Source organism: Lachnospira sp., assembly GCF_016290755.1.
In the GTDB taxonomy this organism is placed as follows: Bacteria; Bacillota; Clostridia; order Lachnospirales; family Lachnospiraceae; genus Lachnospira; species Lachnospira multipara.
Map to the genome: position 1 here is coordinate 57,672 of NZ_JAEEVD010000003.1, position 57,671 is coordinate 115,342.

At 35.6% G+C, this 57,671-nt stretch carries 43 protein-coding genes, 1 tRNA gene and 3 rRNA genes (2 of these 47 cut by a window edge); 20 read left to right on the forward strand and 27 right to left on the reverse strand.

Annotation, left to right across the window (positions count from 1 at the left end; all coding sequences use genetic code 11):
- Both QVA17_RS01980 and glgB read right to left on the reverse strand, forming a co-directional pair.
- Positions 1–561: the start of a DUF6240 domain-containing protein gene (locus QVA17_RS01980; protein ID WP_287386107.1), read on the reverse strand. It extends 2,502 nt beyond the left edge of the window; 561 of the gene's 3,063 nt are visible here — the first part of the coding sequence; the start codon lies at positions 559–561; the stop codon falls past the left edge of the window.
- Positions 562–641: 80 nt separating this feature from the next.
- Entirely contained in the window at positions 642–2,642 is a 2,001-nt protein-coding gene (gene glgB, locus QVA17_RS01985; protein WP_287386108.1) for a 1,4-alpha-glucan branching protein GlgB, read from the reverse strand.
- A 237-nt stretch (positions 2,643–2,879) separates the two neighbouring features.
- Here glgB and QVA17_RS01990 point away from each other — a divergent pair, with 237 nt between their 5' ends.
- Complete coding sequence (locus QVA17_RS01990; RefSeq protein ID WP_027431088.1) at positions 2,880–3,848, forward strand: phospho-N-acetylmuramoyl-pentapeptide-transferase; 969 nt, start codon at positions 2,880–2,882, stop codon at positions 3,846–3,848.
- Positions 3,849–3,906: 58 nt separating this feature from the next.
- On the opposite strand, the gene QVA17_RS01995 is transcribed toward QVA17_RS01990, so the two are convergent.
- Positions 3,907–4,887, reverse strand: coding sequence for a 3'-5' exonuclease (locus QVA17_RS01995; protein ID WP_287386112.1), 981 nt, complete (start codon positions 4,885–4,887; stop codon positions 3,907–3,909).
- A gap of 416 nt (positions 4,888–5,303) precedes the next feature.
- Here QVA17_RS01995 and QVA17_RS02000 point away from each other — a divergent pair, with 416 nt between their 5' ends.
- The gene (locus QVA17_RS02000; RefSeq protein ID WP_287386114.1) at positions 5,304–6,542 is read left to right on the forward strand and encodes a hypothetical protein; all 1,239 of its coding nucleotides are present in this window, start codon (positions 5,304–5,306) and stop codon (positions 6,540–6,542) included.
- A 174-nt stretch (positions 6,543–6,716) separates the two neighbouring features.
- Here the strand turns inward: QVA17_RS02000 and QVA17_RS02005 are convergent, their stop codons facing one another.
- The 6 genes from QVA17_RS02005 to QVA17_RS02030 form a co-directional block, all read right to left on the reverse strand.
- Positions 6,717–7,565 carry an ECF transporter S component gene (locus QVA17_RS02005; protein WP_287386116.1) on the reverse strand — a complete coding sequence of 283 codons (849 nt, stop codon included), beginning with the start codon at positions 7,563–7,565 and terminating at the stop codon, positions 6,717–6,719.
- Between the two features lies 1 nt (position 7,566).
- The gene (locus QVA17_RS02010) at positions 7,567–9,318 is read right to left on the reverse strand and encodes an ABC transporter ATP-binding protein (protein ID WP_287386118.1); all 1,752 of its coding nucleotides are present in this window, start codon (positions 9,316–9,318) and stop codon (positions 7,567–7,569) included.
- Positions 9,311–10,204, reverse strand: coding sequence for an energy-coupling factor transporter transmembrane component T (locus QVA17_RS02015; RefSeq protein WP_287386119.1), 894 nt, complete (start codon positions 10,202–10,204; stop codon positions 9,311–9,313). Before QVA17_RS02015 ends, QVA17_RS02010 begins: the two co-directional genes overlap by 8 nt.
- Positions 10,205–10,216: 12 nt before the next feature.
- Positions 10,217–11,083 carry a DUF4430 domain-containing protein gene (locus QVA17_RS02020; protein WP_287386120.1) on the reverse strand — a complete coding sequence of 289 codons (867 nt, stop codon included), beginning with the start codon at positions 11,081–11,083 and terminating at the stop codon, positions 10,217–10,219.
- 345 nt (positions 11,084–11,428) lie between these two features.
- Complete coding sequence (locus tag QVA17_RS02025) at positions 11,429–12,346, reverse strand: DUF3881 family protein (RefSeq protein WP_027431095.1); 918 nt, start codon at positions 12,344–12,346, stop codon at positions 11,429–11,431.
- 21 nt (positions 12,347–12,367) lie between these two features.
- Positions 12,368–13,465 carry an HD-GYP domain-containing protein gene (locus QVA17_RS02030; RefSeq protein WP_027431096.1) on the reverse strand — a complete coding sequence of 366 codons (1,098 nt, stop codon included), beginning with the start codon at positions 13,463–13,465 and terminating at the stop codon, positions 12,368–12,370.
- Positions 13,466–13,952: 487 nt separating this feature from the next.
- Between QVA17_RS02030 and adhE the strand changes: the two genes are divergently transcribed.
- Together adhE and QVA17_RS02040 are read left to right on the forward strand one after the other, a co-directional pair.
- On the forward strand, positions 13,953–16,589 hold the full coding sequence (gene adhE / locus QVA17_RS02035) for a bifunctional acetaldehyde-CoA/alcohol dehydrogenase (RefSeq protein WP_287386123.1): 2,637 nt from the start codon (positions 13,953–13,955) through the stop codon (positions 16,587–16,589).
- Between the two features lie 63 nt (positions 16,590–16,652).
- Entirely contained in the window at positions 16,653–17,420 is a 768-nt protein-coding gene (locus tag QVA17_RS02040) for a phosphotransferase family protein (RefSeq protein WP_287386125.1), read from the forward strand.
- 238 nt (positions 17,421–17,658) lie between these two features.
- Here QVA17_RS02040 and QVA17_RS02045 read toward each other — a convergent pair whose 3' ends face one another.
- The 7 genes from QVA17_RS02045 to QVA17_RS02075 all read right to left on the reverse strand — a co-directional run bounded on the left by QVA17_RS02045 (position 17,659) and on the right by QVA17_RS02075 (position 24,577).
- On the reverse strand, positions 17,659–18,105 hold the full coding sequence (locus QVA17_RS02045; RefSeq protein WP_287386126.1) for a hypothetical protein: 447 nt from the start codon (positions 18,103–18,105) through the stop codon (positions 17,659–17,661).
- 184 nt (positions 18,106–18,289) lie between these two features.
- On the reverse strand, positions 18,290–19,579 hold the full coding sequence (gene serS, locus QVA17_RS02050; protein WP_103952681.1) for a serine--tRNA ligase: 1,290 nt from the start codon (positions 19,577–19,579) through the stop codon (positions 18,290–18,292).
- A 124-nt stretch (positions 19,580–19,703) separates the two neighbouring features.
- On the reverse strand, positions 19,704–20,261 hold the full coding sequence (locus QVA17_RS02055; protein ID WP_027431101.1) for a DUF4446 family protein: 558 nt from the start codon (positions 20,259–20,261) through the stop codon (positions 19,704–19,706).
- 49 nt (positions 20,262–20,310) lie between these two features.
- Entirely contained in the window at positions 20,311–21,237 is a 927-nt protein-coding gene (locus tag QVA17_RS02060) for a ParB/RepB/Spo0J family partition protein (RefSeq protein WP_074521904.1), read from the reverse strand.
- Positions 21,238–21,255: 18 nt separating this feature from the next.
- The gene (locus QVA17_RS02065) at positions 21,256–22,017 is read right to left on the reverse strand and encodes a ParA family protein (protein ID WP_027431103.1); all 762 of its coding nucleotides are present in this window, start codon (positions 22,015–22,017) and stop codon (positions 21,256–21,258) included.
- A 908-nt stretch (positions 22,018–22,925) separates the two neighbouring features.
- Entirely contained in the window at positions 22,926–23,570 is a 645-nt protein-coding gene (locus QVA17_RS02070; protein WP_027431104.1) for a response regulator, read from the reverse strand.
- A 17-nt stretch (positions 23,571–23,587) separates the two neighbouring features.
- Entirely contained in the window at positions 23,588–24,577 is a 990-nt protein-coding gene (locus QVA17_RS02075; RefSeq protein ID WP_103952682.1) for a sensor histidine kinase, read from the reverse strand.
- A 288-nt stretch (positions 24,578–24,865) separates the two neighbouring features.
- Here QVA17_RS02075 and QVA17_RS02080 point away from each other — a divergent pair, with 288 nt between their 5' ends.
- On the forward strand, positions 24,866–25,813 hold the full coding sequence (locus tag QVA17_RS02080; RefSeq protein WP_074521901.1) for an alpha/beta fold hydrolase: 948 nt from the start codon (positions 24,866–24,868) through the stop codon (positions 25,811–25,813).
- Between the two features lie 83 nt (positions 25,814–25,896).
- Here QVA17_RS02080 and rsmG read toward each other — a convergent pair whose 3' ends face one another.
- The 8 genes from rsmG to rpmH all read right to left on the reverse strand — a co-directional run bounded on the left by rsmG (position 25,897) and on the right by rpmH (position 33,069).
- Positions 25,897–26,622 (reverse strand): 16S rRNA (guanine(527)-N(7))-methyltransferase RsmG, encoded by a 726-nt coding sequence (gene rsmG, locus QVA17_RS02085; RefSeq protein ID WP_287386132.1) that lies wholly within the window; start codon positions 26,620–26,622, stop codon positions 25,897–25,899.
- Positions 26,623–26,637: 15 nt separating this feature from the next.
- Positions 26,638–28,527, reverse strand: a complete 1,890-nt coding sequence (mnmG, locus tag QVA17_RS02090; protein WP_027431108.1) for a tRNA uridine-5-carboxymethylaminomethyl(34) synthesis enzyme MnmG — start codon at positions 28,525–28,527, stop codon at positions 26,638–26,640.
- Between the two features lie 23 nt (positions 28,528–28,550).
- Positions 28,551–29,927 (reverse strand): tRNA uridine-5-carboxymethylaminomethyl(34) synthesis GTPase MnmE, encoded by a 1,377-nt coding sequence (gene mnmE, locus QVA17_RS02095; protein WP_074521899.1) that lies wholly within the window; start codon positions 29,925–29,927, stop codon positions 28,551–28,553.
- Positions 29,928–30,065: 138 nt separating this feature from the next.
- Entirely contained in the window at positions 30,066–30,914 is an 849-nt protein-coding gene (gene jag / locus QVA17_RS02100; protein WP_287386134.1) for an RNA-binding cell elongation regulator Jag/EloR, read from the reverse strand.
- Positions 30,915–30,957: 43 nt separating this feature from the next.
- Positions 30,958–32,169 (reverse strand): YidC/Oxa1 family membrane protein insertase, encoded by a 1,212-nt coding sequence (locus QVA17_RS02105; protein ID WP_287386136.1) that lies wholly within the window; start codon positions 32,167–32,169, stop codon positions 30,958–30,960.
- Positions 32,166–32,441 carry a membrane protein insertion efficiency factor YidD gene (gene yidD / locus QVA17_RS02110; protein ID WP_051195389.1) on the reverse strand — a complete coding sequence of 92 codons (276 nt, stop codon included), beginning with the start codon at positions 32,439–32,441 and terminating at the stop codon, positions 32,166–32,168. Before yidD ends, QVA17_RS02105 begins: the two co-directional genes overlap by 4 nt.
- 27 nt (positions 32,442–32,468) lie before the next feature.
- Positions 32,469–32,810, reverse strand: a complete 342-nt coding sequence (rnpA, locus tag QVA17_RS02115) for a ribonuclease P protein component (RefSeq protein WP_027431111.1) — start codon at positions 32,808–32,810, stop codon at positions 32,469–32,471.
- A gap of 124 nt (positions 32,811–32,934) precedes the next feature.
- The gene (rpmH, locus tag QVA17_RS02120) at positions 32,935–33,069 is read right to left on the reverse strand and encodes a 50S ribosomal protein L34 (RefSeq protein WP_027431112.1); all 135 of its coding nucleotides are present in this window, start codon (positions 33,067–33,069) and stop codon (positions 32,935–32,937) included.
- A gap of 730 nt (positions 33,070–33,799) precedes the next feature.
- Between rpmH and dnaA the strand changes: the two genes are divergently transcribed.
- The 6 genes from dnaA to gyrA all read left to right on the forward strand — a co-directional run bounded on the left by dnaA (position 33,800) and on the right by gyrA (position 42,756).
- On the forward strand, positions 33,800–35,158 hold the full coding sequence (gene dnaA, locus QVA17_RS02125; protein ID WP_027431113.1) for a chromosomal replication initiator protein DnaA: 1,359 nt from the start codon (positions 33,800–33,802) through the stop codon (positions 35,156–35,158).
- A gap of 370 nt (positions 35,159–35,528) precedes the next feature.
- A complete protein-coding gene (gene dnaN, locus QVA17_RS02130) occupies positions 35,529–36,632 on the forward strand; it encodes a DNA polymerase III subunit beta (RefSeq protein ID WP_027431114.1) in 1,104 nt (367 codons plus the stop codon).
- 131 nt (positions 36,633–36,763) lie between these two features.
- Entirely contained in the window at positions 36,764–36,979 is a 216-nt protein-coding gene (locus QVA17_RS02135) for an RNA-binding S4 domain-containing protein (RefSeq protein ID WP_027431115.1), read from the forward strand.
- A 24-nt stretch (positions 36,980–37,003) separates the two neighbouring features.
- On the forward strand, positions 37,004–38,104 hold the full coding sequence (recF, locus tag QVA17_RS02140) for a DNA replication/repair protein RecF (RefSeq protein WP_027431116.1): 1,101 nt from the start codon (positions 37,004–37,006) through the stop codon (positions 38,102–38,104).
- Between the two features lie 48 nt (positions 38,105–38,152).
- Entirely contained in the window at positions 38,153–40,075 is a 1,923-nt protein-coding gene (gene gyrB, locus QVA17_RS02145; RefSeq protein ID WP_027431117.1) for a DNA topoisomerase (ATP-hydrolyzing) subunit B, read from the forward strand.
- A 53-nt stretch (positions 40,076–40,128) separates the two neighbouring features.
- The gene (gene gyrA, locus QVA17_RS02150) at positions 40,129–42,756 is read left to right on the forward strand and encodes a DNA gyrase subunit A (protein ID WP_287386140.1); all 2,628 of its coding nucleotides are present in this window, start codon (positions 40,129–40,131) and stop codon (positions 42,754–42,756) included.
- Positions 42,757–42,870: 114 nt separating this feature from the next.
- On the opposite strand, the gene QVA17_RS02155 is transcribed toward gyrA, so the two are convergent.
- Positions 42,871–44,583, reverse strand: coding sequence for a GGDEF domain-containing protein (locus QVA17_RS02155; RefSeq protein WP_287386142.1), 1,713 nt, complete (start codon positions 44,581–44,583; stop codon positions 42,871–42,873).
- A gap of 181 nt (positions 44,584–44,764) precedes the next feature.
- On the opposite strand from QVA17_RS02155, the gene QVA17_RS02160 reads away from it, so the two are divergent.
- From QVA17_RS02160 to QVA17_RS02180, 5 genes are all read left to right on the forward strand, one after another.
- Positions 44,765–45,607, forward strand: a complete 843-nt coding sequence (locus QVA17_RS02160; protein ID WP_287386143.1) for a fumarate hydratase — start codon at positions 44,765–44,767, stop codon at positions 45,605–45,607.
- 90 nt (positions 45,608–45,697) lie between these two features.
- Complete coding sequence (locus QVA17_RS02165) at positions 45,698–46,255, forward strand: Fe-S-containing hydro-lyase (protein WP_027431121.1); 558 nt, start codon at positions 45,698–45,700, stop codon at positions 46,253–46,255.
- Between the two features lie 507 nt (positions 46,256–46,762).
- Positions 46,763–48,898: a MucBP domain-containing protein gene (locus QVA17_RS02170; RefSeq protein ID WP_287386146.1), complete on the forward strand. Its 2,136-nt coding sequence runs from the start codon at positions 46,763–46,765 to the stop codon at positions 48,896–48,898.
- Positions 48,899–49,039: 141 nt separating this feature from the next.
- Positions 49,040–50,746, forward strand: coding sequence for a hypothetical protein (locus QVA17_RS02175; RefSeq protein ID WP_287386148.1), 1,707 nt, complete (start codon positions 49,040–49,042; stop codon positions 50,744–50,746).
- A 170-nt stretch (positions 50,747–50,916) separates the two neighbouring features.
- Positions 50,917–51,004 (forward strand) — tRNA-Ser (locus tag QVA17_RS02180).
- Positions 51,005–51,164: 160 nt separating this feature from the next.
- On the opposite strand, the gene bioB is transcribed toward QVA17_RS02180, so the two are convergent.
- Positions 51,165–52,139, reverse strand: coding sequence for a biotin synthase BioB (bioB, locus tag QVA17_RS02185; protein ID WP_287386150.1), 975 nt, complete (start codon positions 52,137–52,139; stop codon positions 51,165–51,167).
- A gap of 15 nt (positions 52,140–52,154) precedes the next feature.
- A complete protein-coding gene (locus tag QVA17_RS02190) occupies positions 52,155–52,682 on the reverse strand; it encodes a biotin transporter BioY (protein WP_287386154.1) in 528 nt (175 codons plus the stop codon).
- 430 nt (positions 52,683–53,112) lie between these two features.
- Here QVA17_RS02190 and QVA17_RS02195 point away from each other — a divergent pair, with 430 nt between their 5' ends.
- The 4 genes from QVA17_RS02195 to QVA17_RS02210 form a co-directional block, all read left to right on the forward strand.
- A complete protein-coding gene (locus QVA17_RS02195; RefSeq protein WP_287386151.1) occupies positions 53,113–53,676 on the forward strand; it encodes a nitroreductase family protein in 564 nt (187 codons plus the stop codon).
- Between the two features lie 450 nt (positions 53,677–54,126).
- Positions 54,127–55,657 (forward strand): 16S ribosomal RNA (locus QVA17_RS02200).
- Positions 55,658–55,722: 65 nt separating this feature from the next.
- Positions 55,723–55,840, forward strand: a 5S ribosomal RNA gene (gene rrf / locus QVA17_RS02205).
- A 328-nt stretch (positions 55,841–56,168) separates the two neighbouring features.
- Positions 56,169–57,671, forward strand: a 23S ribosomal RNA gene (locus QVA17_RS02210); its annotated part runs 398 nt beyond the window's last position; the annotation flags it as partial.

Consider the following 57,671-nt stretch of genomic DNA (forward strand, 5'->3'; position numbering starts at 1 on the left):
ACTTGATAGTTCTTCTAATTTGTCCAATTTATTCAAATTTTCCTGGATTGTGTTTAGATCCTCTTCCTCTAATTGCACACCAAGACCTTGTAATTTATCTTCGATTTTATTGGCTAAGACCTTCGAGCCTGTAGCATTTTCAATAGCCTCCTTACTAACTCCAGTGCCATATGCCCTATAGTTTTTACAGTGCATAGAAAGCTCAACTCTAATCTTATCAATTATGCTTAGCATCTCTTCTTTAGAGCTATCTGTAAGATTATAACCATCCTCTCCAAGCTCTACTGCTTCACTTCCTGATAGCTTCTTCATAAGGGCATTTAAGCCAATCTTAGCATCTGTAGCACTTTGCATAATCTGAGACTTTACATCATCAGCTTCCTTTAATAAGTCATCATAGGAGCTTGAAATCTTCTTCTCCCCCTTAGACACGACAACAGCGGCAAATGTGTCTTTCACACCTGCCGTGTTATCTAGGGTTTTATTTAATATATTTATAGAAGGACTGTTTTCCTTAATTTCACTTTTAATAAAATTACTTCCATCAATATTTAATGCCATAAAAAACTCCTTACCTGCCGCTATAATCATCTCTATGATTATTATCGGAAGTAAGGAGTTAAAATATAAGTTAATGTTTTTTACTTAATTTTTGTTGGTAATACCTTGCTAACATCACCATCAAATTCATAAACGTTAATGCCGTATTTATCAAGATCTACAAGGAGTGAGTTATCATATCCATCACAATTTCCCTCAACTGAAGAAATTGTTTTTTTCATGTTTTCCTCATCATTTCCAAGTACTAATTTATACTTGCCAGCAATTGGTGCGCCCACTCTAAAGGATGGACGCTCAATTGGTGTAAAGTTAAGTACGAAGAGTAAATTTTTCTTCTTATTAGGACTAACTCTAATGAAGGATAAAACGCTGTTGTCCTTGTCGTTAGCATTAATCCATCTAAAGCCCTTATCATCGTAGTCAGTCTCGTAAAGGGCTGGATATTTCTTATATAGCTTCATACATTTTGCTGTAAATTCCTGCATATCCTTGTGAGACTCATCATCAAGCAAGTACCAATCAAGGGACTTCTTCTCGCTCCACTCATTCCACTGGCCAAATTCCTGACCCATGAAAAGTAGCTTCTTTCCTGGATGTCCAGCCATATAAGCGTAGGCAAGCTTAAGATTTGCAAACTTGTCTTCCCTATCTCCTGGCATCTTTCCAAGCATTGAGCACTTAAGGTGAACTACCTCGTCGTGAGACAATACTAATATGAAGTTCTCGCTATATGCATACATTAATGAAAATGTAATTCTGCCGTGATTAAACTTTCTAAAGTAAGGATCAAGCTTCATATACTCTGTGAAATCATGCATCCAACCCATGTTCCACTTAAATGTAAAGCCTAAGCACTCACCATTATCTGGATCACCTGAAACCATTGGCCAAGCTGTAGACTCCTCAGCAATAGAAATTGCCTGTGGGAATCTCTTTCTAAGCATGCTATTAAAGTGCTTTAAGAAGCTCATAGCTTCAAGGTTTCCGTTATCACCATATTTATTAGGAATCCAATTTCCATCTGTTCTACCATAATCAAGGTATAACATAGAAGCAACGGCATCAACTCTAAGTCCATCCACGTGGAACTTATCAACCCAGTAAAGGCCATTTGCTATAAGGAAGTTAGAAACTTCATTTTTCTCATAATCAAAAACTAATGTACCCCAGTCAGGATGCTCTCCCTTTCTTGGATCAGCATACTCGTAAACGCAGCTGCCATCAAACTTTGCAAGTCCATGGGCATCTTTTGGAAAATGTGCTGGAACCCAGTCAAGGATTACACCAATCTTCTTTTTATGCATGTAATCTACAAAATACATAAAGTCCTCAGGTGTACCATATCTTGCTGTTGGAGCATAATAACCTGTTACCTGATAGCCCCAAGAGCCATCAAAAGGATACTCTGCAATACCCATAAGCTCAATGTGAGTATAGCCCATGCTTGATACATATTCTGCAAGTTCAGGTGCAATCTCTCTATAATTAAAGAAACCATCATCTGAATCTTCTACCTTCTTCTTCCATGAACCAATATGACACTCATAGATTGACATAGGAACCTTTAAATGGTCTTCCTTCTTCTTCTCTTCAATCCACTTGCTATCCTTCCATGTGAAATTGTTTAAATTGGTAATCTTAGATGCTGTTGCAGGTCTTAATTCTGCTGCATTAGCGTATGGATCAGCCTTATAAAGAGCCTTTCCTTCTTGAGTTATAATTAAGAACTTATATAATTGATTTTCCTTAGCGCCCTCTATAAATAATTCATAGACACCGCCATCAGAAATTTTAGTCATATCATAGCCGTAAGCATCCCAATTATTGAAATCACCTACAACATAGACTTCTCTAGCTCTTGGAGCCCAAACAACAAAATAAACGCCCTCTTTTCCATCTTTAGTACAAAGATGAGCGCCCATCTTATTATAAATTTCATAATGTGTTCCATTTCCAAAAAGATAAGCATCTACTTCAGTAAATTCTAAGTCCTTGAAATCTGGAATTGTACTCGTTTTAATAACAGTCTTGCTATTATTCTTACCATTATTCTTGCTATTAGTATTTCTAGCCTTACTCATTTTCCTAAACACCTCTTAATTTCTATCCGTAATTAACCATTTTTCTCTATAGTTAATTACATAATTCCCCTGTGTAAATAACTAAACGTTTTTACTTTTTTTAGTTTACCATATTTTAATTATAATTACTAATTATTTTTGACTTTAGGTCATTATTTTTTTGCCCTTTTTCTAGCTTTGTGATATACTTACGCGTGAAAAAAATTTAACCAGTTAGAAAACTTATGGGAGGCCATTATGTTTATATATTTATTAGGCGATGACTACTTTAAGTGGATTACACTTTTAGGCGTTATTTTCGCATTTGCATTAACATTTGTTTCAATTTCACTTGCAAAGAGAGTCCTACCTCGAGATGCTGGTAGAGCCTTTGCTATAAATGGTTCAAAGTCTGTTGGTAAGCCACGAGGCGCAGGTCTTGTATTTATCCTTACCTTCACAATTTCGACTTTGTTTTTCGTTAAGGTAAATACTGAGCTTTGCATTTACTTAGTATTAATTATTTTAGAGATGCTTTCAGGTTATTTTGATGATGCTTCATCAAAGCCTTGGGGTGAATTAAAGAAGGGCCTTATTGATTTAGCTATTTCAATTGTAGCTGCAGTAACTTTCCTACACTTTAACCCTAACACTTTTAACCTTGCATTATTTGATAAGACAATTACACTTAATCCAATTGTCTATGGCATCTTAATTATTATTTTAATCTGGGCAAGTATTAATGTTACTAACTGCTCTGATGGTGTAGATGGTTTATGTGCTTCACTTTCAATCATTACACTTACAACAACTTATGTCTTATTCCACGAAATAGCTAGTTTAGAAGTGCAGTACAGACATATCGTTATGCTTATGGTAGTTTGCTTACTTGCTTACCTTTGGTTTAATGCATCTCCAAGTCAGTTACTTATGGGGGATGCCGGTTCAAGAGCCATTGGTATCTTTATTGCCATTACATTCTTAAAGCTACACAGTCCATTCTTATTTATCTTAATGGCACTTATGCTTATTATTGATGGTGGCCTTGGTCTTGTTAAACTTACAATCATGAGAGTATTTAAGACTAAGAACTTTATGAAGAATATTAGAACACCAATCCATGACCATATGAGAAAAAACAAGGAATGGTCAGATACACAGGTGGTTATTAGATTTGTAATTATTCAGTTAATCATTGGACTTGCAGTAATCTATGCCCTTGTTTAAGATTTGTTTTTGTAAAAATGTGACATTTAATCTAAATAAAAAAAGCTGAGAATTAATATTAATTCTCAGCTTTTTTTCTAGCATTTCTTCTTTCAGCTTGTCTTTTTAGACGCTTATGTTCACGTTCTTTTGTTTGTTTATCTTTAATTTTTTGTGCCCCTGTTATGTCCGTTTTTTTCATAATTCTAATAGCAAAATACTGACCATTATCTGCCTGCTTTATTCTAAAACGTCCCTTTATAAGACCATGATCTGGGCATTCAAAAAGTCCATAATAAACCTTTGAATTAGTGGCAAACCACTTAATCTTACGGCGCATCTGCTTACCGCAATAAATGCAGTTACAAGCTCTTACGATTCTATCATCAGCCGCACGTTCCCTAGTATCAAAACCTCTAGAGATATATTTTTCATATTCACCATAATTCTGATAAATCTCTTCACGACGTGTGTTAGGAATGAAGTAAGTATCAATACTTGTGTAGTGACCTACTTTATTTAAATCGATTCTTTGCAAGACCTTCGCTGTATAATGGGCATCTGATAATGCAGAATGATATTCTTCTGTCTCTCTAATCTTTAATTCTTGAATGGCACTCTTTAAATTCACCTTGTCTTTTCCGTTCAAAAACATGTAGCTATAAAGCTTTTGAACATCTAGGTAAATAAAGGGCCTTGGAAAATTAATCGGAACTTCGTAGTGTTTCATGTTTCTTTGAAGCTCTGTTAAATCCATACTTCCCCAAATAGCAAAACTATAATCATCACCGCACCAATCTAAAAATTCTGTGATAGCATTTTCAAATAAATCACCTTTAGCTAAATCGCCTTCAGTCAAGTGAATTACTTTTCTTACTGCGGATTGAAGCTTAGTATATACTCTTGGTTTTATAACTCTATGCCATTCACCCTTGTATCTAAGCTTGGAATCTAGCTTTACAGCGCCAATCTCTATGATTTCAAAGGGCATATGAGCTAAAGAATTAACCTTTCCGGAAGCGCTTTGGTTCCATTCAAGGTCCAATACTATATAATTCATAAAATATTAATGCTCCTCTTGGTCTATTCTAACCTAATGGTATTATATCTAATATTTAGAATATAATAAAGCGTTTTTCTAATTGACTTGCTAGAACTATATCTGTAAACTTAGATTGCGCGCAAGGAATATGGTTAGAATCCATAGCAGCTCACTCTACTGTATTTTGATACATTTAGTTTATGGTTATTACTAGTTTTTCTTACTTGCAAACGCCACTGATATCTAGGTCAGGTAAATTAGTCCTCTTAATTTACTTAAAAGATATATAGGGATATCTAATAGGACCTTTTTATTGGGAAGGCAAAACTAAGTGGTTAAGCATTAAGTCAGGATATTTGCCCGCAAATTTTATTTTTTGTCACCTGGTGAGAGGATTTGACATATGATGATTATTCATCGGGAGGAAAATTAATATGAAAAAAATGAAACGTAGTCTTTCATTTATCGCTGGACTTGTATTAGTTCTTGGCCTTGTATTTAACCAGGCTAATACTACATTTGCAGCAATCAATGAAAGCCAACCAAGTCTATCAGAAGTAACTAGTTTAGCTAAAGAAACCGCTAGCTACGTACTTTCAGAAGATAGCGCACTTTTAACTAGTGTTACAAGCAACTCGGAATTTAGAACAATTTCTAGAGACTTAATTCTTGCAAATCAGGTTGGTTTAGATGTATCAAGTCAGATTAACACATTCCTTGAAACAGCTAAGACTTTATTTGCTGAAGGTGGCTTACTTAACGAAGCATCTAACACAAGTGGTTACTATGCTGCCAATTATGCAGAACTTATTGAACTTGTAAATATTACAAATCAGGATGCAAGTAACTTTAATGGAGTTAACCTCTACGCTGCATTTAATGATTCTTTAAAGGATGTTACAGTTGCCAATCTTTCAGACAGCAAATATTTTAATCCATACTTAATTAGTGAAATACATGCTTGTCTTTCAAGTTATAGCGCTAATTTAACTGATTATGAAACTATTAACGCCAATTTAAACGAAGCTGTTATGACTATTACAGATGCTAACGGTGTTGTTTACTGGGGTTATTCTGCTGATAATGATGGTAATACTTTATCCGGATTTACAGATTTTTATAACTCAAACTCTGAATTTGCTGCAATTATTGATTCACTTGTAGCAAAACACACATCTACAACAGCAACAAGCGATGGAACAGTTTATACAGATCCAGAAACTGGTGCCGTTTATTCATGGGGTGCCCTAAATCCAGATTCAACAGCTCTTTCTTTAGCATTCCTTTCAGAATATGGGGATGCCACTGCAGCAGCTATTAAGTATAACGCTCTTGTAGAAAACTTTAAGTCATCTACAACAACTGGCGCTTTTATTGGATACGATAGCCTTTACTCTTCAAGAGATGCATTAATTGGTCTCGCTGCATATCTTCAGTATGGCAATTTAGTTGATGCAACTGTAGATACTAACACAGAAACTGAAACTGCTACAGCTAATTCAGTAGAAGCTAGCCAAGTTGCAGCTAATCAAGATACGGTTTCTACATCAGAAACTAGTGCTTCAGATGTAAAAGCAGCTGATAATTCTATGGCAAATGTTTTCGTAATTCTTATGGCAGCTTCAGCAGTACTTTTAGTTGTTACAACTAAGAAAAACGCAGAAGTTAAGTAGAATTACTATGATTTAAACTTGAACGCAGTGTAAGCAATCCCCCGCTTCAAAAGCGTAAGCTTTAAGCGGGGGTATAAAGCTTACTAGATAAAATAAAAGAGATAGATGAAATTCACTAATCCTTGTACTTATAATTAATTTCATCTATCTCTTATTTTTTGTAAAAATACGACATCAATACATACCGTACTTTATCTTTATTCTTTCTAGTTTCTGAGTTATACCATCACACATCAAAAAGCAGCAAATACTTGCTGCAAAGGCATGGCTTAAATCATAGGGAATGCCAGTAATATACATAAGTTTCAGGCTCTCAAGGGAGATATAAGATTTGCCCCCGCCTATAAAGGTTGAGCTTGTAATTAAAGCTGCAAAATTCATGATTCCACCATAGATTACAAAAACCACCACAAAGGTAAATATACTTACGGTCACCACATTTGTAGGAATCTTTCTTTTATGAATTATGATATAGATTAGAATCCCAATTAGTCCAAAGACATAAAGTCTAAAGCCAAAGAAACTCTCACCTTCATCTCTTGTAAACAAATAGATTATAAAGCCTATTAGTTCAGAAAAGATTATTATTACAAGAGGTTCTAGGCTTGCTCTTAAACCCGTATTAATATTGCTTTTTAGCAGTTCCTTTTTATCTGTAAAATGTCCGATTAATTCAACTTTTGAGAAAGCAATTCCTGATATGGCGCCAATAAGGCCCCATGCCAACATTTGCCAAGGTGTCCACATACCCTGTCCCATAAAGAAATTACATACAAATCTTGCAAGGGTACCAACTAGGAAGCCTGCCTCTGCTCCAAGTCCTATTCCAGATAGAATTACTAGGGAGGTTCCTGCGTGCAGTGGGATTGTATAAGCTGATATTAAATTTGCCACAACGCTTAGTGCTGACATCATAGCGATTAAAACCACTTCTCTTGCCTTTAGCTTTTTTCTTTTATAGTGAATTGCCAAAGGAATCATGGATAAAATCAGCATAAAACTCGATATTAACCAATAACTCATATTACCAGTCCTTTGAAAGATTATTTATTTTATCAACGTCTGATAGCTTGATGCAATTTTTGAATAAATCAGACATAATTCTATTAACGCTTGTTGTAAAAAACATATTACCAGAGAAGAATTTTCTTACTTTATCTCTACTTGCAATGTTCTTATCAAAGAGTAATGCGCAGCTATTAGCGTGATTAGCCGCCCATTCAAGGTCATGTGTCACTAGTAAAATAGTCATCTTTTCACTTTTAACTAGTCCCTCTAATCTCTTTGCTAATTCTTCCTTAAAAAATACATCTAGGCCTTTAGTTGGCTCATCTAATAATAAAATGTCTGGCTTCATAAGAAGCACCTTTGCTAGGGCAAGTTTTTGAGCCTCGCCACCACTTAAATCATAAGGGTGCATTTTCCTTGCAAATAAAAGTCCCATACTTTTAAGACTGTCCTCTACAATTTGCTTCTTCTCCTCAAGACTTAATCCCTTATAAAGAGCCGGATTAGACATTATTACCTCTGCTAACTCCTCTTCTAGACTAACTTCTGTAAAGATGGTTAGAGGGTTTTGAGGTAAGGCAATAAGGCGCTTATCCTTCATGTATTTAATCTTACCAGTCTTTGCTTTATAAACCTTTGTAATAAGCTTTAAAAGTGTGGATTTACCCGCTGCATTACCTCCAAGTATAGCTGTAATCTCCCCTTCATTGATATCTAAATTAAGATTTGAAATTACATCCTTATTGGAATCTTTGTAAGAAAAGGACAAATTCTTAATTGAAATAATCGGACACTTCTTATCTGATTTATTCTCTGTATTTTTGAGAGTATTATCTGCCTCTGCTTCAGAATCTTCTAGGAACTTTTCCACATTTTTTCTAATATTATCTGGCATATCCACAAATTCATTGTTTATCCACCTTCTAACTTGTGGAATAGTAATTTTATCTGTCTTACCTGAGAGTTTTTCATAAACTAAAACAGGCTTTGGAAGAGACATCTTTAGCTCACTATTTAATTCATTAAGTCTTGTTATTAATCCATCTTTATTACCTGCATAAATAAGCTTTGAAGAATCTAAGGCAAACACAGTATCTGCCCATTCGAATACATTTTCCAAATTATGCTCAATCATAATAATGCTTGTGCCAAGGTCCCTGTTTAGTGACACAATCTGGTCTAGGAAGCGCTTTGATGCCACTGGATCAAGCTGGGCTGTAGGTTCATCAAGGAGTAAAACTTTAGGTCTTGTAACCATAACTGAAGCTAGATTTACTAGCTGCTTTTGGCCTCCTGATAGTGTATTAGTCTTTTTCTCATACCAACTAGAAATGCCAAAATACTCAGCCATCTCAGCCACTCTACTTCTAATGCTACTGTTATCTAGACCAAGGTTTTCAAGGCCAAAGGCAAGTTCATGCCAAACTGTATCTGTAACAATCTGATTATCTGGATTCTGGCTTACAAAGCCTATATTTTCCGTCTGACTTCTTAAGTCCATCTGGCTTATTTCCTGGCCTTTAAAGCTTACGGTTCCGCTATATTTACCTGCTGGCATAAGGCTTGTTTTTAGCATCTTAAGTAAGCTTGTTTTTCCAGAACCTGACTTTCCAATCACAAGGTTTATTGTGCCCTCAAACACCTTTAAATTAATGTCTTCAAGGGCTAGTCTATCGCTGCCGCTATATGAGAAGCTAAAGTTTTTAAATTCGATAATATTATTCTCGTCATTATTTCTATTAATTTCTGTATTAAAATTATCAGTCATTATTCATCGCCTCCCATATCTTATAGATAATTTCCTGGATAATTGGCAATAGGGCAAAACTAGCAAAAACTATAAGCCCTAATATATTGAAAATGTCCCATTTATTCAAAATTATCACAGGTAAATAATATACTCTAAAGCCCTTAGTTACTAACACTGCAATCATGTAGACTAGGGCTAAACTTTCTAAGATTATAAGCCCTATATCTAGGCCTTTAAAATTGAATCTATTGTAACTTGTTCTGCCTTTTAGGCCATAGCCTCTGCTCTCCATGGAATTAGCCGTCTCTATGGAGCTTTCTAGGGACCATCCCACAAGAATTGAGACTTCCTTAAGCCTATTTCTAATAGTGGCTATATGGCCCGCATTTGGCCCTATACGGCCCATTGCAATCTCACCCTCATGTATTTGCTCTAATCGCTCTCTCATAAGGGGAATGAAGCGTAAAATCATTGTAAAAAATAGACCTAGAGTTGGAGATAACTTTCCGAATAGGTAGTATATTTTCTCAGAATCTAGTAGCTCTCTTAAAACCATGCACCAAACCACTCCTGCGATTAACATAAGGCTTACAATGCCGCCATAGATGTAGTTTTCCTTATAGACCGCGGATTCATTTACATAAAAAAGAACAGTCTGGCCTGTGTGATAGAAAAGGGGCTGAATTAAAATCATAAATATAAGAATTGGTATGCTAAAAAATATGATATGAACTAGCTTAGCCTTCCTTCCCTTTAGAAATACTAAAACTGCAATGCCTGAAATCAGTGAAAGGGAAAGTAGTAGAGGATTAAGGCTACTCATAGTTACAATTAGCATGCCAAGAATGTATATTAATAGCACCAAAGGATGCATCTTTGTAAAAAATGGACATCTACTATTCATCTTGCCTCTCCTTTAATATCCTTTATAGTCTCCCCAATTAGTGGTATACCACCAACAAATGTAATCACCATCTGTTAGTTTTTTTGCGCCTGCTCCTGAATTTATCAATTTAGTATCGTGATTTAAATAATAGGTCCAGCCACTGAAATCTGCCGAGCCTCCAAAAATCTTCTCGCCAAAGCCTGCAATTTGTGAAACATAGCCTCCTCTATTAGTAATTGAAATTCCGTTTTTATTGGCTACTGCCACAAGGGCATCAAGTACTGTTGAACCCTCTTCAAGATAAAGAGTTTCATAGGCAATACCACCATTAGATGGGATGCTTGCCTTAACTGTATCTGATAATCTGCTGTAATTGCTTTCTTCAAGAAGCACAGCTACTGTAATTCTAATAGTCACTTTAATGTAGTTCTTGCCTGAATTAGTTGAGCTAGAACTAGTTGTATTAGAACTGCCACCAGATGTACTTTCTGAGGAGTTTCCTGAACTGCCTGTCAAACTTCCTGAAGCACTAGCTGCGTTATCAGTTGTTGTTATACTAGAACTTTCATTAGCGCTATTTCCACTTTCAGTTCCTTCACTAGTTTCTTGGCCCTCTATGTCCGTTTTATTCAAATCTGAAGAACTTGTGGATTCCCCTTGTTCATCTGTCACTGCTCCAATATCACTAGCTATATCTTCTAAATTACTATCCGACTCATCATCTAGATTCTCTTCGTATTCTTTTGCAAGTGATTCCTGCTCGCTAGCAATCCTACTAGCATCCTCATTGTACTGCTTCACGCTCCTAAATCTAAGGTTTGCCGCAACTGTAATTACAAGGGCTAGGACAATTATAACGCTTCCTATGAGCTTAATATTTCTATACTTATTAAACATAATTTTTCTTTCTTAACTTAAAGGATAAATTTGCCTGTTACATTAAATTATAGTAAAAAAGGGCATGAGATTTAGCTTATAAATCTTATGTCCCTTCTACATTTCTATTGCTTTCTTAATTAAAATGTTCCCACCCAGAGTCGAACTGGGGATTGAGACTTAGGAGGTCCCCGTTATATCCACTTAACTATGAGAACATAAAGCTTTAAGCCTTGTTTAAAGGCTAATTGGCTTACGCATGCTATTTTATCACACAGTAAATTCGAGGTCAACTTCTACAAAATACTTAATAAAAAACTAGCTACGATAAGTAGCTAGTTAATATTCTCATTTTAGTTTGCTTTTTTAGAATTTTACATTACCCTGTAACCAAATCTGGCCCTTAAATCTTCTGCCAATTTCTGGCTCGCCCATTAAGTGCTTTGCATTAATTACTGTGGTAATCACAAGGCCGTTGCAGTCTAGAAGCATTATGTACATTTTCTCACCAGTATAAATATTCTCCTCTGTTTTAAGCTCTAGGATCTCGCCCACAACTGAGTATTGGTCGCACTCCACGCCACATGGCATAAAGGTTGAGTCAATGATTGTGAAAATGTCCTCCTTAGTGATTCTTTGTGAAAGCTCATTGTACTTGTCCATATCCTCTATGGTTAAGCTCTCAATGGCGTTCTCATCGCCTTTTTTAGCAGCCTGAATTAGGTTCTTTCTTGACTCTTCTTCCTTAGCAGATCTCTTAATCTTCTTTTTCTTCGCTGTTGGAAGAAGGATTAAACCACCAAGAGAGAGGGCTGTTAGAGCCACTTTTTTATTTCTAATTGCCTGCTTTGAAATGGCATTTCTCACGTCTGGATTGAACTTTTCAAGCTTAAATTCCTTTCCACTAAAGAGATAATCGAAATAATCCATTACATTTTGCAAATAAAAAATCAGGGTAACGCCCGTCTTTAGCTCATCGCAAATCACTGCGTAGGATTCCTTATCTAAATGTCTCTCCACCGTAAGTTCTTCATTATCCGTTACTCTAGTGCCCACAACGAAGGGATAATAATATTCGTACTTAAAATTATCACCATCGTATCTACCAAAAATGTAGAGGCCTGTGGACTCACTTAGGCGCAGAATTATCACGCCTCTATCTAGCTTTTCATGTCTTACGACAAATCCTTCTTTTAAACTTTCCTCAATACCTAATTTAATGAATTCTTCTTCCTTTTCGGAGGTCAAATCACTAAATCCCACTGCTCTAGTATATATGTTCATAAAATCACTCGTTTCTATAATTTATTCTGTATCAACAATGAACATTGTGAGCTCTGTCATAAGATTCTTCTCAATATTTTCTTCGTATGGTGTACCATCTGCGTGGAAGGTCATTTTTATAACAGGTCTATCTGTATATTCACGATTCTGCCTTATTACCACACCCTTTTCACCCTTATCAGTAATTACTGTAATGCCAACAGGGAAGGCTGCCACGGAGTCTAATAATTTTTCTGTAATAGCCGCGTCAAATGTAGTTCCTGCGTGCACCTTCAGATACTCAATGGCCTCATAAATCTTTAATTTTCTGTTTCCGATTCCACTTATGAGACTATCAAATTCATCACATATTGATACGAGTTTTACCTCTGACCTTAGTTTATCACCTGTTTGCTGAAAAGGATAGCCTGAACCATCAATTCTTTCATGATGAAGTAAAATAATCTCCTTTGCCACATCTGTTATCCAAGTTTCATCCTGAAGAGAACTATAGCCAAATATAGTGTGTTTCTTGTATTCAATGGCATCTTTGTCGGACATATCGGACTCTGTCACATTTATATAAGGTACCTTAATATAGCGCAAACCTATATCGTGAAGGATTGCACCAAGAGATACATTTCTAACCTGTTTCTCGCTCATTCTTAGACGTAGAGCCATAATTGTAGAGAGGGAGCACACATTTAAACAATGAGTATACATATCTGTACTGACATTTCGAATCTCCGTAATGTTAGTAATTACCTCTGGTTCCTCAAGTACAGAGTCAATGATTCTCTCCGCTTCTCTTCCGATTTGCTTAAGTTCCTCATTGTGTTTGTAAATGTGCTTCTCTAAAACAGATTTGATTACTTCTCTAGAATTTTCAATTGTTTCCTCAACCTTATAAACATGTACAGTTTCCCCTTGTTTAGGAATTTCTACATGATTTTCTTCCTTAGTTTCATTAACAAGATCGTCCTTAATATAGACTTCATACAAACCTATATTGTGGATACGGTTTATTAAATCACTTGTGAGCACCACATCTGCGTGAATTAATACGATGTCGTTGTCAGAAACTACAGGTAATGCCAATATTTCATTGCCTTTTAAGCTATCTACACTCACCTTTTTCATAGCCTACCCCACTTAATGCTGCATTTGATCTGGTTTATAAAATTATCACGTTCAAGTACTTTATATCTATGTATACCTTCTGTTAATTTTTTAGCATAAAAATATAGCTAGCACTTGCAATTAATTATAAAATAACATATATTTAATAATATATCAATTAGTTGTGGAATAAAAAAAATATTACTAGTAAATGTACAAATTTTTAGGTGAAATTGCTTGTTATTTTTTTAACAGTTTCTATTGACACGGGTTATTTCTCATGGTATATTGACCTTGTTAATTAATTATCAAACTTCGTTAGAAAAGTAACTTTTCCTTTAGAGCTACTTTTTACCTAAATTAGAAGCGTAAAGCGCTGCTTACGTTTCTAAAGAATTTATTTACGATATGAAATATAGACCTCCCTTAATTAGCAACAACGTTTTATCTATATTTCTTTATCCGGGTCGTAAGTCAAATTTATTGGCAGCGCAGAAATGAGGAGATTATGTCAGAGAAACAGAAAACATTAGTCGTTGACACAGTCGAAGCTCTTGAAGAAAAGCTTAATTCAGTAAGAAAAGCACAGCGTGAATTCGCTACATTTTCTCAGGAACAGGTAGACAAGATTTTTAGAGCAGCAGCTCTTGCAGCTAACAAGGAAAGAATTCGTCTTGCTAAGTTAGCAGTTGAAGAAACAGGAATGGGTATCGTTGAAGATAAGGTTATCAAGAACCATTTCGCTTCTGAGTATATCTACAATAAGTACAAGGACACAAAGACTTGTGGTGTTCTTGAAAGAGATACAGCTGCTGGTATTACTAAGATTGCAGAGCCTATCGGTGTTGTTGCTGCTGTTATTCCAACAACAAACCCTACATCAACTGCTATTTTTAAGACATTAGTATCTTTAAAGACTCGTAATGGTATTATCATCAGTCCTCACCCAAGAGCTAAGGGTTCAACAATTGAAGCTGCTAGAGTAGTTCTTGAGGCTGCAGTTAAGGCTGGTGCTCCAGAAGGTATCATTGGTTGGATTGATGTTCCATCTCTTGACTTAACAAATATGCTTATGAAGGAAGCTGATATCATCCTTGCAACTGGTGGTCCTGGTATGGTTAAGTCAGCTTACTCATCAGGAACTCCTGCACTCGGTGTTGGTGCTGGTAACACTCCTGCAATCATTGATGAAACAGCAGATATTACATTAGCTGTTAACTCAATCATTCATTCTAAGACATTTGATAATGGTATGATTTGTGCTTCAGAACAGTCAGTAATCGTTGATAAGAAGATTTACGATGCTGTTAAGAAGGAATTTGAAGACAGAGGATGCTATTTCTTAAATAAGACAGAAACAGAAAAGGTTAGAAAGACTATCCTTATTAACGGTGCCTTAAATGCTAAGATCGTTGGTCAGAAGGCTGCTACTATTGCTGGTCTTGCTGGTGTTAAGGTTCCAGAAGATACAAAGATTATTATCGGTGAAGTTACTTCAGTTGATATTTCTGAAGAATTTGCTCATGAGAAGCTTTCACCAGTTCTTGCTATGTACAAGGCTGATGACTTCGAAGATGCTATGGATAAGGCTTCACACTTAATCGCTGATGGTGGTTTTGGTCATACTTCTTCACTTTATATCAACATTCCTACACAGCAGGAAAAGATTGCTAAGTGGTCAGAAGCTATGAAGACTTGCCGTTGCTTAATTAACACACCTTCTTCACAGGGTGGTATCGGTGATATCTATAACTTCACTCTTACTCCTTCACTTACTCTTGGTTGTGGTTCTTGGGGTGGTAACTCAGTTTCAGAAAACGTTGGAGTTAAGCACCTTATTAATATCAAGAATGTCGCTGAGAGGAGAGAAAATATGCTTTGGTTTAGAGCACCTGAAAAGGTTTACTTCAAGAAGGGTTGTCTTCCAGTAGCTCTTGATGAATTAAAGAACGTTATGGGTAAGAAGAAGGCCTTCATCGTAACTGATCAGTTCCTTTACAAGAACGGTCATATTAAGAACATTACAGATAAGCTCGATGAAATGGGTATCCAGTATACTTGCTTCTATGATGTAGCTCCAGATCCAACACTTGCTTGTGCTAAGGCTGGTGCTGAAGCTATGAGATTATTTGAACCAGATACAATCATTGCTATCGGTGGTGGTTCTGCTATGGATGCTGGTAAGATCATGTGGGTTATGTATGAGCATCCAGAAGCTGACTTCGAAGATATGGCAATGCGTTTCATGGATATTAGAAAGAGAATTTACACATTCCCTAAGATGGGTGAAAAGGCTTACTTCGTAGCTATTTCTACTTCATCTGGTACAGGTTCTGAAGTAACTCCATTCGCAGTTATTACAGACGAAAAGACAGGTTTAAAGTATCCTTTAGCTGATTATGAATTACTTCCTAATATGGCTATTGTTGATGCTGATATGCATATGACTCAGCCTAAGGGCTTAACAGCTGCTTCAGGTTTTGATGCATTAGTTCATGCTTTAGAGGCTTATGCTTCTATCATGGCTACAGAGTTTACAGATGGTATTTCTCTTAAGGCTATTAAGACTATATTTGATTATTTACCATCTGCTTATGAAAATGGTGCTAACGACGCTAAGGCTAGAGAAAAGATGGCAGTAGCTAGCTGTATGGCTGGTATGGCATTTGCTAACGCATTCCTTGGTGTTTGCCACTCTATGGCTCATAAGCTTGGTGCTTACCATCACTTACCACACGGTGTTGCAAATGCAATTCTTCTTACAGAAGTAATGAAGTTTAATGCCGTTGACGTACCTACTAAGATGGGAACATTCCCTCAGTATCAGTATCCACATTGTAAGGAACGTTACGTAGAGGTTGCTGAATTCTTAGGTATCCAGGGTAAGAACGATGATGAGAAGTTTAACAAGCTCATCGATAAGATTGAAGAACTTAAGCATACAATCGGTATTAAAGATACAATTAAAGATTACGGCATTGAAGAAAAGGATTTCCTTGCTACTCTTGATGAAATGTCAGAGATGGCCTTCGATGATCAGTGTACAGGTGCTAATCCAAGATATCCACTTATCAGTGAAATCAAGGAAATGTACATCAAGGCTTACTATGGTAAGGTTGTTGATATCACAAAGAAAACAAAGTAATTATATTTTAGATTAGAACAAAGCTTTTTATGGGGACTATTTAGTAGTAGAAAGGATGAGCACATGAAAAAATTAATAGCTGAAAATAAGTTAAAATCCGTTTATTTAGACGGTAACAAGGTAACTAAGGTTTTTGACAAGAAGTATAATAAGTCAGACGTTTTATATGAAGCTCTTAATACAGCTCGTGTAGAAGATGCTGGGGCAAAGATACCTAAGCTTTTATCAGTTGATGTAGCTGATGGACAGTGGAGTATCACAAGTGAGTATGTAGAAGGACCAACTCTTACTGAGTTAATCAAGAAGTATCCTGATAAAACTGAGGAATACATCAAGAAGATGGTAGAATACCAGGTAGATTTCCAGAAAAAATCTAACCCTCTCCTACTTGTTTTAAAAGATAAGTTAAAGAGACAGATTGATTCACTCACTGAAATTGATAATTCAACAAAATATGAACTTCAGACAAGACTTGATTCTATGCATAATCACACAAAGCTTTGTCACGGTGATTTTTGTCCAGACAATATTATCGCCGATGTAGATAAAGATGGTAACATTAAGGGTCTTACTGCTGTAGACTGGGTACATGCTACTCAGGGTAACGCTTCTGCAGATATTGCTAATACTTATCTTTTACTTAAGCTTCAGTATGGTGAAGCTAGTGAAATTGCAGATAAGTACATGGATGAATTCTGTAAGTTAACTAACACACAGAAGACATATGTTACTACATGGCTTCCAATTGTAGCTGCAGCTAGATTAGCTAAGGACAAGAAGGAAGAAAAAGACTTGCTTGAGAAGTGGATTAATGTCGTTGATTTCCAGTAATATTAATCTCCTTTAAATATAATAATGTGTAATAGATTTGATATTAATTTCTTCTCATTTCAACACAAGAAACGCTCCTAGCCAAGCTAGGGGCGTTTTTGATTTTATATTTTTTTCTGAAAATGTATCTATTATTGATCCTTTAAATCTGTAAAATTTACTGTGTAATTTTCAGACATTTTTCAATGATTTCTTTTGTAAATTTTAGACATTATATCAATTTGTTCTTTTGTAAAATTTAGACCTTCTTAAAACTAAAGTCCTTAAATTCAAATTCACCCTCACCCTCGTATCTAAAGAATATAGCGAATATTTCTCCTTCTATTAATGGGAATTTATCTGTATTAAAACTTGTCCATGTCTCATTTTTACAATTTAACTCAAAGCAAATATTTACATTTTCATAAGTGCTATTCTTATAAATAAGCTTTATATTAAATTTACCTTTAGCCTCTCCACGAATTGTTAGATTAAGGGTCATATTAGTGGACTTAGAAGAGTTTGTAAATGTAGTAGGAGCTGTAGGAGGCTGCAATTCAAAGTACTTATAGCCAATCACACATGTATTATGAATATGTGAAACATACTGGTCTTCTCCTACTTCTCTGTCAGGGCCATCTTGGCTTATTCTAAGGCTATTTAGAGCCTTTTCTTCCTTCTCCTTATAATTTATCCCATCAATCAAATTACAGGCTATCTCCAAAGATATGTGGCTCCCCGTCTGGCACATATTCATAACTTGGTAAAAATGGATTCACTGCCTCTTTCATAAAATCCCCCTATATAAAATCATTTTCTTATAAAAAAATCTGCCTATACCCATTGGATATAAGCAGATTAGTTTTTAAATCTATCGATTAACTATTTAATTACTTTGTAGGTACAAGCTCTGTTTTTCCGCCCATATAAGGTCTTAATGCCTCAGGGATAAGAACTCTACCATCTGCCTGTAAATTGTTCTCTAAGAAAGCAATAAGCATTCTAGGAGGTGCAACACAAGTGTTATTTAATGTATGAGCAAAGTACTTATTCTTATCAGAACCCTGAACTCTGATCTTAAGTCTTCTAGCCTGAGCATCGCCTAAGTTAGAGCATGAACCAACTTCGAAGTACTTCTTCTGTCTTGGAGACCAAGCTTCAACGTCAATTGACTTAACCTTAAGGTCAGCCAAATCGCCTGAACAGCACTCAAGTGTTCTTACAGGTACATCGAGTGTTCTAAAGAAATCTACAGTGTTCTGCCATAACTTATCGAACCACATCTTGCTTTCTTCTGGCTTACAAACAACGATCATTTCCTGCTTTTCAAACTGGTGAATTCTGTAAACACCACGCTCTTCAATACCGTGAGCACCCTTTTCCTTACGGAAACATGGAGAGAAACTTGTAAGTGTCTTTGGAAGTTCTTCCTCTGGTGTGATTGTATCGATGAACTTACCAATCATTGAATGCTCTGAAGTTCCGATTAAGTAAAGGTCTTCGCCTTCAATCTTATACATCATTGCGTCCATTTCATCAAATGACATAACGCCAGTAACTACGCTACTTCTAATCATGTAAGGAGGGATGCAATATGTGAAACCTCTATCGATCATGAAATCTCTAGCATAAGCTGTTACTGCTGAATGTAATCTAGCGATATCGCCCATAAGGTAGTAGAAACCATTACCTGCAACCTTACCTGCTGAATCCATATCAATTCCGTCAAATCTTTCCATAATATCTGTATGGTATGGGATTTCGAAATCAGGTACAACAGGATCGCCGTACTTCTGGATTTCAACATTTTCACTATCATCCTTACCAATAGGTACTGAAGGATCGATAATGTTAGGGATTGTCATCATAATCTTAGTAACTTTTTCATTAAGTTCTGATTCCTTAGCCTCAAGTTCCTTTAACTTTTCAGCCTGAGCGTTTACCTGAGCCTTAACTTCTTCAGCTTCTTCTTTCTTTCCCTGACCCATTAAAGCACCAATCTGCTTAGAAAGCTTGTTACGGTTAGCTCTTAATTCATCAGCTTCTGTCTTAGTTGCTCTAGCCTGAGCATCTAATTCAATAACTTCATCTACTAAAGGAAGTTTTCTATCCTGGAACTTGTTTTTGATATTCTGTTTAACAATATCAGGATTTTCTCTTACAAATTTTAAATCTAACATATTTCCTCATTTCTGCAATTTATGCTTATATATTTTAATTTTAGTGTATATGTTTTATCTATGTCAATTTAGCACTGATATAGTATTTTTTCAACACTAATTTAGTCTTTATTTATGTGAAAATTTACATCTTATTCTGCTGAACTAAATCATTAACTTCTTTACTTAAGTTTGCATCACCAAGACGTCCTGCAAGTGCCTCATTTAAGGCCTTTGCCTCTTCATCGCCAAGCTCTAAGTAAGACTCACCGCGAACGATTTCCTTAATGTAGGCAAAGCAACCTGTGTTACTGTGCATTACATTTACAACATAACCATTATTGGCCTTATCTAACATACATAGAGCAAAGCTTAACTTTCCGCCCATTTCGTGGAAGGCGTCGTATTTAACTATTCCAACCTTTGTAAATGTGTACTCTAACTTTTCGTAAATATCTTTGATAGATTCAGTATTGGCATCTGCAGTTTCCTTTAAGCCCTTAATATCGCCTGTATACTCTCTAATTAGCTTTTCTATGCTCTTTCCTTCCGAGCCTTCCATCATTAATGTGTACTTCTTCTTCATCTTAGAAGCTTTGACAATAGCTACTATTGCAAGTATAAATGCTATAAGTGTAAATCCTATCATGCCAACTAGCACGTATAGTGTATTTACTTCAAACAAACCAAATACGTCTAACATAATTCTACCTTCCTAATATTTAATTTTGCTAATTTTATTTAGCAATTTATTATTTAACCTTATTAAATAGGTCAATAATACGCTCTAACTCAGCCTGAGAATAATATTCAATCTCAATCTTACCCTTGTTGTTATTCTTATTCTTAATAACAACCTGAGTGCCCATAATCTTCTTAAATTTCTCTTCTAAGTCACGGTAAACAAAGTCATTCTCTGGCTTTGGCTTCTCTACCTTTTCTGGCTTATCAAGTTCACGCATAAGCTTTTCTACATCTCTTACGCTTAACTTCTCATCGAAAATCTTCTGAGCAATAAAATACTGCTTATCCTTATCTTCAATTGTAATAATAGCTCTTGCATGACCACTAGACAATTTACCTTCAACTACCATATCTTGTACTCTTGAATCAAGCTTAAGTAATCTAAGAGAATTTGTAATAGCTGTTCTAGATTTAGATACCTTTTCAGCTACTTCATCTTGTTTTAATCTGTAGTCCTTAATCAACCTCTGATATGCAAGTGCCTCTTCAATAGGATTTAAATCCTCTCTCTGGATGTTCTCAATCAAAGCGATTTCCATAACTTCCTGAGTTGTGTAATCCTTAATAATTACAGGTACTTCCTTGACTCCAGCCATCTTAGCAGCTCTCCATCTACGTTCACCTGCAATAATTTCATAGTAGTTATCCTTCTTTTGTACAAGAAGTGGCTGTAAAATGCCATACTGCTTAATAGATTCTGATAGCTCAATTAATGCATCTTCATCGAACATCTTTCTTGGCTGATCTCTATTAGGCTCTACTAATGAAATCTTTACTTTATTCTCAACAGGAACTTCTTTTACTACTTCTTTAACTACTTCAACTTCTTTAATGATTGGTTCTTTACTACTAGTTTCAACTTCAGGAATTAAAGCACCAATGCCTTTTCCTAAGCCTTTACCTAAACCTTTTGTTGCAGTCTTCTTTGTTGCCATAAAATCCCTCACCTTTCACTATTTGTTTCCCATAACTTCTGCAGCTAACATTCTGTAGCTTTCAGCTCCAGATGATTTACTATCATAAATATTAATTGGTAAACCGTGGCTAGGTGCTTCTGCTAGTCTAATATTTCTAGGGATAATTGTCTTGTAAATGTTCTCCTGTAAATTATCTTTTACATTCTCTACGACCTGTAATGATAAATTAGTTCTAGAGTCATACATTGTAAATACAACACCCTCTAATTCAAGTTCTGGATTAAGTTTCTTCTTAACCAAATTAATTGTATGTATTAACTGTGTCAAACCTTCTAGAGCATAATACTCACATTGTATTGGTACTAAAACTGTATCAGCTGCTGTCATAGCATTAACTGTTAGCATACTTAATGAAGGTGGGCAATCAAGAATTATATAATCATACTGATCTCTTACTTCTGTAATTGCACTCTTAAGTGAATACTCTCTATTATCAATATCAATTAAATCAATTTCTGCACCAGCAAGATTTACATTAGATGTGATAATGTCGAGATTATCGACTACATTTTCAATAATTGCATCTCTTATATTACATTCCTGAAGAATTACTTCATACACCGTATTATTGGAACCATCTTTTGATAAACCAAATCCACTAGTTGTGTTACCCTGTGGATCAATGTCGATAACAAGAACTCTCTGACCTGCCTCTGCAAGACAAGCTGATAAATTAATTGCTGTTGTTGTTTTTCCAACGCCGCCCTTCTGGTTAGCAATTGCTATAGTTCGACCCATCTTATACCTCCCATTTTATTTCCTTTTAATAGTTATCTTTAGTGTAAAATATATAAATCAATGACATTAACAATGTAATGTTCCACGTGAAACTTCACGTAAATAACTATTAAATATTATATCACTTCGTCAAAAAACTATCCATAGTTTTTTCCATTTTGTTTCACGTGGAACATATGATTTTTTAAAAAATTACGATTTTTAAGATGTGTTATTATACCTCTGAAAAATTGTGTTTTTTTGATAAAGTAATATTGAGGATGGAAAAACAAGAAATATAAAATGGATTTATTATTGTTGTATTGAATTCAAAGTCATGTCATTATTATCTAAACAGTATATAATAGTTATTAATTCTTATTTTATTATCTAGCTTATGGATTATTATTCTATAATATACTACAATCGCTATTAGTAATAGCTATTATTTTTATTCTTATACCGCATATATCAATCATCTAGTCTATCTTCAACTAGGTTTTATGCCTAATTTAAAATGTTTCACATGAAACATTAGCTTCTGAAAACCTGTATTTAGCAGTATTTCCAGCTTATATGCGGATTGAATATATAGTTTCAACTATTATCTTATCTAATATCTTATCTAATATCTAATCAAATATCATTTTACCATACTTGAATGTTTCATGTGAAACATCGCATAAGAGTCTATAATATAGCTAATAATTAATCCCTGCTTCAACTTATGTTTCATGTGAAACATCATATATTAATAGCTAAATTCATACCAAGATAATTATAGCTAATGTTTCATGTGAAACATAGAATAACAATTCACACTCTACTTGAGATAATTCTCTATATGTTTCACATGAAACATAATAATAAAAAAGAGGATTTGATTAATCAAATCCTCTTACTTTTCAATATTGATAGCTATTAGCTAATTACTTTATTGAAATAATATTGTTTTTAATAGCAAAAACAGCAGCTTGAGTTCTATCAGAAACACCGATCTTCTTAAATATATTAGATACGTGATTCTTTACTGTTCTTTCACTTATATTTAATGTAGAAGCGATTTCTTTATTAAATGATCCTGCAGCAATCATTTTAAGTACTTCGATTTCTCTCTTAGTTAAGTCGCTTAACTTTTCATTCATTACATCTCTTTCTGCAAGGCTTGCATTAAGTAATGGCATTAAGCTTGGCTCAACATAAGTATCACCAGCATATACTGCAAAGATTGCTTTCTTTAATGTATCAAAATCTGAATCCTTTAATACATATCCATCACAACCTTCATCTAAAGCCTTAACTAAATACTCTACTTCTTTATGAATTGTCAAAATAACTACTTTACAAAGCATTTTCTGTTGCTTCATTATACTTAAAACTTGTAAGCCATCCAAGTTAGGCATATTAATATCTAATAGAACTACATTGGGCTTCGTTTTATTTGCTAAGTTTAAGCATTCATAACCGTCTCCTGCTTCACCAACGACCTGAATTTCATGGTCCATCTCAAGCAATTGAATAAGCCCCTCTCTGACCATTCTATGATCATCTGCTAGTAAAACGTTAACTGCCATAAAAACCCTCCCGTTTTTTACTTTATTGGTATTGTTATAGTAAATGAAGACCCCTTGTGATTAGAAAAACTTATCACCCCTTTAAGTAATTCAACACGTTCCCTTAACATCACCATACCAAAACCTGTTTTATTATATTTTACATGTCTTTGATTATCGAAATCAAATCCGATACCGTTATCTTTATGTTTAAGTACTATCTCATTGTTGGTTTTCTTAATACTAATATCGACCTTACTGCATTTAGAATGTTTAATTGAGTTACTAGTAAGTTCGTTTATGATTCGTAAAATACTTATTGCAATAATGTCGTCCACATTATCATCACCAATAAAGCTATAATTAAAAATAATATCGCTGGAATCTTTTAATTTAGAAATGCATTGATTACATGCAGCTTCAAATCCTAAATCCTTGACTTGTCCCATACGTAAATTTGAAATAATCTCTCTTAATTCGTTTATACAATCTTTAAGTGCTGTTCTTCTTGATTGTAATTCTAGCTTTGCTCTCTTTGCATCTTGTTCAATTAATTTAATAATAAATTCATCCTTATATGACAAAGCCGTCAATGTTTGTATTACTGTGTCATGAATATCTCGAGAAATTCGTTCTCTTTCAAATTCTATACTTCTAAGTATATCTTTAGAGATTTCTGTAGTAGTATCATTATCCTGTAAATCATCGTCATTGATTATATGATCTAAATTTTCTATCTTTTGCTCTATTAACTTCAACCGATCCTTATAAGCAATGTCCTCTGATAGGATTTCCTCTTTTGTTTTATTTAATGTTTCAAGTTTGATTGCTAATTCATCGTCAAAATTGGTGGAATGAAAAGCATAATCATCTTTTCCCATTTTTTCCTTAAGCTCAGATATCTCATTATCAATAGAGACAAGTTTAGAGTTACCAAGTTGAATATCATTTTCTAATTCTAGTTTCTCAAGCTGCCAATATCTGAATTCTTCTTCAATAAACTCCTGTGCCTTTTCTCTATTATACATATTTGCTCCAATACTTAATAAACAAAAGATTTAATATATGGTACCTACACGTTCTATAGTACCATAAAAATAGTAAAAATGTAGTTGTTTTTTGCACTTTTTACTACTACCATAAAAATTTTAACCTATTTTGGACTAGAAATAAAGTACTTTTTTACTATTTATATAATACTTGAGTAATTTAGATTTTAAATTTGTATTTTGAAATTATTGTTTGATAGTTAGTCTTTATTAGACTATAATATTATATAAGAAAATACTAATTATTTAGTAATTCGGAGGTAATATATGAATAAATGGCAAAAGCTCGGTCTTTTTGCAGGTGTCTGTACAGCCGTTCTTACAACAGCACACCTTATAAATAAACTTATCTTTAGTACAGCAACATCGAAGGGCATCACAGATAAACGTATTAACTCATGTTATCCTTGGAAATTTGGCAATATCAGCTATAGTGTACAGGGATCTGGGAAACCAGTTTTGTTAATTCATGATTTAAGTTCCTTTAGTTCATCATATGAATGGGATAATGTTATAGATATTCTCGCAGAAAAGCATACTGTTTATGCAATCGATTTACTTGGATGTGGAAACTCTGACAAGCCAAATCTTACATATACAACTTATATGTACACACAGCTTGTAGCAGACTTTATTAACAATGTTATTACCAAAAAGACTGATGTTATCGCAACTTCAGCATCTGCTCCAATTGCAGTTGCTAGTGCCTTTAACAACAAGGACATCATTAATAACATCATTTTAGTAAGTCCAGAATCAATTAAGACAGCAATGTTAACACCAACTAAGCAGTCTAAGATAACAAGAATTATTCTTGAGACACCTATTATTGGTACTTTAGTTTACAATATTTGTGCTAGTAAAGGTTCTATTAACAATACAATGGCTAATCACATTTTCGCAAAGGGTGAAGTTCCAAGCGACTTCCTTGACGCTTATTATGAGTCATCACATTTACAGGGCGCAGCTAGCAAGCACCTCTACACAAGTAAGGAGTGCCACTACACAACTGTTGCCATTGCTAGACTTTTAGCTTCTGTAGATAATAGTATCTACATTATCGGTGGTGAACTTGATAATAATGCAAATGTTATCGAAGAATATACTGATTTAAATCCAGCCATTGAAACTTATTTTATTCCTAATGCAAAAAAACTTCCTCAGGTTGAAGAACCAGAAGAATTTGCAAAGCAGGTTGAGATTTTCTTAGCTTAATAAAAGCTAATAGAACTAAATAATTTTGTAAAAAAATTACCCTGAAACCACACAATCACAGTTGGTTTCAGGGTTTTGTTTATTTATGAAAGTGGCTCCTTTGTAGGAAGTCCAGCCTTTCTTGGATACTTTTTTGATGTTTCTTTAACCTTCTTTATAAGGACTAAAGATCTGTCTATATCTGTATTTGGTAATCTAAATTTAGTGATTTTTTCAAGCTGTCCACCTAGTAATTTAATGGCTTTCTTTGCATTTTCAGCTTCTTCATCAATCTCTCCAGACTTCATAGCTACAAAATAGCCACCTAGTTTAACATAAGGTAAATTGTACTCTGCAAGGGATGATAAATTAGCAACTGCACGAGAAATCGCAATATCAAACTGCTCTCTTAATTCCTTGTTTCGTCCGCCATCTTCGGCTCTACTGTGGATAGTCTTAATATTTTCAAGACCTAATTTATTGATGACCTCGTCTAAAAACTTAATTCTTTTATTAAGAGAATCAAGTAGGACAACGTCTACATTAGGAAATGCTATCTTTATTGGAAGGCCAGGGAAACCAGCCCCTGTACCAACATCTATAAGTTTTATCTTATCTGAATTAATAAGTTTGTTTGGATCAAGCACTAAGCTATCTACAAAATGCTTTAATAAAACCTCATCATATTCTGTTATACCTGTTAGGTTCATGAATTCGTTCCATTCAACAAGTGTCTCATAATACTGATTGAACTGCTCTAACTGCTTTGAATCGATTTCAACACCTAATTCTTTAAGATTATCTATAAAAAGCATTTCTTCTTTTTTCATTATGCTTAATCCTTTCTACTTTGCAAGATTGCGTCTGTATGACTCTAAATAAACCAATAATACAGAGATATCTGCAGGTGATACACCTGAAATTCTTGAAGCCTGGCCAATTGAACGAGGCTTGAATTTATCTAGCTTCTGCATAGCTTCTTTTCTAAGACCTGAAATAGCAAAATAATCTAATTCTTCAGGAATCATCTTACCTTCAAGCTTCTTAAAATGCTCAACCTGTCTTAGCTGACGGCTAATATAACCTTCATACTTAAGATTGATATTAACCTGTTCCTGAACATCCCAAGGAAGTTCTGGTCTATGCTTATCAATTGGAGCTAATACTTCGTAATTTAGCTCTGGACGTCTAATTAATTCTGCAAGGGTTACACCTGTTGTAAGTTCTGTTGATCCGTTTTCCACAAGAACCTTCTGAACTTCTTCACTTGTCCCCACATTTACAGTTTTTACACGTTCAATTTCTTCATCTATGAGTCTAATCTTCTCATTTAACTTATTCATACGCTCATCACTAATTAAACCAATCTTGTGACCATACTTTGTTAAACGTATATCTGCATTATCCTGTCTTAAAACAAGTCTGTATTCTGCTCTACTTGTCATCATTCTGTATGGTTCAGATGTTTCCTTAGTTACTAAGTCATCTATTAATACACCAATGTAACTCTCTGATCTATCAAGAATTAATGGCTCTTCTTTCTTTACATAAAGCGCTGCATTTATACCAGCAATAATACCCTGTGCTGCAGCTTCTTCATAACCTGAACTACCATTAAACTGACCACCAGCAAATAAACCGCTAATCTTCTTAAATTCAAGAGAAGACTTTAACTGAATTGCGCTGATACAGTCATATTCGATAGCGTAGGCATTACGTACGATTTTTACATTTTCAAGGCCAGGAACAGTTCTATACATAGCATACTGAACGTCTTCTGGAAGGGAACTACTCATACCGCCAAGATACATCTCGTTAGTGTAGAGACCCTCTGGTTCAACGAATACCTGATGTCTGTCCTTGTCTGCAAATCTAACTACCTTATCCTCAATTGATGGGCAATATCTAGGTCCTACACCGTGGATATTTCCTGAATAAAGTGGTGATCTATCAAGGTTATCTCTAATAATTTTGTGAGTCTCCTCGTTAGTATATGTCAACCAGCATGAAACCTGTTCTTTCTGGATTGATTCAGGGTCTGTTGTGAATGAAAATGGAACAACTCTTTCATCGCCAAACTGCTCCGCCATCTTAGAAAAGTCGATAGAACGCTTATCTACTCTAGCTGGAGTACCTGTCTTAAATCTTCTTACTTCAATTCCGTTATCAATTAAGCTCTGTGTCAAATGATTTGCTGCCTGAAGGCCGTTAGGGCCTGTATATTGGCTTACATCGCCATAAATACATCTAGCCTTTAAATATACGCCAGTACATAAAACTACTGCCTTAGCGAAATATTCAGCGCCAGAAACTGTCTTAACACCAGCGATAACACCATCATTTACCATGATTTCAGAAACCTCGCCCTGTCTTACTGTTAAATTATCAGTATTCTCAAGCACCTGTCTCATATGTCTTGTGTAGTCCTGCTTATCAGCCTGTGCACGTAATGAGTGAACAGCAGGGCCCTTTGAAGCGTTAAGCATCTTTGATTGTATAAATGTAGCATCGATGTTCTTACCCATTTCGCCGCCTAAGGCATCAATTTCTCTAACAAGATGTCCCTTAGAACTACCACCGATATTAGGGTTACATGGCATCATAGCGATACTGTCTACACTTACTGTAAACACGATTGTATTTAAACCCATTCTGGCACTTGCAAGGGCTGCCTCACAGCCTGCATGACCTGCACCAACAACTACTACGTCATATTCTTCTTTAATATTATGCATGATAACTTCCTCGATTCTTACATTTACTTACCCATACAGAATCTTTCAAATATTCTGTTCGCCAAATCATCTTCTACTTCTTCACCAACAATTAAACCAAGCTTTTCATAAGCAGTCATAAGGTCAATTGTAAGAAAATCCTCACTTACCTCTGCTTCAATTCCCTGCTTTACAAGCTCTAAACTTGCAACTGCTTCAGTTAATAATTGTTTGTGTCTTGCACTAGTTATGTAGACTTCATCATTTACTTGAATGTTGCCACTAAAGAACATTTCCTTAATCTCATCCTCAAGATTATCAATACCAATCTCCTCTTTTGCTGAGATTGAAACTACCCTAGCATTAGGCAAATGTTTCATAATATCTTCTTTAGAAACAACCATCTCAAGATCAATCTTATTTAGAAGAACTAAAACCTTCTTATCCTTTATTAAGGACATAATTTCAAAATCATTATCATCTAAATCACGTGTTGAATCCACAACATAAATAACCAAATCTGCATCCACTGCGTACTTCTTAGCTTTCTGCACACCAATGTTTTCCACAATGTCATCTGTCTTTCTAATTCCTGCTGTATCCACAAGATTTAGAGTGATTCCAGATAGGTTAATTGACTCCTCAAGTACATCTCTTGTAGTGCCCTCAATGTCAGTAACTATGGCCCTTTCAGCCCTTGCAAGGACATTGAGAAGTGATGACTTACCAGCATTAGTTTTACCCAATATTACAGTGCTAATACCATCATGTATAATGCGCCCATTTTCAAAGGTTTTCAACAGTTTATTCACATTATCCACAAGGTTATCCACATCTTTTGTCATCTTATCTACATTATCATTAATATCAATATGTTCTGGATCATCTAGTGCAGCCTCAATAAAAGCCACATTATTTAAGATAATCTCTCTATATCCTTTAATCTTTTCAGATAATTTTCCATTTAATTGCTTTACAGAGGACTTTAATGCTAAGTCATTCTTGGCATTAATAATATCAATTACGGCCTCAGCTTGAGATAAATCAATACGTCCATTTAAGAAGGCACGCTTTGTAAACTCGCCTGGTTCTGCTAGTCTTGCACCACTCTTAAGGACTATCTCTAAAATCCTTTTTGTTACAAGTATTCCACCGTGACAATCAATTTCAACAATGTCCTCACGTGTATATGTATTAGGAGCTTTCATTACAATAACTAGCACTTCATCTATTAGTTTATCCTCATAGACGATATTGCCATAATGAACTGTATGAGAAGCTACATTTTTCAATTTAATATTCTTTTTTGACAAAAATAAGCTATCAACTATATCGATTGCTTCACTTCCGCTTACTCTTATTATACTAATTCCTCCACTAGACATGGTGCTAGTAGAGATAGCAGCTATTGTATCAACCATAACTTTCCTCTTAATCTTAACTCATTCTTAAGTCTAATCAACAAGACTTAATTTAACCTATATCTTTACAAAATACAAGACAAGATGAGTGAATATTGCCTCACCCATCTTGTCTGTAATAAACATGTTTTATACAAATTAATATCTGTTGTTATATCTATTATTGTTGTCTCTTCTATTGTTATATCTGTTATAGCTATTAGCATTAGCTGGCTTTTCCTTATCAAGGAATACAACAACATGTCTAAATGGCTCTTCGCCTTCAGACTTTGTAGAAACAAACTTATCATTCTGAAGAGTTGAATGAATAATTCTTCTCTCATATGGATTCATTGGCTCTAATGAAACAGCACGTCTGCTTCTCTTAACCTTATATGCAATATTCTTTGCAAGGGATTCAAGAGTTTCCTTACGTCTATTTCTATAGTTTTCTGTATCGATCTTAATACGAACGTACTTTTCCTTACCCTTATTAACAACAAGGCTTGTAAGGTACTGGATAGAATCAAGTGTCTGACCTCTCTTACCGATTAAAACACCCATTCCTTCACCAAGAAGTTCAACATTAACGCTTTCTTCAACTTCGTCAAATGTAATCTTAACATCAACATCCATATTCATTGCCTTAAACATATTGTTAAGGAATGTAGAAATTCTTCTTTCAATTTCTTCGTTAGAAAGTGTAGCCTTAGTCTCTGTCTTAACTTCAGCTGTTGCTTCTGTCTTAGCTTCTACAACTTCTTCAGCCTTAGGAGCTTCTGAAACTACTGTTTCTTCCTTTACAGGAGCTGTTTCTTCAAGAATTACTGGCTTATGACCCTTTTTCCAAGCCTTAATTTTAGCATCCTTAGAACCAATTCCTAAGAAACCGTTGCTACCCTTTTCAACAACATCATATTCAATATCATCACTAGTTGTGCCAAGCTCTAAACAAGCATTAGTAATAGCCTCTTCTAGTGACTTTCCTGTAACTTCAACAAAATCCATTACTTTTCCCTCTCTTCTATATTTATTTTATTTGTGATTATAACTACTTCTTATTACTTTCGTTATACTCTGAAACCATATTAGCTTTTGATGCTAAAGAACCAGCCTTAGAATGGTTAACATTCTTTGCTGCAGCCTTTAAATCAGCAATCTTCTTATCATTAGCATCTTTCTTTGCCTGTAAATTACGTACTCTATCTTCAGTAGTTACCTTCTTAGCACTAACCTTAGCGTTCTTAGTTATTGTTTCAGCAGGTAAGCCCTGTTTAGCTCTCTTCTTATTACGCTTTTCAATGTTCTTTTGAACAATAGCATCTGTACCAATCTTATCATAATATCTGTTGATGCAAATGTACATAATAGTCTGAATTACAGCTGTAGCAATCCAATATAAACCAAGACCTGCAGGTACTGAGATTGCAATGAAAGCAGACATAATTGGCATAAATAATGTCATCATCTTCATTGATGCTGCTGCTGGGTTATCATCATCAGTAGCCTGAGACATACCAGCCTGTGAAACCTTAACACTAATAAACTGTGTTACACCAGCTAAAATAGGAATTAAGATAGGTAAACTAAGAGAAAAACCAGGTGCCTGAGACATATTAACACCTAAAAATGTGTTAACTTGCTTAATCTGGTTATAATTATCTGTAATTAACTGGCTCATAGAAGGAAAAGCTTCCTTTAACTGATTCCACTGATCAGCTGAAAAACTGTTTAATCCAACAATTGCAGCCTTTGTTGAAGACCAATCCACATTGCTAGCAATACTTGATAATGTATCCTGATAACCATCAATACTTGAAAGTCCAGTTGAACCATTACCTAAGATATTAGTAAATAATACCTTAATTGATGAAATATAAAGAGGTATCTTCTGGAATACCTGATATAATGCAAATAAAATAGGCATCTGAATTAATAACTGAACACATGAGCCCCACTGTGAAACACCGTATTTCTCATATACAGCCTTTGTTTCAGCCTGCATCTTTAACATTGCATCTTGGTCTCCACGCTTATCCTTATATTTATTCTGAATCTCTTTGATTTCAGGATTCATAATAGAAGTAAGCTTTGACATTTTCTGCTGCTTTACTGTTAGTGGTAACATTAAAAGTTTAACCAATAATGTGAAAACAACAATTGCTATAGCAACATTTCCAATACCAATAACATCTAGACCCTTATATAAAATGTCAAGAATGGCACCTAAAAATGTAGCTATAGGTTGAATTATGTTATTCATTCTTTACTTTTTCCTCCCTGTTTACGATGAAATCTCTTACGCCACTGGTATTTACCAACTGGGACTGGATCAAATCCAGCTCTAACAAAAGGATTGCATCTAAGTATTCTTTTGAAAGCCAACCACCCACCTAAGATAACTCCATACATCTCAACCGCCTCCATAGCGTATTGAGAACATGTGGGAATATAAGCACACATCTTTCCACCCTTATAAGGCGAAATTGCAAGCTGATAGAAACGAATCAGCTTTAAAACTATCTTTTTACCTATATTCTTCACTAGTAACTTCCTTATCAACTACTTATATATTCTATGTAGTCTTAATAAATGTATCATTGACTCCGCTGTTTCTTTATAACCCTTATCTTTAAGATTAGCTCTAGCTACAACTACATAGTCATAACCATCGGGTATGTGATCAGTATTAAGACGAAAAGCCTCCCTAATCAATCTAGCTAATCTGTGTCGGACAATACTATTCCCGACTTTTTTGCTCACAGATACACCAAGTTTTTTCGTATCCGTTCCGTTCTTTCTTATATACATAATCAAATTTCTATTAGCCATAGAAACTCTATTATCGTATACATTCTTAAATTCAATATTACTTCTTAATGTTTCGAAATCCTTGTACTTCATAAACACCCTACCAAACTATTCTTTTATTCTTCATTATTATAAATCTAATTGCCTAAGATTTAAAATCAATCTTAGAAAATATAAATAAAAAAGGACCTTCTAATAAGAAGGTCCAATAAAGCTATTAAGCTGAAAGATTCTTTCTGCCCTTTGCTCTTCTTGCTGCTAAAACTTTTCTTCCGCCTGCGCTGCTCATTCTTGCTCTGAAACCATGAACCTTAGCTCTCTGTCTTGTTTTTGGCTGAAATGTCATCTTCATACTATATACACCTCCTTTATTACCACTTTATGTATATGGTAGGAATAATTTATCTTGTAAAAATTCAAAACATCCCTCTAATTATATTTATTCGATAGATGAAAGTCAAGTAATTCAAAATCGAAAAAGCCATAATTTTGACAAATCCCCACTAATCCACAATTTATACAAAGTTATGCACATTTTGTTGATAACTTGTGGATAAGTGGGGATTTGTATCTGAATAACTGTGTGTAAATCTAAAAAATCCCCTATTCATGCGCCTTTGGACTGTGTGTAATTTATCCACAGCTACGTTAATAGTTGCATTTTATCAACTATTAGCTAAAGTTTTCCACAATCTAAATTGTGGAATTTGTGGAGAAATCCACAAAGCCCCTAACCGTGCGGGTTTCATATCTATAATATAGATTACTAAGAATAGTTAGAGCCATTTTTATTAAAAATGTTACTCCTTTTTAAAGGCTACTCAAATCCTTATTTCTTGAAAAATCCACTTAAATGATGTATTATGTTATGGAATGTGTTTTTAGTGGAAATCTACCTAAATTATAGCCATTTAGGGCTAATTACATTTTCAAAATCCGCAATATAGATAAAGAGTGCTTTATATGATTGGCTAAAGACTGACTTTTACACAAGCTGTTTTTACTTATTATATAAGGTAGACATTTTTTATTTACTTAGAATTTTCTTCTTTATCTATAACTAACTATTTGGAGTAATAAATATGGAAGAATTAATGAGTAAGTGGGAGGAAATACTTACCACATTTAAAGAACAACATGATATTCCTGACGTTTCTTTCAAGACATGGATTGTACCAATTCAGCCATATTCTGTTGATGGTGATAATATAACTTTAGTTTATTGCAATAAGAAAGATCAATCATCATCATCTGCTGATTTAGGTATATCTTACATTGAAAAGAAATATCTAAGTTTATTAGAGGCAACTACAAGCGAAGTGCTTAATAGAATTTGCCATCTAAGATTAATCTCTGATGCAGAAAAGAAGAAGGAAGAAACAAGAAAGACTTCTAATTCTTCTAATAATATTGCTATTCAGAATCTTAATCCAGCTTATGTTTTTGATACTTTTGTCATTGGTAATAACAACAACCTAGCTCATGCTGCATCTCTTGCAGTAGCTGAGACACCAGGCCAAGTGTATAACCCACTATTTATCTATGGTGGTGTTGGACTTGGAAAGACTCACCTTATGCAGGCGATTGCTCATTACATTATTGATAATGATCCAAGCAAGAAGGTATTGTATGTTACATCAGAAACATTCACTAACGAATTGATTGAATCAGTAAAAACTAATAAGAACTCAGAATTTAGAAATAAATATAGAAACATCGATGTTCTTCTTATCGATGATATTCAGTTTATTATAGGTAAGGAATCAACTCAGGAAGAGTTCTTCCATACTTTTAATGCGTTATATCAGGATGGAAAGCAGATCGTTATTTCTTCAGATAGACCTCCTAAGGAAATGGAGACATTATCTGACAGATTAAGAACTAGATTTGAGAGTGGTTTACCAGTAGATATTCAGATTCCTACTTATGAAACTAAGATGGCTATTATTAATAAGAAGGCCGAGACTCTCAAAATCGATTTACCAAACGATGTTAAGGACTATGTTGCTACTAATATAAAGTCAAGTATTAGAGAGCTAGAGGGTGCGCTTACTAAATTATCTGCATTTTCAAGACTTTCTCATACACCAATGACTGTTGAATTTGCAGAAACAACATTAAAAGACCTTATTTCACCAGATTCTAAGAAGGAAATTACACCTGAATACATCATTCAGATTGTTTCAGAGCATACACATGTATCTGCAGACGATATTATTTCCAAGAAAAGAAGCGCTGGTATTGCTTATGCAAGACAGATCGTTATGTATTTATGTAGAGAGATGACTTCAGCACCTCTTCAAGCCATCGGTAGTGCCTTAGGTGGACGTGACCATACAACGGTTATCCACGGTATTTCAAAGATGCAGGAAGAAGTTGCTAACAATCCTCAAACTAAGGAAACTGTTGATATTCTCATAAAAAAGATCAATCCAGATTGATTTTATTAACAAATACTCACAGGTTATCCACAGTTATCCACCGACTTATTAACAATTTGGGCTGTTTTTAGACAAATTTTTGATAACTATGTGGATAACTTGTTTATCAGATGTTACTTATATGTTAATTGAACTTTATAACTCATTTTAATGATTTTAATTAAATTTTTGACTGGGACTTATCCATAATTCATTCACATCAAAAATCGATCGTTTTAACACAGTTATCAAATTCAAGCAACCCAGTAGCAGTAAGGCTTCAACATATTTTTAAACTTTTCCACACTGCCTACTACTACGACTACGAAAATATATATATTTATATATGGCGACAGAGTCGCATTAATAACTGAAAGGAGTTTTACACATCATGAAATTAGTTTTTACAAAATCTAATTTAACTAAAGCAGTTAATATCGTAATGAAAGCTGTTCCTACTAGAACAACAATGACTATCCTTGAATGTATCTTAATTGATGCAACTACTAATGTTATTAAATTTACAGCTAACGATATGGAACTTGGTATCGAGACTATCGTTGAGGGTGACATTATTGAAAAAGGTAAAGTAGCTTTAGATGCTAAGTTTTTCTCTGAATTTATTAGAAAACTTCCTGATAATGAAATAACATTAGAAACAGACAATAATTTCGTTGCTACTATTGAATGTGAGAACACAAAGATTAATATTGCAGGTAAGTCTGGTGAAGATTTTTCATATCTTCCAGCTATTGTTAAAGAAAAGAAGATTACATTATCTCAGTTTAGCTTAAGAGAAGTAATCAATCAGACACTTTTCTCTATATCTATGTTAGATAATAATAAATTAATGACAGGTGAATTATTTGAAGTATCAGATAATAAGCTTAAGGTTGTTGGTCTTGATGGACATAGAATTGCTATTCGTAATGTAACTTTAGAGGAACACTACAATACAATTAAGGCTATTGTTCCAGGTAAGACATTATCAGAAATTAGTAAGATTTTATCTACTGATGCAGAAGCTATGGTAAATGTTTACTTTACTAATAATCATATTCTTTTCGAATTTGATAATACATTAGTAGTTTCAAGATTAATTGAAGGTGATTACTTCAAGATTGATCAGATGTTATCTAATGATTACGAAACTAAGATCACTATTAACAAAAAGGAATTCTTAGAATCAATAGATAGAGCTAACTTATTCATCAAGGAAAGTGATAAGAAGCCAATCATTATCAGCATCCAGGATGGTTCCCTTAAGGTAAATGTTAAGTCAGCTATCGGTAACTTTGATGAGAACATCGAAATCAATAAAGACGGTAAGGACATTATGATTGGTTTCAATCCTAAATTCCTTATTGATGCATTAAGAGTAATCGATGATGAAACAGTAGATATTTACTTAGTTAATCCAAAGTCTCCTTGCTTTATTAGAGATAAGGAGCAGAATTATGTTTATTTAATTCTTCCAGTTAATTTTGTAGCTTAATACCGGTTAAATTTAGATTTAACCTAGTATTTTTGTTAGATATTTTTAAAATATACTTCTCTTGAGACTGTGTCGCTAAAACGATACATTTTCAAGAGAATATAGATAAATCAAAGGTTAGAAGGTAAAGTATGGAAGTAGTTCAATTAAGAGATGAGTTTATTAAACTTGGTCAGGCTTTAAAACTTGCAGGTTTAGTAGAGTCAGGAGTAGAAGCTAAGATTGTTATTCAGGATGGCCAGGTAAAGTTAAATGGTAACGTTGAAACTCAGCGTGGCAAGAAGCTTTACGATGGTGATGTAGTTGAATACAACAATCAGCAGTTTACTATTAAAGCTAATAATTAATAATAAGATTTAAGCAGGTGCAAAGTGGTTGTAGAATCAATTGATTTAAAGAATTTCAGAAATTATGAAATTTTAAATATTAATTTCGATAGCAATGTTAATATTATTTATGGCGATAATGCTCAGGGTAAGACTAACATTTTAGAATCCCTTTATCTTTGTTCAACCTCAAAGTCACATAGAGGAAGTAAGGATAAAGAAATTATTAAGCTTGGTACAAGCGAAGCTCATATTAAAGTGAATGTTAAGAAAAACGGCATAAACTATCGTATCGATATGCACCTTAAGCATGGAAAATCTAAAGGAATTGCAATAAATGGAATTCCAATAAGGAAAGCTGTGGAATTATTTGGTATAATTAACATAGTGCTTTTCTCTCCGGAGGATTTAAATATTATTAAAAATGGTCCTAGCGAGAGAAGAAGGTTCATGGATATGGAACTTAGCCAGTTGGATAAAATCTATCTAAGTAACCTTGTTAATTACAACAAAGTAGTTAATCAGCGAAACAAACTTTTAAAAGATATATCCTTTAATCCATCAAAAGAATCCCTAGAGACACTGGATATTTGGGATATACAATTAGTAAAGTTTGGTAAAGAGATAATAAAGGGAAGAGTAAGATTTATTAATCAGCTAAACGAAATTGTTGCTGATATTCATAGTAAGCTTACTGGTGGTAAGGAAAAGCTTGAAATCAAGTATATTCCTAATGTTTCAGAAGATAATTTTTATGAAAATGTATCTGAGAGTCGAGACAGAGACCTAAGATATAAAGTTACTAATGTTGGACCTCATAAAGACGACTTAGTTTTTTATATCAATGGACAGGATGTTAGAAAGTTTGGCTCCCAGGGACAGCAAAGAACAGCAGCCCTTTCCCTAAAATTATCAGAAATTGAACTAGTTAAGATAATCATCAAGGATACACCAATACTTTTACTAGATGATGTTTTATCTGAATTAGATAGCAATCGACAAAATTTTCTTATTAACAGCATAGGTGATATTCAAACAATTATTACCTGTACAGGTCTAGACGAATTTATCAATTCAAGAATAGACGTTAATAAGATATTTAGAGTTGTTAACGGTCAGGTTTTTGACTACAAGGAAGAAGACTAAGACCTATAAATTGATAAATTAAAGTAGTACATAGAAGGAGGAATCATAGTGGCAGAGCAGAATTATGGTGGAGATCAAATCCAAGTTTTGGAAGGTCTCGAGGCTGTAAGAAAAAGACCAGGTATGTATATTGGAACTACATCTGGAAGAGGACTTCATCATCTAGTATATGAGATAGTAGATAATGCAGTTGATGAGGCACTAGCAGGATACTGTGATACAATTAATGTTTTCATAAATTCAGATAATTCAATAACAGTAGTAGATAATGGTCGAGGAGTTCCTGTAGATATTAATCATAAGACAGGAAGACCAGCGATTGAGGTAGTTTATACAGTTCTTCATGCTGGCGGAAAATTCGGCGGTGGCGGATACAAAGTATCCGGCGGTCTACACGGTGTAGGTGCATCTGTAGTTAATGCTTTGTCATGTTGGCTCGAAGTTCAGGTTAAGAGAAATGGACATATCTATCAGCAAAGATACGAAAGAGGTCACATTTGCTATGATCTTAAGATTGTTGGTGATTGCCCAGTTGAAGAAACAGGAACTAAAGTTACATTCCTTCCTGATCCTGAAATTTTCCAGGAAACAACAGAATATGATTTTGATATTTTAAAGCAAAGACTTAGAGAAATGGCCTTTTTAACAAAGGGTATCAAGATTGTTTTATCTGATTTACGTGAAGGTAAAGAACGTGAAATGACTTTCCACTATGAAGGTGGTATTAAGGAGTTTGTTGCTTACTTAAACAAGAGTAAGGATACACTTTACGAACAGATTATTTATTGCGAAGGCGTTAAAGACAAGGTTCAGGTGGAAGTTGCCTTCCAGCACAACGATGGATTTAACGAAGTTTGCGATTCATTTGTAAATAATATTAAGACTCCTGAAGGTGGTACTCACCTTACAGGTTTTAGAAATGCCTTAACTAAGACATTTAATGACTATGCAAGAACAGCTAAAATCCTTAAGGATTCTGATCCTCAGTTATCAGGTGATGATATCCGTGAAGGTTTAACTGCAATTGTTTCAGTTAAGATTGAAGATCCTCAGTTTGAAGGTCAGACTAAGCAAAAGCTTGGTAACTCAGTAGCTAGAGGTGCAGTTGATAGTATTGTAAGTGAGCAGCTTACTTACTTCCTTGAGCAGAATCCACAGGTTGCTAAGTCAATTTGCGAAAAATCTTTACTTGCACAGCGTGCAAGAGAAGCTGCAAGAAAGGCTAGAGATTTAACAAGAAGAAAGACAGCACTTGAGAGTACTTCACTTCCAGGTAAATTAGCTGATTGTTCAGATAAGGATCCTAAGAATTGTGAAATTTACATCGTTGAGGGTGATTCAGCCGGTGGTTCAGCTAAAACTGCTAGAAGTAGAGCAACACAGGCTATCTTACCACTAAGAGGTAAGATCCTTAACGTTGAGAAAGCAAGACTTGATAGAATTTTAGGAAATGCAGAAATTAAGGCAATGATTACTGCATTTGGTACAGGTATTCATGAAGACTTTGATATTTCTAAACTTAGATATCACAAGATTATTATCATGACTGATGCCGATGTTGATGGTGCTCATATTGCAACATTACTTTTAACATTCCTTTACAGATTTATGCCAGAACTTATTAGACAAGGTCATGTTTATCTTGCTCAACCTCCTCTTTATAAGATTGAGAAGAATAAGAAGGTTTGGTATGCCTATAATGATGACGAATTAAACAAGATTATGACAGAAATTGGCCGTGACCAGTCTAACAAGGTTCAAAGATATAAGGGTCTAGGTGAAATGGATGCAGAACAGCTTTGGGAAACAACTATGGATCCAGAAAAGAGAATCCTTTTAAGAGTTGGAATGGAAGATGATGATGAATCAGAACTTGATGTAACATTCTCAACACTTATGGGTGACAAGGTAGAACCAAGACGTGAATTTATCGAGGCTAACGCTAAGTACGTAAAGAACTTAGATATCTAGTAACTTAAAATATATACATGAATTACTATAAATTCTAGAAAGGACATAAAATAATGGATGAGCATATCTTTGATAAAGTTCAAGAAGTAGATATGAATAAAACGATGCAGAATTACTACATCGATTATGCCATGAGTGTTATCGCATCTAGAGCTTTACCCGATGTAAGAGATGGGTTAAAACCAGTACAAAGACGAATTTTGTATTCAATGATAGAGTTAAATAATGGACCTGACAAGCCACACAGAAAATGTGCGCGTATTGTTGGTGATACAATGGGTAAATATCACCCACACGGTGATTCTTCAATTTATGAAGCCTTAGTTAAGTTAGCTCAGGAATTCAATACAAGATATCCTTTAGTTGATGGACATGGTAACTTTGGTTCAGTGGATGGCGATGGCGCCGCAGCTATGCGATACACTGAAGCTAGACTTAGTAAAATCTCTATGGAAATGACTAGAGATTTAAACAAGGATACTGTAGATTTTATCCCTAACTTTGATGAGACAGAAAAAGAGCCAACAGTATTACCATCAAGATACCCAAACCTTTTAGTTAACGGTACTTCAGGTATTGCTGTAGGTATGGCCACTAATATTCCTCCTCACAATTTAAGAGAAGTAGTAGCTGCTGTAGTAAAGATGATAGATAATAAGATTTTAGAAGATAGAGATACCTCTATGGAAGAAATCTTAGAAATAGTAAAGGGCCCTGATTTCCCAACTGGTGGTACAATCATTGGTAAGTTAGGAATCGAAGAGGCTTATAGAACAGGACGTGCAAAGCTTAAAGTACGTGCCGTTACTAATATTGAGCCAATGCAAAATGGTAAGAATAGAATTGTTGTATCAGAATTACCATACATGGTAAACAAGGCTAAGCTTATTGAGAAAATTGCAGAATTAGTAAGAGATAAGAGAATTGACGGTATTACAGATTTACGTGATGAGTCAGATAGAGAAGGTATGAGAATTGCCATCGAACTTAGACGTGATGTAAATCCTAATATCATCTTAAATCAGTTATATAAGCATACTCAGTTACAGGATACATTTGGTGTAATCATGCTTGCTCTTGTAAATAACGAACCTAAGGTTTTAAATTTACATGACATGTTATTCTATTACTTACTTCACCAGGAAGAAGTAATAACAAGAAGAACACAGTATGATTTAAACAAGGCTGAGGAAAGAGCACACATTTTAGAAGGTTTAATGGTTGCCCTCGACAATATCGATAGAGTTATTGCAATTATTAGAGGTTCTGCAAATGTAACAATTGCCAAGGAAGGCTTAATTAAAGAATTTGCTTTAACAGAAGCTCAGGCTCAGGCAATTGTAGATATGAGACTTCGTGCTCTTACAGGCTTAGAGCGTGATAAGATCGAAGCTGAGTTAAAAGAACTTCATGAAAAGATTGCAGAATACAAGGCAATTCTTGGAGATAAGAAGTTATTACTTGGCGTTATTAAGACAGAAATTCAGGAAATTGCTAATAAGTACGGTGATGATAGAAGAACATCTATTGGATTTGATGAATTCGATTTATCAATGGAAGACCTTATTCCAGATGAGCCATGCATTATTACAAGAACTAACTTAGGCTATGTAAAGCGTATGACTCCAGATAATTTCAAGTCTCAGAACAGAGGCGGTAAGGGAATTAAGGGAATGCAGACAATTGATGAAGATTACATTGAAGATTTATTCATGACAACATCTCATCATACACTTACATTCTTTACTAATAAGGGTCGTGCTTATAAGTTAAAGGCATACGAGATTCCAGAATCTTCAAGAACTTCAAGAGGTACAGCAGTAATTAACCTTTTACAGTTACAGCCAGGTGAGACAATCACTGCAGTTGTACCAGTTAAGGTTGAGAAGTTACAGGATAAGGATTACCTCTTTATGGCAACTAAGAATGGTATTGTTAAGAAAACACCAGTTAGAGAATTTGCCAATATTAGAAAGACAGGAATTCAGGCTATTAATTTACGAGATGACGATGAGTTAATCGAAGTTAAATTAACAGATGATAATACAGAAGCCCTCATGGTTACTAAGTTTGGTCAGTGTATCAGATTTAAGATTACAGACGTAAGACCAACAGGACGTTCAGCAATGGGTGTCATTGGTATGAACCTTAATGACCAGGATGAAGTTATTGGCGTTCAGCTCAATAGCCAAGGTAGTGAAATGCTTATCGTATCTGAAAATGGTATGGGTAAGAGAACTGATATCGAAGAATATGCTGTACAGCATAGAGGCGGTAAAGGTGTTAAGTGCTACAAGATTACTGAGAAGACAGGTAATGTTGTAGGTGCAAAGGCTGTAGATGAGAATAGAGAAATCATGTTAATCACTACAGAAGGTATTATTATTAGACTTAAGTGTTCAGATATTTCTAAGCTTAAGAGAATTACATCAGGTGTTAAGTTAATTAACTTAGATGATGGTGTAAATGTAGCTTCACTAGCTAAGGTAAGACAGAAGCCAGCTAATGAATCAGGTGATGATGTTGAAGGATTTGAATCAGAAGAAGCTGATGATGAAGAAATTTCAAAGCCAGTAGAATCTGCATCTGATACAACAGAGACTGAAGAAGCTAGCGAATTAGATAATTCCCTTGATGAATTATTAGATAGAGCTAAGGAAGATCAAGAAGAAGAAGAATAATTTAAGTTAAATTGTGATTTAACTCATAATTCTAAATAAAAACCCCGCTAGTTTAAACTAGTGGGGTTTTTAATACTTATATTAAATTCTATACTTTTTCAACATATTAAGATCCTATAAGCCATATTTGTTGATAACATAGGCGCAGATCTTAGCCATAAGACGATAATTGTGGATATTATTAGTATCCCAGGTAATTCTTATCTTAGTTGCCTCAATTGATAAAACGTATCTATGATTATACTTATCCTTAAACTTGATATGAATAAAAGCCTGAACTCCTTGCTTTTTAAGTGGTTCATAGACAGCCGGCGCATGATTGTTAAGAATTGAAATATTATTAATCAACAATACATTGTCATATTGATAAATACTGTTTAAGTCCTCATCAAGAATATAACTTGAACAGGCCTCAATGACCTCTCTATCAAAATTATTTCGACTAGCAATATGAACAGGTCTAGCATTTTCATCATAAATTATAACTCTCTGGAAATTTTGAATATAACTAAAGGCATCAAGAACCTCCTGGATTCCGACTTCCTCATCATCAGTTAACTTAGCAAAAAGCTTACATAAAACCTCGCTAAGAATTAAATTGTTACGACCATCAATATTTAAATCATGATTTGTAGCAGAATCCTGCTTAATTTCCTCTAAAGACTTGAGTCTTGCAGGTGTATAAATAATATATCTGTTTCGACCAAGGTCCTTAGCAACATACAAACAATAATCTGCGATGGTAAATAAATCTGTATAGTTATCAGCATCCTTAGGATAACAGGCACAGCCAATAGATAGTGAAACCACTGGTTTTCCCTCATCATTAGGAGCATAAGTTGCATTTACAATATTTTTTAAACTACGTAAAATTTCTCTAGTTTTCTCCTCGTTATAACCATTATGAAGAACAACGAAAAATTCATCACCACCGAAACGTCCTACAATTCCGGCATTTCCAACCTGTTGCTTTATGATATCTGAAATGGAACGTAAAACCTCATCACCTTTTAAGTGACCAAGGCTATCGTTAACATTTTTAAAATAATCAATATCAATAATAGCAATTGTAGTACCTTCGCGGTGCTCAATATCTATCTGTTTTACAGCATAATTAGTAATTTCGTTTTTAGTTAATGTACCAGTTAATGAGTCAATCATTGGCTTATTAGTAGTTGTAGTAATCGCTCTAGAATTCTTATGAATAAAACCAGTAGCTCTTAAAAACTCGCCATTGTTATAAATTGACATACCTCTAACTTGTACAAGATCTTCCGAATTATCGTCATCGAAAATGTATTCAAAAGACGATTCTCCATTTTTAAGGGAAGATATCAATCCATTAGAATCTCCAGGAATTCTTTTTGAAAAATCCTCAAGAGATATAACCTCATAATCCCTGCCATCAATAGTTGGTTCATAAATTACAACATCCATCTTATCAGGATAGTAAACTAAAATCTTGTCATTATAAAGATTTAAAACATTGTAATCCACTGATTGATGTTTAATAAGCTGCATATGCTCATCAATCAGTTTGTTCATTTCAACACACTTAATAGCAATCTGGCTCTTGTTTGGACCTGGTGAAATTTTCATAATATAATCAAGTAAAGTTCCAATCTGTGAATACATTTTTATAATAAAATAAGATGAATCCTTATTTAAAACCTTGTATTTAAAAAGCTCAAGGTCACTTTCTCCAATAAATTTCTCGAAAGTAAAATAAAGTCGTTCACCCATAAAATTATAAAATTCAGAATCAGCAGATAGAATATCAAAAGTGTCTGAATTAACTATTAAGTTGTGAATATAACTATCATTCATACTATAACCCACGTTGTAAATAAATTTACAATCCCCATTTTATTTCTACGCGTCAAAAGTATATCATATACCGATAAAAATTACTATTAAAGTATAGCTATTTTTAATTTAAACAGATATAATAATTAGCGTTATACTAGTCTGATAAGTTAGACTATTCTCATCTAGGAAGGAAAAAATTATGAGAGAAGTTAATGTATCATTAATTACACAGAATCTTAAGGAAATGTGTATCGAGGCGAATCATTTTTTAACACCAGATATGGCAAAGGTGTTTAATGAGGCTGTTGTTGAAGAAAAATCCCCACTCGGAAAGCAGGTTTTAAACCAGTTAAAAGAGAATTTACAAATCGCTGGAGACGAGATGATACCAATCTGCCAGGATACTGGAATGGCAGTAGTTTTCATAAACGTTGGTCAAGACGTTCATCTAGTTGGCGGCGATATCACAGATGCAATCAATGAAGGTGTGCGCCAGGGTTACGTTGAAGGCTACCTTAGAAAATCCGTGGTAAAAGATCCAATTTACCGCGAGAACACTAAGGACAATACCCCAGCAATCATCCATTTTAATATAGTTCCAGGCGACAAGGTTGATATTACCGTCGCTCCAAAGGGCTTTGGTAGTGAGAATATGAGCCGCGTATTTATGCTAAAGCCAGCAGATGGAATCGAAGGTGTAAAGAATGCAATTCTAACAGCTGTTAAAGATGCCGGTCCTAACGCCTGTCCACCAATGGTTGTTGGCGTAGGTATTGGAGGAACTTTTGAAAAATGTGCACTCCTAGCAAAGAAGGCTCTAACCCGTGACCTAGACGAAGAGTCATCAATTGAATATGTTAGAGACCTAGAAAAAGAAATGCTAACAAAGATCAATAAACTAGGAATTGGCCCAGGAGGACTAGGCGGAACAAAGACTGCACTAGCAGTTAATATCGAAACCTATCCAACACATATCGCTGGCCTACCAGTAGGAATTAATATATGTTGCCACGTTAACAGACATTCTCACAGAGTATTATAATTATCAACCAAGCAATATGTTGATAAGAATTAAAAATGTGGATTAGATCGTAACATTTTCAAAATAATGTTGATAAAAGGAAGGATAAACATGGATAAATATATTAATGCCCCAATAAGCGATGAAGACGCAAAGAGTTTAAGAAGTGGTGATTATGTCTACATCACTGGAACAATTTATACAGCTAGAGACGCAGCCCATAAAAGAATGGCAGAATGTTTAGAGGCCAAAAAAGACTTGCCAATAAACCTTACTAATAATATTATATATTACATGGGTCCATCTCCAGCAAGAGAAGGAAGACCAATAGGTTCTGCTGGCCCAACAACAGCAAGTAGAATGGATAAGTATGCACCAGACCTATTAAACCTAGGATTAAAGGGAATGATAGGAAAGGGCAAAAGATCCCAGGCTGTTATTGATGCAATTGTAGCTAACAAAGCAGTATACTTTGCAGCAGTAGGCGGTGCAGGAGCAATTTTATCAAAATGTATCAAGTCATCAACAGTAATTGCCTACGATGATTTAGGTACAGAAGCTATCAGAAAACTAGAAGTTGAGAACTTCCCAGTAATTGTCGTAATCGATAGTGAAGGAAACAACCTCTATGAAACAGCAATTAAAGAATATGCTAATTTAGAAGATTAGTTTATATTAAAGAATATAGACAGCTATAGTATTTACATTTGAGAGAATCTTTAATGTAAATATTGTAGCTGTTTTTTTGTGCAATTTTACTAATGAGAAATTATAGTGACCTTGAATCAAGCCAGAAAATAAGGCAAGGTCACAAGTATCTAGTAATAAAGTACTAGCTCGTTAAACATGGAAACGTCTAAACCGGTGGGGGTTTCCGGTGGTAAACGGGTGTAATACAGTCCAGGCTAGATGGGGAGTACAAGGGTGTGCTCTTTTAAAAATAGTATAAAAACCGCGTATTTTTTTGTAAAAATAGGACATAGGTACTAATTGCTAAAATTATTGTTTTTATATTTATACAATTTCTTTCGAAAAATCTTTTTATCCCCCCTTTTATGGTGTGTTTGTGAAAAAACAATGATGATATTATGTATTTACGATTTCGATGACTAAAGTACTATACACATGTGAAGTGAGAAATCTTTAGAAAAGGATTTATATTTGGAGGAAAAAAGAATGAACAAGAAATTAAAAACTCTTGTTGCAACAACTCTTGGCGTTACAGTAGCTGCATTAGTAGCTGGTGTATCTCAAAAGTATTTAGATTTAAGCAGTAATTCAGTGGGGACATCTAAGGCATACTTGAAATCGTTAACTGCTAATACTTATGAAGCAACATATGGGGAAACAAACTATTTAACTAATTCAAAGACATTATATATTGGTGAACTATTTGGAAATTTAGGAAAGATATATTTTGATTATTGTTATGATAATTATTATTGCAATTACGATTATAATTATCATAATTATGCATACGATTATACAAACGAGGTTGGTTACTACTTAGTAATGCCTTGGGCAAGTAAGACATTACCAGGAACATATAAGTTCTATGAAACAACTAATGCATCATATACAAACTATGGATATACATACAGCTTCTCAAGAGACATTGCTCAGGGAGAAGGAAAGCTTTCATTAGCTTTTAATAATCCTTATCAGTTTAATTTAAATGAAAGAGTAACATATGCTGAAGATCAGTATGTAGAGAATTTCCTTTATACTAATAATTTCTCTAATCTTACTCTTGGAGATACAATTATTACAGATAGAGCTGACTCTCCTATGACAGTAGTAGAAAGAAATGGAGAATTAGCATTACAGGTTATTTATAATAATCACAGCTATGTAACTTATGTTAAGAATATTAACTGGTACGTAATTAAGAAAGAATCGGGAAGTCAGAAGTGGCACGTAGATGGTGAACCAAATTGGATCGACGAAGGTGTAATTGGAGCAACATATACAGTAAAGTATGTTGATGCTACAACTGGTGAAGAAATCGAGGCAACAACAGAAGTTGGAGAGGCAACAGATGGTTCATACCTAATTTACGGTAAAGACGTAACAGCAACTGCTAAAGAAATTTCAGGTTATGATTTAGTATCTGACCCAGAGCAGACAATTACTTTAACAGAAGGTCAGGATAACGTAATCGTATTTACATATCAGAAACAGGTTGCAACAGCAACTAATACAGGTTTCTATCTTGTAATGCCTTGGGCAAATGGTGCCATTACTGATGAAGACGGTTACTTAAAGTATGAAGAAAAAACAGGTTTATCTTATAGAGATTTAGGATATACTAATGCATTTTCATCAGACCTTTCTAACGGTGATGGAACAATAACACTTGATTTTGAGTATTCTGAAAATGGTAAAATAACTTACGCAGATGAATCAAATATCGAAAATCTTATTGATGTAGACTTCTCAAATCTTACAGATGGCACAGAAGTAACAACACAGGTTAGAGGTGTTAATGTTAAAGTTGTTATTGAAAATGGAGTAAAGACCCTCCAGGTAACATATAACGGAGATACATATACAACAAATCTTGATGATATTAAGTGGTATGTAATTAAGAAGAATGCTGGCGGTAATTGGCATATCGATGGTGCAGCAAAGTGGACTAAGTTAGAAAATGAAGAAGAAACAGTAGCAGAACCAGAAACAGAAACTGAGTCTTCAACAGAAGTAACAGAGCCAGAAAGCTCAACTGAAGAGACAGTGGTAGAGCCAGAAACAGAAACACAAGCACCAACAGAAGCTGAAACAGAAGTAACAGTTCCAGAGACTGAGTCTTCAACAGAGGAAACAGTAACAGAGCCAGAAAGCTCAACTGAAGAGACAGTGGTAGAGCCAGAAACAGAAACACAGGCACCAACAGAAGCTGAAACAGAAGTAACAGTTTCAGAGACTGAATCTTCAACAGAAGTAACAGAGCCAGAAAGCTCAACTAAAGAGACTGTAGCAGAACCAGAAACAGAAACACAAGCTCCAACAGAGGAAGAGACAATTGTTGAGGTATCAAGCGATGAAGATATTGCAGAAGAACCAACAATCGTTGAAGTAGCTGGTGATGAAGACTACGTAGAAATTAAGACAATCACAATTACAGCTGATAACACATACTTAGGTGAAATCGCTGCTGATGAAGATGAAGTAGTTGTAGGAAGCGCAATGATTTCTACTTCAACAACAAAGACATCTGATAATAGCAACATTTTCACATATGTTATTGCAATGATTATTGCAGCTGCAACAGCAGTAGTTGTAACATTAAGAAAGAAAGTTTCTAATAGATAATATAGAAAAAACTAAACCGATACTAGAAAACCAGGAGTTATAAGCTCCTGGTTTTTTAGTTCTTATTAACTATAGACAAATGTAAAATCCTTAGATATACTGAATTTAATAATACAAAATATCTAAATAAAGGGAGGACAAATGAAAAAATATTTATCACACATAATATCAGCAATTATCACATTGGTGTTATCCATTATTATGTACTACATTTTCATACCACCAATCAACCTAACATCAGGTGATTTCTGGTTCTTCATAATAATGGTATTCATAATAGCAACAGTTGTCTCAGGATTTGGACAGTTCGTTCAGATATTTGCAAGAGCAACTTATTCTTCGAGAGGCTTTAAATCAAAGAAAAAGAAACCGGCAAAAGTTAACTACAAGGACTTAGGCACATTTACAAAGGTGTCTAGCCTTATAGCACTTGGAATTGTAGCCCTAATGATTATATTCTCATTCTTCTCATCAAAGCTAATTAATGCCAAGGCATATAGTAAGATTCTTCAGGTAGAAGAAGGCGAAATCTCAGATTTGCCATCAGTTTCTAATACATCGGCAATCGCCCTTATGGACACTGATTCAGCAAAGAAGCTAGGTGACAGAGAAATCGGAACACTTTCAAGCGTAGTATCACAGTACGACATCGAAGATGATTCCTACACTCAGTTAAATGTTCACACAAGCCCAGTTAAGGTAGCGCCATTATCTTACGCAAGCTTCTTTAAATGGATTAACAATAAAAACAATGGTATCCCAGGTTACGTCGTTGTAGATCCAGTAACAATGGATGCCAATTATACAGAGCTTTCAGAAGGCATGGTTTACGTGCCATCCGCTTTCTTCTCAGAAGATCTTGAAAGACACATTAGAATGAAGTATCTAACAACAATCTTTGACACACCACACTTTGAGGTGGACGAAGAAGGTAACCCATGGTATGTGGCACCAGTTATTAAAAAGACAATCGGCTTATTTGGCGGTAAGAAGGTAACAGGCGCAATCCTTGTAAATCCTATTACCGGCGAAATGACAAAATACAAACTCTCAGACGTTCCAAGCTGGGTAGACGTAGTTTACGGTGGAAACTATATCGCTGAGCAGTACAACAATTACGCTCAGTTACAGAAAGGCTTCCTAAACTCAGTCATTGGACAAAATGGATGCCGTAAAGTCACAGAGGATTCAGAAGAATCAACCTCAGATTACGGTTATATCGCAATTGGCGATGACATCTACATTTACACAGGTGTTACATCCGTAAATGGCGATAGCTCCAACATCGGTTTCATCATTGCCAATGAAAGAACAGGCCAGACAAAGTTTATCGAAGCTTCAGGCGCCGACGAGTTCTCAGCAATGAACGCAGCTGAAGGCGAGGTACAGGAGAAGGGCTACGAAGCATCCTTCCCATCCCTCATTACCATCGACGACATCCCAACATACATCATGGTATTAAAGGATAAGTCTGGTTTGGTGAAAATGTATGCCTGCGTAAATGTATCGCAGTACAACATCGTTGCCACAGCCACAACTCAGGAAAAATGTATCGAAAACTATAAGAATCTCTTAAGCGGTAACATTAGTTTAGATGAAGCAAACAATGATAGTTCAGAGGCAACAACTAGTGAAACTATAGATGAGAGCTTATATACAGAAACAGAAATTACTATTACAAAGATGCAGACAATAGATAATAACGGAAATACTTATCTCTACATCGTAGATCAGAACAACAATATCTATAATGCCAAGTACACAGACGTCTTAGATATGCTTTTGGTAAATGTAGGAGATACAGTAAAATTAAGAATTTATGAGGACAAATTCTTAATGGCAGAATAAGAAAAAATACGAAAAAATGAGCAAAAATATATAAATAATTCTAGAAAATTGTGTTGACAATAAGATGCAGTCAAGCTATAATAAATCTTGCGTTTAGCGCAAATTTCATAATTAAGTTCAAGAATTGTTTATTATATATAACACAATTGGCGAGCGCAGTTACGGAATCTGGAGTAGTACTCAAGAGGCTGAAGAGGCGCCCCTGCTAAGGGTGTAGGTCGGGAAACCGGCGCGAGGGTTCAAATCCCTCCTGCTCCGTTAAGTAATTTAACCAGGAAGTTAGTAATTAACTTCCTGGTTTTTCTTTTTGAAAAAAGGCGGACATGTTAAATGTCCGCCTTAAGTATTATTTATTATCATCCTCAAGCTCACAAATTATCAGTTCTGCCAATCATCTATCTTTTAATCGGCAACCTCTTTAATTAGCAGCCTTTGCAAGCTCTCTGTGCATAGAACTAAGCATCCTTCTATCACTTTCAATTGTATAGCCAGAAGTAGTAAGCATGTTTCCAGTAATAGATGCGCTAGCTCCGCTATTAAAAGCCCTCTTACCAGCTTTATCTACAAGAATTCTACCACCAGCAAGTCTAACGTTGGCAGCAGGATTAATATATTTAAACATAGCAATAGATCTTAAAATCTCATCCTCCTCCAAATGAGGCATTCCCTCAAGCGGAGTTCCCTTAATAGCAATAAGCACATTAATAGGAATAGAGACAACATCAATCTTAGAAAGAGTAAGGGCCATTTCAATACGCTGCTTAAAACTCTCTCCTAGGCCAAAGATTCCACCGGAACATACATCAAGTCCGGCAAGTCTCGCATTTTCAATAGTATTAAGCTTATCCTTAATTGTGTGACTAGTGCAAATGCTAGGAAAGAAACTAGGGCTAGTTTCGATGTTGTTATGAATACGGCTAACGCCAGCATTTTTCAAAGCCTCAAACTGTTCCCTAGACAATAAGCCAAGGGAAGCACAAAGCCCAAGCCCTGGACATTCCTTTCTAATCAACTTAAAACTTCTAAGACACTTCTCAAATTCCTCTCCAGACAAAGCCCTGCCTGAAGTAACTATTGCAAATCTATCAACGCCGGCTTTGTAGTTTTCTCTAGCGCTTTTAAGAATTTCTTCTTCATCTAAAAAGTCGTAAACCTCGCAGTTTGTCTTATAATGCACAGACTGGGCGCAGTATTTACAGTTTTCACCACATTTTCCACTTCTAGCATTGATAATTGTGCATAAGTCCACCTTATCTCCGTTAAAATGTGCACGAATCATGTCTGCGCCCCTTAATAAATCATCTAAATCGCAATCTTCAAAAAAGGACAAATCCTCTGCTTCACTTAAGCGTCTACCCTCAATAATTTCCTTAGCAAGTTTAATCATATCCATATTTAAATCCTCGTCTTATAACTTCTTGTATGACATTAAGTGGGCAGCAGCCAAAGCTCTTCTAATTGCAATACCAGCCACCATACTAAAGGCAATCTTAATTGCATCAAAAGCAAGGAATGGATAAACGCAAACTGTTAAAGTAGCCTGAAGAGACATGTTTGTCTGAAGCATAAAATAAATAGTTCCGAAAGCATAGCATACAGCCAAACCAAGTACCATGCCCACCAAATGCATATACCAATGCTTAGATGAGAAATGGTCAATAAAGAAACCAGCAATCAAAGCCATAAAAATAAATCCGATAATATAACCGCCAGTCACCCCAAACAACTTAGCTGGACCACCCTGATATCCCGAAAATACAGGAAGTCCCACAAGTCCTAAAAGCATGTAAACAAGGTAAGCCAAACTACCCTTAATACAACCAAGGCTGTAAACGCATAGGTAAACTGAAATAACAGTTAATGAAATTGGCACAGCCCCAATAGGAATTGATAAAGGTCCAAGAATACAGCAAAGTGCAGTCATAATGGCGCACATTGCAATTGTCTTAATAGAAAGCAATCCCTTCTTTTCCCCTTCCTGCTTTGAAGCCTTAAGCTCCGTAGCCTCGTCTTTTAAAATTCCCTCGTTAGTAACAAGATTCTTCATATATCTTCCTCCCAGTAATTATAATGAGCCAAATCTTTAAGGGAAGATTTACGCTCTTAATTATCAAATTAGCATTATAAAAATGCATTGTCAACTACAAACTAATCAAAGGTTAACAATTCATAAATCCCATCATTCAATAACGAAAGCCACAAATCCTTTCAAACTGGCAAAGAGTTATTGCATCCACCCTGCCAAATGCCTACAATAAAACTAAGCATTAATAATAAGCATTAATAATAAGCATTAACAATAAACGTTAAACTAATGCTATTAAGCGCAATCACTAAAAGCAAAAATGCAATCAGGGAGGTATGAAATGAACTTAAAAGACATGGTGCTCAAAAACAGATCCTATAGACGTTTCTATAATGAGAAGAAAATTTCCAAAGAAGAACTAACAGAACTAGTGGACATTGCAAGAAACACCCCATCTGCAGCCAACCGCCAGCCTGTACGATATAAGCTTGTATATGAAGAGGCCGAGGCCGCAGAGGTATATAAGACCCTTGGCTGGGCTGGTTACCTAAAGGATTGGGATGGTCCTATTGAAAATGAAAGACCAGCCGCATACATTATTCTTGCTACCGATAAAGATACAAAGGCAGATATAGATGAGGGCATAATTAGTCAGACTATAATGTTGGCAGCAGTAGAGCGTGGCCTTGGTGGTTGCATTCTTGGTAACGTTAAAAGAGAAGAGCTAGTAAAGGCAATCAATCTCCCAGCCGATTATAAGATCGACCTCGTATTGGCACTTGGTTATCCTAAGGAAAATGTATCTCTAGTTGAAATGCAAAATAACGACGTAAAGTACTATAGAGATGAAGATATGAATCACTATGTACCTAAAAGAAGATTAGAAGATGTTCTATTAAAGTAGAGTTATAACCAGTATTATATATTAAAGAATGTATATCCTTTCAAAAGAACCATCCCTTAATGGGATGGTTCTTTTGGCTTTCCTTGTAGAGTATAGTTTATATTCCACCATATATAGTGGGAATTAAAACACGATTTAAAAAAATCGAAAATTTGCGAAAAAATATGAAAAAAGGTGTTGACAATAAGTTATCTAGATGATAATATATACAAGTCGCTGCGATACAGCAACGACAACAAAACATCAACAAAGCCAGTAAACACAAGGCTTTGGAGATAAGAACCTTGACAACTGAACAGAATGACAACCTTGAAAATTCTTTGAAATATTCAAGCGAGTAATCAATCGTAAAACAATTTTGTTTTGAAATGATTATCCTTAATAACAGTAATGTTAAACGGAAACGAAACTATTAAGCTAGTTCGTTCAGAACTAAGCTAAGGTAAAACTTTTTATGAGAGTTTGATCCTGGCTCAGGATGAACGCTGGCGGCGTGCTTAACACATGCAAGTCGAACGAAGCAACTTATCACGATTCCTTCGGGATGACGATTTGTTGACTGAGTGGCGGACGGGTGAGTAACGCGTGGGTAACCTGCCTTATACAGGGGGATAGCAGCTGGAAACGGCTGATAATACCGCATAAGCGCACAGCATCGCATGATGCAGTGTGAAAAACTCCGGTGGTATAAGATGGACCCGCGTCTGATTAGCTAGTTGGTGAGGTAACGGCCCACCAAGGCAACGATCAGTAGCCGACCTGAGAGGGTGACCGGCCACATTGGGACTGAGACACGGCCCAGACTCCTACGGGAGGCAGCAGTGGGGAATATTGCACAATGGAGGAAACTCTGATGCAGCGACGCCGCGTGAGCGAAGAAGTATTTCGGTATGTAAAGCTCTATCAGCAGGGAAGATAATGACGGTACCTGACTAAGAAGCTCCGGCTAAATACGTGCCAGCAGCCGCGGTAATACGTATGGAGCAAGCGTTATCCGGATTTACTGGGTGTAAAGGGAGTGTAGGTGGCAAAGCAAGTCAGTAGTGAAAATCCGGGGCTCAACCTCGGAACTGCTATTGAAACTGTTTAGCTAGAGTGCAGGAGAGGTAAGTGGAATTCCTAGTGTAGCGGTGAAATGCGTAGATATTAGGAGGAACACCAGTGGCGAAGGCGGCTTACTGGACTGTAACTGACACTGAGGCTCGAAAGCGTGGGGAGCAAACAGGATTAGATACCCTGGTAGTCCACGCCGTAAACGATGAATACTAGGTGTTGGGTCTCATAAGAGATTCGGTGCCGCAGCTAACGCAATAAGTATTCCACCTGGGGAGTACGTTCGCAAGAATGAAACTCAAAGGAATTGACGGGGACCCGCACAAGCGGTGGAGCATGTGGTTTAATTCGAAGCAACGCGAAGAACCTTACCTAGTCTTGACATCCCGATGACCAAGTATGTAATGTACTCTTTCTTCGGAACATCGGTGACAGGTGGTGCATGGTTGTCGTCAGCTCGTGTCGTGAGATGTTGGGTTAAGTCCCGCAACGAGCGCAACCCCTATTTCTAGTAGCCAGCAGTTCGGCTGGGCACTCTAGAGAGACTGCCAGGGATAACCTGGAGGAAGGTGGGGATGACGTCAAATCATCATGCCCCTTATGACTAGGGCTACACACGTGCTACAATGGCGTAAACAAAGTGAAGCGAGAGTGTGAGCTTAAGCAAATCACAAAAATAACGTCTCAGTTCGGATTGTAGTCTGCAACTCGACTACATGAAGCTGGAATCGCTAGTAATCGCAGATCAGAATGCTGCGGTGAATACGTTCCCGGGTCTTGTACACACCGCCCGTCACACCATGGGAGTCGAAAATGCCCGAAGTCGGTGACCTAACGTAAGAAGGAGCCGCCGAAGGCAGGTTTGATAACTGGGGTGAAGTCGTAACAAGGTAGCCGTATCGGAAGGTGCGGCTGGATCACCTCCTTTCTAAGGAAGAAGAAGTAGAGATTGTCATTCTGTTGAGTTGTTAAGGTAGAATTAAATAAAGCCCTTCTGGTGGCGATGCGCTTAGGGGAAACACCCGTACACATCTCGAACACGATGGTTAAGCCTTAAGCGGCCGATAATACTACACTGGAGACGGTGTGGGAAGGTAGGTGGCTGCCAGATTTAAAAAAAGAAAAAACTTAAAATAATGCTTGACATTATAACGAGTTTGCGATATATTAGACAGCGTCGCTTGACTGGCGATGAGATAGAAGAAACAAGCGTTTCTCCTACCTGATGACTGGTCAAACAGTCTAAAAAGACTTAGAAAACTAAGTCGATTGTTCATTGAAAACTGCATATTAAATATTCTAAAACAACAGTTATTAGAAATAATAACAATGTTTAGACATCCGAGGTGCGACAACAGATGTTGTCAAACCAATAAACAAACCGAAAGTTTAAAAGAACTTTTAAGAACCCATTAATGTAACGCTATACATTAATGAAAGGTTAAGCTAATAAGAGCATAGGGTGGATGCCTAGGCACTGAGAGCCGATGAAGGACGTGATAAGCTGCGATAAGCTACGGGGAGAAGCAAATATTCCTTGATCCGTAGATTTCCGAATGGGGAAACCTAACTAGATAGACTCTAGTTGACCATACGCCAATACATAACGTATGGCCGGGAACCCGCTGAACTGAAACATCTAAGTAGGCGGAGGAAGAGAAAGAAACATCGATTTCCTAAGTAGCGGCGAGCGAAAGGGAAAGAGCCCAAACCAGAGGATTTATTCTCTGGGGTTAGGACTGCGTAATTGATTCAAGATTGATAGGAGAATGGTCTGGGAAGTCCAGCGATAAAGAGTGAAAGCCTCGTATCCGAAATCGAAATTGACATGGCAGTATCCAGAGTACCACGAGACACGAGAAACCTTGTGGGAATGAGCGGAGACCACTCCGTAAGGCTAAATACTACTCAGTGACCGATAGCGCATAGTACTGTGAAGGAAAGGTGAAAAGGACCCCGGGAGGGGAGTGAAAGAGAACCTGAAACCCTGTGTTTACAAGCTGTCGAAGTGGTGCTTGCACCACGACGGCGTACTTTTTGTAGAACGGTCCGGCGAGTTATCATGGCTGGTAAGGTTAAGTTCTTAAGGAACGGAGCCGAAGCGAAAGCGAGTGTGAATAGCACGAAATAATCAGTTATGATAGACCCGAAACCGGGTGATCTATCCATGTCCAGGATGAAGCTGCCGTAAGAGGTAGTGGAGGTCCGAACACACATCCGTTGAAAAGGGTGGTGATGAGGTGTGGATAGGGGAGAAATTCCAATCGAACTCGGAGATAGCTGGTTCTCCTCGAAATAGCTTTAGGGCTAGCCTCAAGTTAGTCTTCCGCAGGTAGAGCACTGAATTTCCTAGGGGGCGTCAAAGCCTACCGAAGAATATCAAACTGCGAATGGCGGCAAGATGATGCTTGGGAGTCAGACTGCACGAGATAAGTTGGGTGGTCAAAAGGGAAAGAGCCCAGATCTACAGCTAAGGTCCCAAAGTACGTGTTAAGTGGAAAAGGATGTGAGATTTCGAAGACAACTAGGATGTTGGCTCAGAAGCAGCCACACATTAAAAGAGTGCGTAATAGCTCACTAGTCGAGAGGTCTTGCGCCGAAAATGTCCGGGGCTAAAACACGACACCGAAGCTTAGGAATGCGAATGCATTGGTAGAGGAGCATTGCTGACGGAACGAAGCCAAAGTCGTAAGACATGGTGGACTGTCAGGAAGAGAGAATGCCGGAATGAGTAGCGAGAATGAAGTGAGAATCTTCATGGCCGAATATCTAAGGTTTCCAGGGTAAAGCTGATCTGCCCTGGGTAAGTCGGGGCCTAAGGCAAGGTCGAAAGACGTAGTCGATGGATAACAGGTTGAAATTCCTGTACTACATTAAATCAGAAATGTGGGGACACAGGTGGAAAGCATAAGCCAGGAAAGGAAAGACTGGTGCAAGCGAGG

What these genes read in the sequence shown, in the direction of transcription:
- QVA17_RS02165 (WP_027431121.1), top strand. Translation starts at nt 45,698, where the DNA reads ATGGATAAATATATTAATGCCCCAATAAGCGATGAAGACGCAAAGAGT.
- QVA17_RS01995 (WP_287386112.1), bottom strand. Translation starts at nt 4,887, where the DNA reads ATGAATTATATAGTATTGGACCTTGAATGGAACCAAAGCGCTTCCGGA.
- QVA17_RS02040 (WP_287386125.1), top strand. Translation starts at nt 16,653, where the DNA reads ATGAAAAAATTAATAGCTGAAAATAAGTTAAAATCCGTTTATTTAGAC.
- glgB (WP_287386108.1), bottom strand. Translation starts at nt 2,642, where the DNA reads ATGAGTAAGGCTAGAAATACTAATAGCAAGAATAATGGTAAGAATAAT.
- QVA17_RS02025 (WP_027431095.1), bottom strand. Translation starts at nt 12,346, where the DNA reads ATGAACATATATACTAGAGCAGTGGGATTTAGTGATTTGACCTCCGAA.
- adhE (WP_287386123.1), top strand. Translation starts at nt 13,953, where the DNA reads ATGTCAGAGAAACAGAAAACATTAGTCGTTGACACAGTCGAAGCTCTT.
- gyrA (WP_287386140.1), top strand. Translation starts at nt 40,129, where the DNA reads ATGGATGAGCATATCTTTGATAAAGTTCAAGAAGTAGATATGAATAAA.
- QVA17_RS02015 (WP_287386119.1), bottom strand. Translation starts at nt 10,204, where the DNA reads ATGAATAGTAGATGTCCATTTTTTACAAAGATGCATCCTTTGGTGCTA.
- serS (WP_103952681.1), bottom strand. Translation starts at nt 19,579, where the DNA reads ATGTTAGATTTAAAATTTGTAAGAGAAAATCCTGATATTGTTAAACAG.
- QVA17_RS02060 (WP_074521904.1), bottom strand. Translation starts at nt 21,237, where the DNA reads ATGGCAACAAAGAAGACTGCAACAAAAGGTTTAGGTAAAGGCTTAGGA.
- QVA17_RS02075 (WP_103952682.1), bottom strand. Translation starts at nt 24,577, where the DNA reads ATGTATAATAGAGAAAAGGCACAGGAGTTTATTGAAGAAGAATTCAGA.
- rsmG (WP_287386132.1), bottom strand. Translation starts at nt 26,622, where the DNA reads ATGAAAAAAGAAGAAATGCTTTTTATAGATAATCTTAAAGAATTAGGT.
- QVA17_RS02190 (WP_287386154.1), bottom strand. Translation starts at nt 52,682, where the DNA reads ATGTGCGCCATTATGACTGCACTTTGCTGTATTCTTGGACCTTTATCA.
- QVA17_RS02010 (WP_287386118.1), bottom strand. Translation starts at nt 9,318, where the DNA reads ATGACTGATAATTTTAATACAGAAATTAATAGAAATAATGACGAGAAT.
- rnpA (WP_027431111.1), bottom strand. Translation starts at nt 32,810, where the DNA reads ATGAAGTACAAGGATTTCGAAACATTAAGAAGTAATATTGAATTTAAG.
- QVA17_RS02195 (WP_287386151.1), top strand. Translation starts at nt 53,113, where the DNA reads ATGAACTTAAAAGACATGGTGCTCAAAAACAGATCCTATAGACGTTTC.
- QVA17_RS02105 (WP_287386136.1), bottom strand. Translation starts at nt 32,169, where the DNA reads ATGAATAACATAATTCAACCTATAGCTACATTTTTAGGTGCCATTCTT.
- jag (WP_287386134.1), bottom strand. Translation starts at nt 30,914, where the DNA reads ATGGATTTTGTTGAAGTTACAGGAAAGTCACTAGAAGAGGCTATTACT.
- QVA17_RS02135 (WP_027431115.1), top strand. Translation starts at nt 36,764, where the DNA reads ATGGAAGTAGTTCAATTAAGAGATGAGTTTATTAAACTTGGTCAGGCT.
- QVA17_RS02170 (WP_287386146.1), top strand. Translation starts at nt 46,763, where the DNA reads ATGAACAAGAAATTAAAAACTCTTGTTGCAACAACTCTTGGCGTTACA.
- QVA17_RS02020 (WP_287386120.1), bottom strand. Translation starts at nt 11,083, where the DNA reads ATGTTTAATAAGTATAGAAATATTAAGCTCATAGGAAGCGTTATAATT.
- dnaA (WP_027431113.1), top strand. Translation starts at nt 33,800, where the DNA reads ATGGAAGAATTAATGAGTAAGTGGGAGGAAATACTTACCACATTTAAA.
- QVA17_RS02175 (WP_287386148.1), top strand. Translation starts at nt 49,040, where the DNA reads ATGAAAAAATATTTATCACACATAATATCAGCAATTATCACATTGGTG.
- QVA17_RS02070 (WP_027431104.1), bottom strand. Translation starts at nt 23,570, where the DNA reads ATGGCAGTTAACGTTTTACTAGCAGATGATCATAGAATGGTCAGAGAG.
- QVA17_RS02155 (WP_287386142.1), bottom strand. Translation starts at nt 44,583, where the DNA reads ATGAATGATAGTTATATTCACAACTTAATAGTTAATTCAGACACTTTT.
- QVA17_RS01990 (WP_027431088.1), top strand. Translation starts at nt 2,880, where the DNA reads ATGTTTATATATTTATTAGGCGATGACTACTTTAAGTGGATTACACTT.
- bioB (WP_287386150.1), bottom strand. Translation starts at nt 52,139, where the DNA reads ATGGATATGATTAAACTTGCTAAGGAAATTATTGAGGGTAGACGCTTA.
- mnmE (WP_074521899.1), bottom strand. Translation starts at nt 29,927, where the DNA reads ATGGTTGATACAATAGCTGCTATCTCTACTAGCACCATGTCTAGTGGA.
- QVA17_RS02080 (WP_074521901.1), top strand. Translation starts at nt 24,866, where the DNA reads ATGAATAAATGGCAAAAGCTCGGTCTTTTTGCAGGTGTCTGTACAGCC.
- QVA17_RS02160 (WP_287386143.1), top strand. Translation starts at nt 44,765, where the DNA reads ATGAGAGAAGTTAATGTATCATTAATTACACAGAATCTTAAGGAAATG.
- QVA17_RS02030 (WP_027431096.1), bottom strand. Translation starts at nt 13,465, where the DNA reads ATGAAAAAGGTGAGTGTAGATAGCTTAAAAGGCAATGAAATATTGGCA.
- QVA17_RS02065 (WP_027431103.1), bottom strand. Translation starts at nt 22,017, where the DNA reads ATGGGTCGAACTATAGCAATTGCTAACCAGAAGGGCGGCGTTGGAAAA.
- mnmG (WP_027431108.1), bottom strand. Translation starts at nt 28,527, where the DNA reads ATGCATAATATTAAAGAAGAATATGACGTAGTAGTTGTTGGTGCAGGT.
- QVA17_RS02055 (WP_027431101.1), bottom strand. Translation starts at nt 20,261, where the DNA reads ATGTTAGACGTATTTGGTTTGTTTGAAGTAAATACACTATACGTGCTA.
- rpmH (WP_027431112.1), bottom strand. Translation starts at nt 33,069, where the DNA reads ATGAAGATGACATTTCAGCCAAAAACAAGACAGAGAGCTAAGGTTCAT.
- QVA17_RS02000 (WP_287386114.1), top strand. Translation starts at nt 5,304, where the DNA reads ATGAAAAAAATGAAACGTAGTCTTTCATTTATCGCTGGACTTGTATTA.
- dnaN (WP_027431114.1), top strand. Translation starts at nt 35,529, where the DNA reads ATGAAATTAGTTTTTACAAAATCTAATTTAACTAAAGCAGTTAATATC.
- QVA17_RS02005 (WP_287386116.1), bottom strand. Translation starts at nt 7,565, where the DNA reads ATGAGTTATTGGTTAATATCGAGTTTTATGCTGATTTTATCCATGATT.